This window comes from Enterococcus sp. LJL120, assembly GCF_054871765.1.
The window spans coordinates 1-57,671 of the sequence record NZ_JBTXLV010000011.1; the positions used below are offsets into that span (position 1 = coordinate 1).

Genomic DNA, 57,671 nt, shown 5'->3' on the forward strand with positions numbered 1-57,671 from the left:
TGATTGCGACCGTTGGCATCATGTTTGGACATCATAGGCTTTCTCTCCTTAAATTCGTTTTCATAATTCTATTATAAAAGAAAAGACTGTAGACTTCATCCAGAAGTTGGACTTTGTCTACAGTCTGCGGCAGCTTTAATTAAGCTGCCGTTTTTGCACTAGTCGGTTGGCTTTTTCTTTTCCAGCAATTGCTGCATCTGATTCAGCTGCTCCTGCAAGGCTGCCAAGCCCTCCATCAGAGCTAGCAATTTTTGATGAAGCACATCGAATTGTTTGCTTTGGGAATAGAGACTGCCCCAATTCGAAGCTTCGTATAAGCTGACCAGCTCTGGAACTTTTTCAGCAGCAATTTTGACATGGGTCACTTCGACGGTGCCGCCGTTTCGATAGACAGTCGAGGTTAAGGTCTCCATCTCCGGCCAAGCAGCGGGCCCAGCAACATAGCCGCCTTCAGTTTTTTCAATTAATTTCGCTTCCTTCAGCCAGCCGTAAAAGCTTGTTTGATTGAAACTGTATTTTGCTTTAATTTCCTGTAATTTCATCTGCTCCTCCTTTGTTTGGTCAACTAGAAATACGCAGGCGGGCAAATCGTCCATGAAAAAAAGCGCCTGTGATATTAGTCTTTTTAACAGATGAAATCCCGAACTATATTTTATTTGCTCCTACGGTCCAATAGGTCCGAATCGCAAATTAACAATATCTAGTGGTTTTCACTAGATACCCTTCGTGAAGTTCGGCTCTGTTCTAACTAATGTCACAGCCTCTTAAATTTATTTTATCTTCTATAGTAATTATACTGCAAAAAATCCTGAATTTGTAGACTAGTATTTCCACCGGATACTTGTATAATGAAGCTCACGTTAAAAAGGAGGCGGATTGAGTGAACAAACAGGCTAGTCAAAGAGCTGAGCAAGAACACTTGACCCAAGTTTATCAAGAGTTAATGGAGAAATTATCGCGTCTAGAAAATTTTCTAACGGCCGGCTATCGGTCGGGCCGAGAAGAGTTGCAGAAGATACAAGGGGAAGTCGCTTTAAATTTCGAGACTATTTCCGATAATCTCGATACCTTTGCGGCGTTAGAAGCGCAAAATCGTGAAATTGATCAGCTGAATATTTCACTGCAATCAGCAGAAAAGGAAGTCGCCAAAATCAAACGGCTACTGCCGACTCCCTACTTTGGCAAATTGTCTTTGCGTTTTGCCGACGATGGAGAGGACATTTACATCGGCATCAATGGTTTTACCAATCAGCAGCAGGAAAATCTAATCTATGATTGGCGCTCGCCAATTGCCGAATTATTTTATACGAATGCTCTTGGTCCAACCGCCTATAAAGTCAACGACTTAACCATAGACGTCATAATTGAGTTACGGCGGCAATTAATCATTCAGAAAAATCAGCTGCTGCAATTTTTTGATACCACCATTGCCATTCAAGATGATGTCCTTTTATCCAGTTTAGCCAATGATTCCAGCGAAAAAATGCAGGATATTACGGCCTCGATTCAACAGGAGCAAAATCAGATTATCCGTGACCTTAGCCACCCGACAATTTTAGTTCAAGGGGTAGCCGGCAGTGGCAAAACTTCCGTGGTGATGCAGCGGATTGCTTATCTGCTCTATCGAAAACGGGAGAGTATTACTGCTGATGATTTGCTGATTCTTTCACCAAATCGCCAGTTTATCGACTACATCGCTGAAGTGCTGCCGGCTTTAGGGGAGAGAAATCCCCGCAATTTAACACTGCTGCAGTTTGTCGATGATTTGCTGCCGCAAAATCAATCTTTAGAAACTGAAACGGATTACTTTCACCGGATTGCTAAGTCCCATGTCGCAAATGAAACGCAAAATTTGCGGAGTGCGGCCTTTGCTGCTTTTTTAATAAAGCAAGCAGCCGACAACCAGTCCATCATTCCCACCTTCACCGACTTACATGTTCGCCATAAAGTCATTATCAGCCGTGCAGAAATCACGGCGGCCTTTAATCAGACACCAGCTGGTCCTTTACAAAAGAAACTTCAGGGAACTAAAAAAATCCTGCTGGAAAACTGGCAGCGACGGCTTTTGAAAAACGCCCGCAGCCCCCTTCTACAAGCGCAGCTCAGCAGCTTATCAGAAGAACAACAGCTACACTATTTTGGAGAATTAATTGAAGATGAAACGCCGCAGAGCTTACAGAGATATGCTTTACGACTACTGCAGAAAAAATACCGACGGATTGAAGACCAATTGCAAAAGCTGGTTTGGGTAAATATAGAAGCGTTGTTGGCAGATTTATACCAAACTTTTTTTGACATCCCGCTACAAGCGGATTTTACTAATCCGCTGACCCTCGATACCGCCGTTAGCTATTTATTCGTACGACAGCTTTTTGCTGAGAAGCTGCCGCTACCTTCGATAAGCTATTTGCTGATTGATGAAGTGCAGGATTATACCTTTTTGCAGTTGGCCTTTTTGTTAGAACTATTTGAACAGACGGAAATTACAATGGTTGGCGATGACAATCAGGCCATTTTTAATTCCCAGATTAGCTTTTCAGAAATTACCGCCTTATTAACTAAAAAAAGAAGTTCACTGCAGCCATATCAACTGCTGAATAGTTACCGTTCCAGTGGTGAAATTACTAAAATCTTCAGCCGCCTAACCTTAACTGCGACACCTTTACAAATTGTCGCAGTGCGGCCTGCCGGTGAGGTGCCAACGTTTATCAAGTTTAGCAACTTGACTGAATTTCAAGAACTGATCGCAAAACAAGTAAGCTCAGCTTCTGAAAAACTGACAATTTTAACAAAAACTCAAAAAGAAGCCCAGCTGTTAACAGAACTGTTAAAGGAAACCCCACAGATAACTGTGCTGCCCATCAGTTATGCCAAAGGCTTGGAATTTAACCGTGTGCTACTCTATGATGTTTCCAACACTAATTTTCAATCCAACCAGGATAAAAAAATTCTCTACACCGCTGTTTCCCGGGCCACTCAACAGCTGATTGTCACCTATCAAGGCCAATTAACCAACTTTTTAGCATAAATACAAACAAGCAGCTCTAGCGGTTAGCTTTGGAAAAAACTATTTCCAAAAAGCGACCTACCAGAGCTGCTTATTAAAATTACTTGTTATTCACTCACAAATTTGTGCTACGCGCGGCTGCGGCCAAAGAAAAATGACACAACAGCGACCAAGATAACAGCCCCTAAGATAGAAGGGAACACTGCCATCCCTGCAACCGTCCAGCCCCAAGTGCCGAATAGCGCTTGGCCGATAACCGAACCTAGTAAACCGGCAACTACGTTTGCGATGATGCCCATCGAGCCGCCTTTATTTGTGATTGCTCCTGCGATGAGACCGATAATCCCACCGACAATTAATGACCAGATTAAACCCATGATAATCACTCCAATTTATTTTTTATTGAACACGCGGTTCTGAATTGTCTTCAATTTTGTCGCGGCCTTTTGCGAAGGCCGATTTTGCTTTATCTGCTTGTTTTGAAGTAAAATCGCCGGTTGCTTCAGCAGCGTTACCTAATTTGTCTTGATAGGTTTCACTGTCTTCTTCAAATTGTTGACGAGTCTTAATATCGACTACGTTCACATTGACTTCAATCACTTCTAAATGAGTCATCGCTTTAACTTCACGGGCAATGACTTTTTTTATATTTTCAAAAATTTCTTCAATGTCTTTCCCATATTCAGCGACAATGTCCATGTCAACAGCGACTTGTTTTTTGCCGACTTCTGTTTCAATCCCGGTAGTCACATCGTCTGAATTAACAATTTTTTCTTTGATATTGGAGAAAAAGCCACCATCAACTGTCAACAAGCCATCCACTTCAGCAATTGCAATACCAATGATTTTTTGAATGACTTTGTCTTCATAAGTCAACTCGCCACGAACGTGTTCGCCATTGTCCATTTGGGAATCTTTTTTCAACTTCGGATCCATGTTTTCTTTATTCATTGTGTTCATTGTATCCATTTTTTCCATCATAAATTCCTCCTAGATTGTCTAATTCCTTTTGAAATAGTTTTGAATGATCTGATTTCTATCGAGATACAGCGCGAGATAAGCGCCAATCACCGTTAGAAGCAAAATTAAGATTGTCTTGAAAAAACCTAAAGTCACCAGCAATATCGCAAATACTAACCCGATGAGAGCTCCGACTAAAGGCACTTTGTAAATACGTAGCCACGTTTCCATAAATTAGCCTCCTTATCCTCACTCAACTCTTGCCGTTGCATAGGGCTTGCTGTCTTTTTCCAAATTCTTGTAAGCGACCTCCACTTGAATGTCGTAATCCGTTCCAATTATTTGGCGAATCTGCTGACGAATTTCTTCAGTCCACTCCGCTGTTCTCCCTACAAGACCGGATGTGCGCTTCAAATCGCCTTTAATCAAGACTTTGATTTTCCGCTTAGTCGCCGCCACCGAAATCGTCGGCTGACTCACAAAATCTTTTTCGGAAACAGTTGCGGCAACCAGTCCTTTGATTGCTCGATCCTTAACAGCTAAACGACCATTTTGTTCTTTAATCACAAAATCTCGTTTGGCTTTCGGATAGAAAATTACCCAGAGTACAGCCAACAATAAAATAACCGTCAATACTGCGGTAATCCAAAAGATAGTCAGTAAAAAAATTTCATGGCTGACTAATGAAAACTGCAGCCGATTCAAAAATGAATACTGTTGCGAGGCCGGCCTCGTTACTAATAATAGGAAAAGCAGCGGAATAAGAGTAACCACAATTAACAGGACCAAACATAATTTTTGAAACCTATTCACATATACCTCCTTCTTTCCTTGAAAATAAAGCTTTTTTATTTCCTTTGACAAAATTAATGCTAGTCTTATTCCCTTTTTTTCACAATCAATTGAATTTTTTGAAACGCTTTTCCCGTTATTTTTGATATTTTTTTGTTATGCAAAAAATTATGAAGGCCACTTTATTTTAGTTCTGTTTTTCCTTTCTTTGGTTGCCAAAACCACTTTTCGCTTAAAAATCCTTAGCTAACCACAATAGAATAAATAACGATTTTTTATGAAATATAAAGCCTTCTAAAAGAGCTTACAAAAAGTTAGCAAAAAACTGCATTTCCTTCCTCTTTTTCTCAAATCCTTCGTTATTAAATAAAAGACTGATATTTTTGAAGTCTCCCTTGCAAAGCAAAAAAGCAGCAATCAAAAAATCTGATTGCTGTAAAACAATTTATTCATTTTTGCTACATTCAGCGTGAAATCGGATAGCTGGTTAAAAATGATAGATATTTCACTTTACCAAGCCATATTTCTATCATTGGCAAAAGATTTATGAAAGTTCTTCCAATTCTGCTGGGCTGTCGGCAACTGCCTGCAGTGACTTGATTCCTGGAATCGTCAATAACACCAACAAACTGATTACGTAAATCCCGCTTAAAAATAAAATCACCGCTGTTAGATTGTAACGGTCCATCAAAAAGCCAATGATAATAGCGGAGAAACCACCGACGGCCCGCCCTAAGTTCATAATAAAATTATTGGCAGTCGCACGGATCTCTGTCGGATACAGACTGCTAATCACCGCCCCATAACCACCATACATGCCATTGATAAAATAGCCGACAATCACAGCCGCCGCCACAAGCGTCAGCTGACTGTGGGCCATGACCAACAGATACACCGAAAGCGCGGAGCAGATAAGAAAAATGGCAAAAGCTTTTCTAGGCCCGATTTTATCCATCACAGTGCCGAAGGTAAACATTCCCAATGACATACCTAAAATAGTGCAGACCATCCAAAGTGAAGAGCCAGACACCGACAAGCCTAATTGATTTTGCATAATGGAGGGCAACCAATTCATCAAACCAAAATAACCGGCAATCTGGACTGTTACCATTAAACTTAGACCAATCGTCTGCCAAGCAAAGCTTTTTGTTGCAAATAAATCTCGAAGCTTTGCGCTGCGACCTTGTTCTTGGGCTTTAGCAAAGGCGGCGGGTTCCTGCAAGCCGCGGCGAATAAATAAAACCATTAGAACTGGCAACACACCAACCACATAGAGCATCCGCCAGCCGAATAGCGGAATAATAATTGAAGCCAAAATTGCAGCCAGTGCTGCCCCAACTTGAGCACCAATGCCGGCAGTGGAGGCGGCCCGTCCTAATTGTTTTTTCGAAAAAGTTTCAGAGATGAGGGACATACAAGCACCATATTCCCCACCAGCCCCAATCCCTGCGATAAAACGAAACAGGTAGACGAGATAAATATTTGAAGCGAAGAACATCAGCAAAGAAGCAAGCGAAAATAAAATTACCGTATAAGAAAAGACTTTGACGCGGCCATATTTATCCGCCATCAGGCCAAAAAAAATACCTCCAACGAGCATTCCCAAATTGGTAATTGTAGCAATCCAGCCAGCTGCTGTGCTAGAAATCCCAAAGGTTGCAATCATTGAAGATAGTGAAAAAGAAAGAAACATAATGTCCATATTCTCTAGGGCAATGCCCGCTGAAGTAGATAGCAAAACTTTACTCTGATACTTATTCATTTCAATTCTCCTTTTTTAAGATTCTCAAATTGATATGAGTTTACAGAAACTTCCACTAAAATGCAAGCGGAATTTTCGGAAAAATTTTCATTAATATCATTTGAACCCGCTAATGCAACGCGGATAGTTAGTTTAATCAATCTTAAATTTCCCCACTTTAATTCGCCCCGTCCATGTTAAAATAAAAGATAACCAGCAGACCTACATCACTAAAATTAAAAAAGGAGTTCCTATGACCAATCAAATTAATTTTCGCCATACGCAAAATGACGATTATCCAGCTATTATCCAAGCCTATATTGACGTTTTTTCAGACGAGCCTTGGAATGACGTGCTAACCGAGGCACAAATTACACAATATGTGACGGATATGACGGAGCTCAACACCTTTATCGGTTATTTGCTTGAGGATGCTGACACTCATGAACTAATTGGCTGTGCTTTAGGTTTTATCAAACCTTGGTACCAAGGTCGTGAATATATGTTGGATACTTTATTTATTCGCCAAAAGTATCAAGGTCAAAAGCTAGGGCAAACCTTTATTTCAAAGATAAAAACGGCCCTTAAGCAGCAGGAAATTTATACGATTTTGCTAGATACTGACCAAGGCACTCCGGCTGAAAAATTTTATTTGGCCACTGGCTTTAAACCGATGGAGGAGGCGCTTATGCTTTATCTTTCATTTCCACCAGAAAACTAGTGCATGAAATCTCTGAAATTTTTTTCAGCATTAACTGAGTCAAAATTACTCAATTAAAATAAAGGAGGATTCCTGATGAATCGAATTAATTTAATCTGTTTAGGGGTTAAGGATATGACCAAGTCACTAGCTTTTTACAAGGAGATTGGCTTTCAAACCTTGGAACAGGAGAAAAATCCCCCGATTGTCTTCTTTGACAACGAGGGCACGAAGTTGGAGCTATTTCCTTTAGCTGAATTAGCTAAAGACATTAATGAAGTCTCACCACCTGAACTACAAACTTCTGGTTTTTCAGGCATCACGCTGGCGATTAACACGCGTTCTAAAAATGAAGTTGATGAACTCTTCAGCAAAATCGAGCCGGCCGGAGGGACAATTGCCAAAGCCCCTGAACAAAACCGCTTATGGGATGGCTACTCGGGCTATTTTACCGACCCAAATGGTTATTATTGGGAAGTCGCCTATGGTAAAAATTGGCAATTTGATGACAATAATATGTTGATTATTGATTGATAGGAATGTTCTGTTGTAGTTTTAATCACCATTAAAATTTTCGATTATGACCCGCAGCAGAATCTTTTACAGAATTTTTACATGGAATTAATACTCCTTCGTTATGCTATTAGTAGAGAGGAGGTTAACCTATGAACACTGTAGAAATTCCCCGTCAAGTGCGGGTCACCTATGATGTTAAGCTGAATATCTTTTTAGTCTATGCCAAAAATGATCCACAAAAATTTGCTACTGGCATCACGATTGAAAAGGCCATTCAAAACTTATATCAAGCCGCTTAAAAACCACTACCGGAGTTTGGTAGTGGCTTTTTTTATTACCTATTTTAGCCAAGAGACTAGCTTGTTTTTTGAGCAGTCTGGACTGATTTTACGCTTTTACTATCACAAAGTCTTCCCCTGAAAAATTTTCGTCGGCAGCTGGTAATGCTTTTCCAGTTGCTTTTCAGGATTTTCAATTCGCTGAATCAACAGGTCCACCAGCAGTTCAGCAAAATCCGTTAATGGCTGCACGATTGTCGAAAGCTGAGGAAAATACGTTTGAACAAATTTGGTGCCATCATAACCCATGATTTTCATTTGTGATGGAACTTGAATATGTAATTCTTGGCAGAGATTGTAGACTAAGATGGCGGTCAAATCATCGGTGCAAAAAATACTGTCAAACTCCTCTGTTTCTAAAAGCCGTTTGATTTCAACGCTTTTCAAAGTAGCGGAACGGGTCTGCATTTGCAGCTGGAAAATTTGTGGCTCTATTTGCTTTTCCGCTAGGAAGCTGAGATAACCGTTTAAGCGTTCATTCGTAGGGGAATCGGATTTTTGACTGCCAGTCAGAATAGCAATTTTTTTAGCCCCATGAAGATACAAATTTTCGGCTGCCAAATAGCCGCCCCGAAAATTATCACTACCGACAATGGGGATGCCTTCTGCTAAATAGCGGTCAAAGGAGACAATCGGCAATTCGATATTTTCATATTCTTGAATTCCTAGATTATGGGCGCCGGCGATAATCCCGTCAACTTTATTAGCTGCAAGCATATTAATATAATTACGTTCTTTTTCCTTATTGTCGGCACTGTCGCAAAGAATTGTTTTATAGCCAAGCTCAAATAACTTAGTCTCGATTTTTTCAACCAATTCCCCGTAAAAAGGATTGGCGACAGTTGGAAAAATGACGCCAATGAGCTGGGTATTTTTCCCTTGTAGCGAGCGGGCCAGCGAATTCGGTTGATAATTTAATTCCTTCATCGCCTGTTGTACCTTATCAATTGTTTTTTGGCTTAAAGAACCGTAATTGTTAATCACCCTAGAAACTGTCGTTGCTGAGACGCCGGCTCTTTTGGCGACATCTGTTAATTTAACTACCATACAGGCACCTCTTATTTCATTTTGCGCAAGGACCAAAGCTGACCGCTGTAGCTGATTGTTTCGCCGGAAAGATAGATGCTACTTTGGCTGCTGGTTGGAAACACCCGTGCCGTTGCAACCTGCTGTCCGTCATTGATAAAAATTTCCACTACCGAAGCATCGACAAATATTTGCAGCGTTAATTCGCCGGTGGCAATCGCAAAATGACGAGTTACGCCAAATTCTTCGCCAAATATCAATCCGCTTTGTCCACGATTTATGGTCATTGTACCACGGACGGTATCAAAATGAATGCTAAATTTGTGGCCTACTTCATCTACGAATAAATCTAGTTGACCGACAGCGCCAGCCGCTAAGTTAAGCTTCAATTCATATTGATGAGGCACTGGTCCGCCGATTTTTTTAGGAGTCTTTGAAATGACTCCGGAAAAGTCTGTCTGTGTTTCCCGCAATTCTTTCATTTCTGCTACGGGTTGTTGCAATAGTTCCTCGTTGACGATTTTAAATTCCTTGACAATGCTTAGGCAATGAGCCCAACCATCTTGGTCGCTGGGATAATCAATTTCCGGCAGGCCAATCCAACTGACTCCTAAAGCACGGCCATCTGGTGCATTAAAAGCTTGGGTCGCATAGACTTCAAAGCCTTCATCTAGATTTTTTAGCGGCGTCGCATCGAGAATTTTATTTTCTGTCAGCTTAAATTCACTCCCCATCACATAAGTATTGGGATAAATATTTTGATAAGCAAATGTTTCTTGAGCTAATCCTTGCGGACAAAACAGCAGGACCGGTCGCCCCTCTATAAAAATTAAATTCGGACATTCCACCATAAAGCCCATTTCTTCTTTTGTATAATCCAGCTCACCTAATAATTGCCAGTCTTTTAAATTTTCAGATTGATAGGTTAAAACTTTCCCCTTCAGCTCTTGATCTTGCGCTCCTAACAGCATCAAGTAGGAACCTTCGTAAGCAAACACCTGCGGGTCACGAAAATGATCGGTGTAGTTGGGGTCTGAACTGATTAAGGGCTCTACGATTTTTTCAATCTGATTGTCTTGATTCAGCCAAGCCCCCATCTGATAAGATTGGCGCTGCCAGTTCTCATCACGAACATTGCCGGTATATGCTAAAAATAATTGATCGCCGACTGGTAGAGCTGAACCGGAATACACGCCGTGGCTATCAAAATCACTGTCCGGCAATAAGGCGATGCCCTCCGGCTGCCAGTCCACCAAATTTTCTGATGTTAAATGAAACCAAGATTTTAATCCGTGGATTGGTCCCAACGGAAAAGCTTGGTAAAATAATTGCCATTTGCCATTGTAAAAGGAAAAACCATTAGGATCATTCAGCAACCCCGTCTCCGGTTGAATGTGATAGCCCAAACGCCATGGTGATTGAGTCACCTTTTCTTTTAATTCAGCTAAATAAGCAGAGCTCCACTGGTCATATTTTTGATAACGCAGCGCCTGTGTCCAATCTGTAATCAATGTCATTTTTATATTCCCCTTTTTGCTATAAAGCTTTCCTCGTAAGCGTCTTCTTTTTTGTATCATAGCTTGCTTAATAAAAAATGTCAAACGTATAACAAAATATTTTCCAGGGCAATTTCCTTTTAAAACCGATTAATAAAAAGAATTTTAGAAAACCAAAAAATATTTTTGATAAACGTTTGACAATTTTAAAAAGCCATGGCATACTGTTGTCAAATAAAAGCGATTACAGTTTAAGGGGGAAATAAAATGAATTATAAAAAAGTCGCTGAGGAGATTGTTGAAGCTCTCGGAGAAGATAATGTACAGGCAGCCGCCCACTGCGCCACACGGTTGCGCCTAGTCTTAAAAGATACGGATAAAATTGACCAGCAGGCCTTAGACAATAACGATGACGTTAAGGGTACCTTTTTAGCCAATGGCCAGTATCAAATTATCATCGGTCCTGGTGATGTCAACCATGTTTATAAAGAATTTATTCAATTAACCGGCGTTGGCGAAGCTTCTACCGATGATTTGAAAGCGGTGGCAGCCAATCAGAAAAAATTAAATCCAGCGATGGCTTTGATTAAAGTCTTATCGGATATTTTTGTACCAATCGTGCCGGCCTTAGTTGCAGGCGGTTTATTGATGGCAATCAATAATGTGCTAACCGCTCAACATTTATTCGGCCCACAATCTGTCGTTGAAATGTTTCCGGCTCTGGCTGATATTGCCGGCATTATTAATTTGATGGCCTCTGCCCCCTTTGCCTTTCTGCCGATTTTAGTCGGCTTCTCGGCAACACGCCGTTTTGGTGGTAACCCTTATCTCGGTGCAGCCATGGGTATGGTGATGGTCATGCCGGATTTAGTTAACGGTTATGGCGTCGCCAATGCAATTGTCGATGGCAGCATGCCTTATTGGGATATTTTTGGTTTAAACGTGGCCCAAGCTGGCTATCAAGGTTCCGTTTTACCGGTCTTAGCAGTGGCGTGGATTTTGGCAACATTAGAGAAATTCTTCCATAAAAAAATTCCAGCTGCTTTTGATTTTACCTTTACGCCAATGTTGGCTTTAATCATCACCGGCTTTTTAACTTTTATCGTTGTGGGACCAGTTATGCGAACGGTCTCAGACGGTTTAACCGACGCTTTAGTTTGGTTATATGAAACAACTGGCGCTCTTGGTCTCGGTGTGTTCGGCCTCTTCTATTCACCGATTGTCATTACCGGTCTGCACCAAAGCTTCCCAGCAATTGAAACAACTTTACTGGCAGACGTAGCTCGTACCGGCGGCTCCTTTATTTTCCCGGTCGCTTCGATGGCCAACGTGGCCCAAGGTGGCGCAGCTTTAGCTGTCTTCCTCTTAACTAAAAATGAAAAGCAAAAAAGTTTGGCCTCTTCAGCAAGTATTTCCGCCCTTTTAGGGATTACCGAACCGGCCATTTTCGGAGTCAATTTAAAATTAAAATTCCCGTTTATCTGCGGGATGATTGCTGCTGGAATTTCCAGCGCCTTTATCGGCTTCTTCCACGTACTTTCAGTAGCGATGGGGCCTGCTAGTGTCATTGGTTTCATTTCAATTTCTACTTCCTCCATTTCCTTCTTTATGATTGGAATTGCGATTAGTTTAGTCTTAGGCTTTGGCTTCACCTTTATCTATGGCCGCAATAGGATGAACGAACCGGTTGCAGTGGACGTTGAAAATCCAACGGCTGTGGCGGTCAATGAAACTCCACAAAATAAAGAAATTTTGCCGCAGGATGAAACGATTGCTGCAGCAGTCAGCGGTAGTGTTGTTTTATTAAAAGATGTCAATGATCCGGTTTTCTCAACTGAGATGATGGGCAAAGGTGTGGCCATCAAACCAACTGACAACACCATCTACGCACCAGCCGATGGACAGTTGACCGTGGCTTATGATTCTAAACACGCTTATGGCATCAAAACGGATACCGGCGCCGAAATTTTAATTCATGTCGGCATCGACACCGTTAATTTAAACGGGGCACAATTTACTAGTGCTAAAAAACAAGGGGACCTAGTGAAAAAAGGTGATGTCTTGGGTACCTTTAATTCAAAAGAAATTCGAGCGGCGGGCTATGATGACACCGTGATGATGATTATTACAAATTCGATGGCCTATGGCGACGTTGAGGTCTTGGATAAAACCTCAGTAGCCGCCGGTGAAAATATTTTAGCAGTGAGTGCAGCCTATGAAGAATACTAATTGGTGGAAAAATGCCGTCTTTTATCAAATTTACCCCCGCAGTTTCCAAGATACGAATAACGACGGCATCGGCGACTTGCCAGGCATTACCCAAAGGCTAGATTATCTAGCCTTTTTGGGAGTCGAAGCATTGTGGCTGAGCCCTGTTTATGCCTCGCCAAATGATGATAACGGCTATGATATCAGCGACTACCAAAAAATCGGCCCAGAATACGGCAGCATGCAGGACATGGATGAGCTGATAGCAAAAGCCCAGGAAAAAAATATCAAAATTATTATGGATTTAGTTGTGAATCACACTTCTGATGAACATCCTTGGTTTCAAGCCGCGCTAGCTGGACCAGAAAATCCTTATCATGATTTTTATGTCTGGCGCAAAGGTATTGACGGTCAAGCGCCAAATGAATTGCTGTCAAATTTCGGCGGCTCAGCTTGGACTTATGTGCCAGCTCTGGATGAATATTATTTGCATTTGCATTCAAAAAAACAACCGGATTTAAATTGGGAAAATCCCAAAATGCGTCAGGCGATTTATCAGATGATGAATTTTTGGCTGGCAAAAGGCATTGGCGGCTTCCGTCTCGATGTGATTGATTTAATTGGCAAAGAACCAGATCAATTAATTACTAAAAATGGGCCAAAACTACACGGGCTATTGCAGGAAATGAATCAAGCAACCTTTGGGAACTACGATGTGGTCACGGTTGGTGAAACTTGGGGGGCGACTCCCGAAATCGCCCAATTGTATTCTGATGAGCAGCGGGAAGAGCTGTCGATGGTTTTCCAATTTGAACACATTAACTTAGATAAACAGGCCGGCCAAAGAAAATGGGACTTAAAAAATTTAGAGCCTCAAGAATTGCACGCAGTCTTTTCAAAATGGCAGACTGAATTAGCCGGTAAAGGTTGGAATTCTTTGTTTTGGAATAATCACGACCTGCCCCGAATTATTTCCCGCTGGGGCAACGATCAAGAATATCGCGAGCTCAGCGGCAAAATGCTGGCAACCTATTTACATTTTATGCAGGGCACGCCTTACATTTATCAAGGGGAAGAAATCGGCATGGTCAATTATCCGGTTGCCGATATTGCGGAAGTCGATGATATTGAAAGTCGACGGATGTACGCAGAACGTTCTGCCGCCGGCTACTCAAAAGAAGAAATGCTCACTTCGATTAACGCTAAGGGCCGGGACAACGCCCGTCATCCGATGCAATGGAATGACGGGCCCAATGCTGGCTTTAGCCAAGGGACACCGTGGCTGCCGGTAGGAAATGCCAGTGAAATTAATGTTGACGCTGCTTTAGCAGATAAAAATTCATTGTTCTATACCTACAAGCGCCTGATTGAACTAAGAAAAAAAGAAGCAACGATAATTGACGGTGACTATCAAGTTATTGAAACCAATAATCCGCTAGTCTTAGCTTATCAGCGACAATTGGGTAGTGATAAAATTTTAGTGGTGGTGAATTTTTCAAAAGAGATTCAATCTTATCAACTCGTTGAAAATCCGCAAATAAAAACTTGGCTGATTACAAATTATCAAGAGCAGCTGACAAATCAGCTGCAACCTTATGAAGCATTTGCCCTTAAAATTTTATAAAAATAAATGGCTGTGACCTTAGTTAAAACAGAACTGATTTCCCGAAGAACATCTGGTACACACTACCAAATGCAATCTCATTCGGGAATCTTTCTGTCCACAAGACTAAAGTCACAGCCATTTTTTCTATTCCTTAGTAAAATGCACGGCCATCACGGCAAAATCTTCTTTTAAGCGGGGAATTAAAATCCCCGCCTGATTGAATTCTGCGCCGCTAGCCACTTCGCCAGTTGCATCATTGCGGTACATCGCTTCAGCATCTAAATAATGCAATTTCAAATAATTTGCAGGAACTGCCGGCTGCGCTAAGCCGTTGGAATAAATCAACAAAGCTTCTTTTTCATTTTTAAAGAGCCAAGCTGTCGCAAATTGTTGAGCTGTTGGTGCCAACAGACGATAGAACTCGCCAAATTGCAATAGCTGACGATGCTTTTTATAAAAGGCAATTTGCTCTTGAATTTTTTCTAAATCAGCGGGCGTTTGTTTGCTGATATCCAGCTCATAACCAAAATTTCCACTCATGGCAATCCAGCCTCGTGTTTCCAGCGGCGTTATCCGTCCAACCTGATGATTCGGCACATCAGAGACGTGGGCCCCCATCATAATCGGTGGGTATAAATAGCTGTATCCATATTGAATGCTCGTACGACAGAGAGCATCAGAATTATCACTGGTCCAAGTCTGCGGCATGTAAGCCATCATGCCGGGATCAAAACGACCGCCACCACTGGAACAATTTTCAAACAAAACTTGTGGAAACTGCTGAATTAAGCTAGCTAAAATCCGATACAAACCTAACACATAACGATGATTGATTTCTTTTTGCTGCTGCGGAGGTAAAACGAAATTGCCGACCTCAGTTAAATGGCGGTTCATATCCCATTTAACATAGTCGATGGCTCCAGTGGCTAAATGCTGACTTAAAGCCGCAATAACAAATTCTTGAACTTCAGCTCGACTTAAATCTAAGACTAGCTGCTGACGCCCTTCTGTTAAAGGATAGTCAGGCACCTGTAATGCCCAATCAGGATGGGCGGCAAATAAATCACTATTTTTTGAAATCATTTCCGGTTCAAACCAGAGACCAAATTTCAAGCCTAATTTGTGGACCTCATCAGCTAAGCCCGTGATGCCATGGGGCAGTTTATCTTCATTGACCTGCCAATCACCTAATGAAGTGGTGTCATCGTCGCGCTGACCAAACCAGCCGTCATCTAAGACAAATAATTCTACACCCAGTTGACTGGCAATTTTTGCCTGCTGAATTAATTCTTCCTCCGCTAAGTCAAAATAATTGGCCTCCCACGTATTTAATAGAATCGGTCGCTCCGCTTTGGCGAAAGTTTGCGGCACTAAATACTCTTGATAAACTTGGTGGAAGGTTTGCGACATTCCGTTAAAGCCCTTTTGACTGTAATTTATAACGACTTCAGGTGTTTGAAAACTAGTCTGAGGATTTAATTGCCATTCAAAGGTCTCCGGCTGAATCCCCATTTGCAGCCGGCTTGAACCATACTGCTCCACTTCGACCTGCGCTGCAAAATTACCACTGTAAACTAAATGAAAGCCAAAGACTTCCCCAGCAAATTCTGTTGTGCTGGCATCCGCCAAAGCGATAAAGGGCTGATGCTGCGGGCTGCTGGTGCCGCGACTGCTTTCGATTTTTTGAATTCCGGGATGGAGCGCCTGCCGATGCAGATTGGCTTCATTTGTGTGGGAGCCGTTCAGGGTAATCAGCTCAAAATCATTTCTAGGAAAATCCAGCTGCAACGAGCCGGCATTCTCTAGAAAAACGGCTTGGCTGCCGTTATTTTCAAATAAAACATTGCGGGTAATGACTGGAAATTTTTCATATAAATTATAGACCAAGGTCATTTGCAGCTGGCTGATGTCATCCACGAGCTGAATTTCTAATGTCGTCACCTCAGTCTCACCACCTTTTAAAGCCGGCAGACCAGCTAAAGGTTGTTTACCTTGATAAATTTTATGACTGGCATAGCTGAAGTCGGTCACATTGCTGCCGTTTGCTAAACGAATTTGATAATTAGCGATTCGGTGGTCGCCATTTCCCTGCGTGCTAGTTTCTAATGGTAGCGCATTGAGGGATAGGCCCCGCTCTTCAGGAAAAGGATTGGTCGCAAACCCTCGGTCAATGAATTGTAAATGATTGCTGCCATGATAGCTAGGCAGCCTAGAACCGAAATAGCGGTGGGTCAGATATTTTTCTCTTTCTACCCCAATTACGTAGCTCAGCTGCTGATTTTGCAGATGGAAAAAATTTCCTGTCTCTTGATAGAAAATTGGCATTTTCTTTACCTCCAAGTTTGTATATACTGTTTATATAATGAGGATAAGCAAGATACTGATTGGCCGCAAGAAGAAATAATTGTGGAGGTGGGTAAAAAATTGCAGCAGTTCGTCAAACGATTTCATTATTTATCGCCCCAAAATTTACCTTACATCCAAGGTGCAGGCCGCAGTCAAGGCCACGCTAATTATTTTTGGGACGGTGCCGCCCGCAAAGACCAACTGGTGGTGTTGCAACTGACCCTCGCCGGTGAAGGGCAACTAAATAGCGGCGGCAAAGATATTCCCCAACGGCCCGGCGATTTTTTTGTCGCCGCTATCCCGGGAAAATTCAGTTACTCTGGTACGGATTGGCAGTTTGCCTATCTGGAATTTGCGCCAATTTTTCGTCAATGGCTGCCAGCTCCCACGCAAATTGGTCAAGGGGCCAGCCCCGCCTTTCAAAAAAGGCTGCTCAACTTGGTGAACAGCTTAGCTACAGCAGACTTGAGCTTACATGAGAATGCCAAACTGGCGTTTGATTTCTTTTTAGATTTACTGGCGGAATTGGAACGGCTGCAACAAGCCCGCTCTCCAGAAGCTGAGCAGATAAAAAAATACTTAGAGGAACACTTTCAAGAAGATTTTGGCTTGGATGACTTGGCGGAGCTTTTTGCTAAGTCTAAATACCAAATTATCCATCTTTTTGAGGCCGCCTACACCATCACGCCGATGGCTTATCTGCGGAAGTTTCGCATTTTAAAAGCCTTGGAGCTATTAGGTGAAAAGAAAAATTTACAGGAACTCGCCGAAGCGGTCGGTTTTTCCGACGGCAATTACTTCGGTAAATTATTTAAAGCCGAATTGGGGCTAACCCCCACGGAATATAAATTGAACAAAGGCTATCACTAATTTTTTATAAACTGGAGGAAATGTACATGTACGGTTCAATCGAAGCCGGCGGGACTAAATTTGTCTGCGCTGTCGCCAATGAAGAATTAGAAATTTTAGAAAGAGTGAGTTTTCCCACAACCATCCCAGAAGAAACAATGGGCTTGGTGATTGAATTTTTCCAAAAATATGCCGCTGAATTAAAAGGCATCGGCATTGGCTCATTTGGTCCGATTGATATTCATCGGGACTCACCGACTTATGGTTTTATTACATCCACACCAAAAATTCCCTGGCAAAATTTTGATTTTGTCGGCGGCATGAAAAAAGCTTTTTCATTGCCAATTGCTTGGACCACCGATGTGAATGCCGCAGCCTATGGCGAATATGTTTTTGGCAAAGGCCAAGGCTTATCCAGCGTAGTTTATTATACAATCGGGACTGGTGTTGGCGGCGGTGCATTGCAAAACGGCCAATTTGTCGAAGGCTTCAGCCATCCAGAAATGGGCCACATGATGGTCGTGCCCCATCCAGATGATAGCTTCAAAGGCAGCTGTCCTTTCCATGGCAACTGTTTAGAGGGAATGGCAGCTGGACCGGCCGTTGAAAAACGCAATGGTAAAAAAGGCCAAGACATTCCGGAGACCGATCCTTTTTGGGATATGGAGGCCTACTATATTGCCCAATGTGCCTACAATACAACCTTGATGCTTTCGCCAGATGTAATTATTTTCGGTGGTGGCGTGATGAAGCAGCGCCATATGGTTGAAAAAGTACATCAAGCCTTCACTAAATTAATTAACGGCTATGTCAAAACTCCGCCGTTAGCAGAATACATTGTTACACCGGAGTTAGAGGACAATGCCGGCACTTTAGGCTGTTTAGCACTAGCCAAAGAAGCCAAGTTACATTCTTAAACAAAAAAGGCAGTAAGTTGCTATTTTTGAATTTCCAGCAAGGGCTAACCCTTTGCTAAGAGATTCAAAAGAAACTTACTGTCTTTTTTATTTTTAAGTTAGTCGTGGAAAGATTTATCAAACTCTTCTTAACCTATTTTTCTAAACGAAATTCCTGCGGTGATTTCCCCGCCAGCCGCTTAAAGGCTTTTGAAAATGTAAACTGGTCTTTATAGCCCACCAGACTGGCGACATTTTGCAGAGAATAATTGGTGTCCTTCAAAAATTCTTTGGCCGTTTCCATCCGCAGATTTAATAAATACTGCTGTGGACTGCTTTCCGCAAATTTTTTAAAAATCGTATGGAGATAGCTGCGGGATAAATGGAGTGCCGCGCCGACATCGGTAACATTGTAGCCATCTGCCAAATTATCCTTCATCAACTGCACCGCTTGACTGAAATGCTCATAGGAACTAGTTTTTGACTGGCCTTTTTGCGAAGGGTATTCCTGAATCAGCTGATGAAAGGTCTGAAAAATTCCGCTTTGCACTAAGAGGCGATGACTTAAATTCAAAGGCTGATGCAGGCTCTGATATAAAGTTTGATATTCTTTGGCAAACTGACTGCTGGCAACACCCTTTAAATAATGCCGCTCCATTAATTGACTCTGGAGCAAAATATCCCGAACGCTGCTGCCGGAAAAACCAATCCAGCTATACTCCCACGGATCTTGATGGTCCGCTTGATAAAAACACGGTACCCCCCGCGGCAAAATAAAAACATCCCCTGCCGTTAAATGCGTCATGCGATTGCCGGCACTGGCAAAGCTACCCTTCCCCGATAAAATAAAATGCAATACATAGTAATCCCGCGCATTATTGCCGGAATAGGCATAATCCGCCGGCGTTAATTCCCGCCCAAAGAAGAGGACATTACAGTCAAAATGTTCAATACTAACTTTCTTGTATTCGTATAACATCGCTTTCCCTCCAGAAAATATGTCAAAATGTCTTAATTACATTATGACATATTTTACCCACACCTAACCATGTTTTTATAAAAAAATTCTTGTTATGATTAGTTCATAAACAGTAAACGTTTTCAAATTCACTGAATCACTACATAATTTTTTTAAAGGAGTACAGAACTATGACAAACTTAATTTCTTACGACGGCGAGCAGCAGGTCTTTCATTTAAAAAATCAACAGATCAGCTACCTGTTAGCAGTTGAGGATTTTGATTTAATCAGCCATTTATATTTTGGCAAGGCCGTTGAGAATTATCACGGTCAAAGAAAATATCCCCGAGTTGACCGCGGCTTCTCCGGCAATCTGGCTGGTGTTGAGGACCGCCGCTACTCTCAAGACACATTACTAAGGGAATACAGCATGGCCGGCGAAGGGGATTATCGAACCCCCGCTGCTAAAATTGTTCAAGCCGATGGCAGTTATGCTTTGAATTTTAAATTCACCGGCTTTGAAATGTTTCCCGGAAAGCCCAATTTGACTGGCTTACCGCAAGCCTATGTCGAAACTGACAACGAAGCCGAAACCTTGGTCATCACCTCATTTGATGAAGTCAGCCAATTGGAACTGGCTAACTATTACACAATTTATCAAGATCGCCCCGTGATTGCCCGTTCAACTCAGCTAAGAAATCTAAGCAATCATTCAGCTGTGATTAATAAATTGGCTTCTCTGCAACTCGACTTTGCCGCCGAAGAATTTTCGGTAATTTCGCTACCGGGAGCCCACAATAAAGAACGCCAAGTCCAAAAAGAAGCGATTGGCTACGGCATTAAGAAATTCGGTAGCCGCCGCGGCTCAACAAGTCATCACATGAATAATTTCATCGCCTTAGAAAAAGGCGCCGCCGATGAATTTCAAGGAGAGGTTTTTGGCTTTAATCTAGTTTATTCTGGCAACCACAGCTTTGAAATAGAGCGGGACCAGATTGATCAGCTGCGTTTAGTAGCTGGTATTAATGAGGAAGATTTTGCTTGGGAGTTAAATGCCGGTGAAACATTCCAAACGCCGGAAGTTTTAATGGTTTACTCAGATCAAGGCTTAAATAAAATGAGCCAAGCCTATCATGATTTATTGACCAATCGGGTAGCTCGAGGCAAGTACCGCACCGCTGAACGCTCGATTTTAGTGAATAACTGGGAAGCTACTTATTTTGATTTCACCGAAGAAAAATTATTACCAATTGTCGATGCTGCCGCTGAGGTTGGCATTGAAATGTTTGTCCTAGATGATGGTTGGTACGGCCAGCGGAATGCCGACAACAGTTCCTTAGGGGATTGGGTTGTAGACAAACGCAAATTTCCTAAAGGCTTAAATCATTTTGCTGATTATGTTCATAAAAAAGGCTTGCAATTCGGCCTGTGGATGGAGCCGGAAATGATTTCCATTGATTCCGATTTATATCGTGAGCATCCAGATTATCTGATGGCTTATCCTGGTCGCACGCCGGCACCGAGTCGCAGCCAGCATTTGTTAGACTTGGGTCGCAAAGAAGTGCGGGACAATGTCTTTCATCAGCTATCAGCCATTTTTGATGAAGGCTATGTTGATTATGTTAAATGGGATATGAACCGCAGCCTGTCAGAAGTCTTTTCTCAACAATTGGCGCCAAGCAATCAAGGAGAAGCCTTCCACCGTTATATTTTAGGACTCTATGAGCTTTTAGAAAACTTAGTTACAAAGTATCCTGATATTCTTTGGGAGGGCTGTTCCGGTGGTGGTGGTCGTTTCGACAGCGGCATCTTACACTATATGCCGCAATCATGGACAAGTGACAATACAGACGCTGTTGAGCGTTTGAAAATTCAATACGGCACTTCTTTAGTTTATCCGCCGTCTGCCTTCACCTCTCATGTTTCTGATATTCCCAATCATCAAACCGGTCGCAAGGTTTCCTTAGAGACTCGGGGGAATGCCGCCATGAGTTCGACTTTTGGTTATGAATTGGACTTAACAAAACTAACAAAGGCCGAAAAACAAGCTGTTGCTGAACAAGTTTCCTTGTATAAAGACATTCGGCAAACGGTCCAATTTGGTCAATTTGCCCGTTTAAAAAATCCTTTTACCAGCAATGAATGTGCGTGGCAGTTTATTGCTCAAGATAAAAAAGAAGTGCTGGTGATGGCCTTTAAAATTCTTAATCAAGGGCAAGAACCTTTTAGCCTGTTGAAACTAACAGGCTTAGAACCGACTAAAACCTACCAAGCTGAAAATGGTGAGCTCTTTGGTGGCGACGAATTGATGAATCTCGGCTTTTATTTACCGCAGCAGACAGAGGATTTTTCTTCTTGGCTGTATCGCTTTAAACTTGTTGACTGATAGGAGTGGAAAAAATGCAGTTATCTAAAAATAAATGGCTTCTGACCACTGGTTTAGCTTTAACAGTGGTCGGCCTTAGCGCCTGCGGCAGTTCGGAAACGAGCAGCGACGGCCGAGTGACGATTGAATATTTTAACCAGAAAAAAGAAATGTCGCAAACTATCCAAGAAATCGCTAAAGATTTTGAAGCCGAAAATCCTGACATTCACGTTGAGGTGATTGATGTTCCCAATGCCGGCGAAGTAATTAAAACCCGCATGTTGGCCGGTGACGTGCCGGATGTCATCAATCTCTACCCGCAAAGTATTGAATTGCAGGAATGGGCAAAGGCCGGCTATCTCGAAGATTTAACGGATGAGCCATACTTGGAAAATATTAAAAATGAATATGCCCAACGTTTCGCTGTAGATGATAAAGTCTATAATGTACCTTTATCTGCTAATGTTTATGGCTTTTACTACAATAAAACCGCCTTTGATGAAATGGGCTTAGAAGCTCCTGAAACTTGGGCGGAATTCCAAGACTTAGTGGCTGACATTGAGGCTCAAGGCCAAGTTCCCTTTGCAATAGCTGGGTCTGAAGGTTGGACCTTAAATGGTTATCATCAGCTGGCCTTAGCGACAGTGGCCGGCGGCGAAGAAGAAGCCAATGATGTTTGGCGTTTTTCTGAAGTCAACGGCATCAGTGTCGATGAGCCAGATATGCAGGGAGATTTCAATCGTCTAGATTTATTAAGAGAACCCGGTGCTCTGCAAAATAACTGGCAGGGAGCCGGCTACAATGACACCGTTGTGACCTTCACAAAGGGCGATACTTTGATTATGCCGAATGGTTCTTGGGCGATGCCGATGATTAATTCGCAAGATCCTGATTTTGAAGTGGCTACCTTCCCGTTTCCGGCTGATGAAGCTGGCGAAAGTTTGACGATTGGCGCCGGTGATTTGGCGATGTCGATTTCTGCAACTTCTGAACATAAAGAAGAAGCTCAGCGTTTTGTTGAATATATGACCACTCCTGAAGCGATGCAAAAATACTATGATGTCGATGGTTCACCTGTCGCCGTTGAGGGCGTGGTGGAAAATGACGAAGACTCGCCATTAAGCGGCCTGACTGAGTTAGCCTTTACTGACCGCCACTTGGTTTGGTTAGCCAAAGACTGGAACAGCGAAAATGATTTTTACACCTTGACGACAAATTATTTACACAACGGCAACCAGCAGATGATGGTGGATGCACTGAACGCTTTCTTTAATCCGATGAAAGCAGATGGAAGGTAGGGAGTTTCATGAAAATAAAAGAGTTTTTAAACCGTTATTGGGCCGTCATCTTTGTTGCAATTCCAATTATTCTGCAAATCGTCTTCTTCTACTTTCCAATGGTTCAAGGAGCCTTTTACAGTCTTACCAACTGGACCGGCTTAACCTATAATTTTGATTTTGTTGGGTTGAATAATTACAAAATCCTCTTCTCAGATCCAAAGTTCATTAAATCAATTGGCTTCACTTTAATTGTCACCGTTTGCATGATTGCCGGCCAAATCGGCTTTGGGATTTTAATCGCCCGGGCCTTGAACTCCAACATCCGCGAAAAAACCTTCTTTCGAGCTTGGTTCTTCTTCCCCGCTGTTCTGTCCGGCGTAGTCGTTTCCTTAGTCTTTAAACAAATTTTCAACTACGGCTTGCCGACAATCGGTAATGCACTTGGCATTGAATTTCTGCAAACTGGCCTCTTAGGAACCACTTGGGGCGCTATCTTCGCTGTGATTTTCGTCCTGCTATGGCAGGGAATTGCCATGCCAGTCATCATCTTTCTTGCTGGTTTTCAAAGTATTCCCCAAGAAATCATTGAAGCAGGCCGAATTGACGGAGCCAATGATAAACAAATTTTTTGGAATATTGAACTGACCTACTTATTACCAAGTATTTCGATGGTCTTCATTATGGCTTTAAAGGGCGGACTGACTGCCTTTGATCAAATCTTTGCCTTAACCGGCGGCGGACCAAACGACGCCACTACCTCTTTAGGTCTTTTAGTCTACAACTACGCCTTTAAAAATAACCAATTTGGCTATGCCAATGCCATCGCCCTGGTCCTATTTATCCTCATCGGGCTCGTTTCAATGGTGCAATTAAAAATGTCGAAGAAATTTGAAATCGAGTAAGAGCTTATCCGTTACAAACAAACGGATGAATGAGAATCAAACTAATTTTCTGCAAGAAAATTATTCCCTTAATACGAAGTAGGATTTCAGTTCCGCTTTTCGCAGTCACTCTCGGCTAATAAAACATTCTTTTAGCTAAAAGCTATAGTCAGCCAAACCTGTTTAGCGGAATGATATACGGATGAAAATCAAACTAATTTTCTGGAAGAAAATTATTCCCTTATTACGAAGTAGGATTTCAGTTCCGCTTTTCACAGTCACTCTCGGCTAATAAAACAAACTTTTAGCTAAAAGAAGACTTGAAAAAGCCTGTTTAGCGGAATGATATACGGATGAGAATCAAACTAATTTTCTGGAAGAAAATTATTCCCTTATTACGAAGTAGGATTTCAGTTCCGCTTTTCTCCAATTCAGTTCAATACAATAGGAGGTTCCTAATGAAAACATCGAAAGAAAAAAATATTCCAAAATACTTGCTCTTGCTGTTAGGCGGCTTTATGATTTTAGTGCCGCTGCTAGCAACCTTGTTCAGCTCCTTTAAAACGACCCCAGATATTATGAATAATTTCTTCAGCCTGCCTAATCCCGGCACGTTGGATAACTTTAAGCGACTATTAGAAGATGGCATCGGCCATTACTTCTGGAACTCTGCGGTAATCACGGTTATTGCCGTCCTCTTAGTAACGGCAATTATTCCGATGGCTGCCTATTCGCTGGCCCGCAAAATGTCCAGCGGCAAAGCTTATGGATTAATGTATCTCTTTTTAATTCTAGGAATTTTCGTGCCCTTTCAGGTCATTATGATTCCAATTACCGTTATGATGAGTCGGATTGGCTTAGCAAATATGTGGGGCCTAATCTTGCTTTACATCACATATGCTGTCCCACAAACGCTGTTCCTATACGTTGGCTTTATCAAATTAAACGTGCCAGTCAGCTTGGATGAAGCTGCTGAAATTGACGGTGCTAGCCATTTTACCACCTATTTCAAAATCGTTTTTCCAATGTTAAAACCTATGCACGCAACCACCGTCATCATCAACGCCCTGTGGTTCTGGAATGATTTCATGTTGCCGTTGTTGATTTTAAATCGGGATTCCAATATGTGGACCTTGCCTTTGTTCCAATACAACTACACGGGACAATATTTCAACGACTACGGCCCAAGCTTTGCTTCTTACACGGTGGGGATCATCACCATCACTTTAGTCTATCTAGTCTTCCAAAGAAATATCATTGCCGGTATGAGCAATGGTGCTGTGAAATAAAAGAAACCTGAAGAGTCCTCGCTCAAGTGATTGCAGCGGGGATTTTTTGTTTTGAGAATTATTCAAAATATTGATATAGACAGGACTAAATTTTTAATTAGTCCTAGTGGTATCTGAATTGTGGCAAGATAATTTTCAGATTGACTTCTATTGTGTTCAAAATAGTTTTCTATATATCAAAAAAACTAGCTCAACTTACTCATGATTCGCTTAAAAATATTAGTCCAACTCCCACGCTCTTAACTTTCATCAGCAACTTCAAACCACAAAAAGTCCCTACAACGTTTTAATTTCCGTTGTAGGGCCAAATTTTATTTACTGTTCAAAAACCAACTTGCCATTTTCATGAATACTGAAGCTTTTTGTTTGGCAATCAGCCGTCAGTATTGCCATTACCTCACCCGTTTGATTTTTACGGGTAATGACAATTTCCGTTGCACTTGGTGTCTCCACGGTGATGCTGCCAGCTAAATCAAAGGCAACACTGTGATTGCGGAATTTCAATAATTCAAAGAGTTGTTGAACAACCGGCCGCTGAACTTCCTCCGCAATTTCAGCTAAGTCATAGTAATGGCGGTTGATGTTGCGGCCTTCTTTGGTGGCCTCTAAAAGCTCAATATCATTTTTTCCGGCCAGTAATCCGACATAATAAACCTGGGGAATACCTGGAGCAAAGCATTGCAGCGCCCGTGCCAACAGATAACTACGGTCATCGTCGCCTAATGCACTGTAGTAGCTGCTGTTGATTTGATAAATATCTAAGTTATTGTAGCTCTCAGAGGAATAAATTTTTTTAACATTGGCGCCAACTTTATACAATTCCTCAGAAGTATAGCTCAGCTCCTCCGGGGATAATAAATCCCGGGCGTCCACAACGCCGATGCCATCATGGGTATCTAATGTCGTAAATTGTTTCATCGGGCTCATCTTCAACCAATTTGCCAAAGGCGCTGTCTGACCGCTATATAGGCTATATAAAGTCAGCATCGGCAAAGCAAAATCATAGATAAAATAGTCGTGATCGGCAATTTTCATTTGGATTGAATAGTGCTCGTGAATTTCCGGCAATAACGCCACTTGATGTGTGGTCGCCACCGCCCTAACCTCGTCCAATAATTCCCAAATTTCCGGTTCAACAAAAAAGTCATTGGTGTCCAATTTTTTGATGGCATAGGCAAAGGCATCAAGGCGAATTAGCGAACAACCATGAGCCGCCATATCGGCAATCGTTTCTTGAATAAATTGTTTAGTAACGGCCTTCGTGACATCCAAATCAATCTGCTCTTCCCCAAAGGTATTCCAGACTAATTCCTGCTGACCATCAGCAAAGGTCACCTCTTGAAAAGGCGCCTTGTCTTTGCGTTTATAAATTAAGTCGATGTCAGCTTGTGTCGGTCGATTTTCAGGAAAGAACTCGTCAATTCGGATGAACATTTCTTTATAAGCGGAGTCTTCGTGCTTTTCTTTAAAGTCTTTAAAATAAGTTGATTGGCGGGAAATATGATTGATCATAAAATCAAACATCAGATAATATTTTTCTCCCAGCGCTTCAATTTCTGGCCAGTCGCCAAAAGCACTGTCCACCTCCCGATAATCAATCGGGGCAAAACCGCGGTCGCCCGTCGATGGAAAAAAGGGCAGCAGATGAACCCCGCCAATCACATCCGTTAAATAATTATCCAGCACTTGATTTAATTCTTTCAGATTTTTGCCTAAGCTGTCAGCATAGGTGATTAGCATGACTTGATTGGTTAGTTTCATTTTTTTATCCTTTCACAGAACCACCAGTGATTCCTTCGACATAATATTTTTGTAGATAGATAAATAAGATGGTAATCGGAATAGCAACAATTAAACAGCCAGCGGCAAAGGTCGTATACATGTGCTGCGCTGTTTCCTTATTAATCATGGAATATAAACCAATTGCAACGGTATATTTTTCAATGTTATCCCCCATGATGACCCGAGCAAAGATGAAATCCATCCAAGGATTCATAAAAGCCATCAAGGATGTATAGACAATAATTGGTTTTGACATCGGCAGGGTAATTTTGGTAAAGATTTGAAATTTGGTGGCTCCGTCAATCATCGCCGATTCATCCAATGAATGGGGAATCGTATCAAAGAAGCCCTTTGCAATATAAAAGGTTAGAGCAGCCGTTGAGGAATAGACAAAGACCAATCCGGTTAACGTTTGCGTCATTCCCACCGCCTTCAAGATAAAGTAGACGGCAATCATACTCATAAAAGCGGGAAACATATTCAAGACTAACGCCGCTTTTAAATAGGTGTTTTTAAATCGAAAACGTAAACGGCTCATGACATACGCCATTGAAATCGTAATAAACGTGTTTAATAAACAAGAAGCAATGGAGACGATAAAGGTGTTTTGCAACCATTTTAGAAAAGGAAAATCGGGATTCTCGGTAAATAAATATTTAAAATTATCCCAAGTGTATTCTTTCGGAAAAATATAAGAGACGAACTGCCCCGGTTCTTCCCTAAACGCTGTTAGTATCAGCCAAAAAATCGGGAAAATCCAGACCAATGCCAAGAGCCACAAAATGAGATTCAACGGGAGATTAAATTTTTTTGTCATTATGCACGACCGCCTTCCTTGTATGAGCTGGTACGAGTGTAAACGAGTAGAGAGACTACCGCACTTAAAATAAATGTAACAATCCCGATAACCGAGGCCAAATTGTAATCTGCATTATCCACAGTCAATTTATATAGCCAAGTTACTAACAGATCAGTTTCCCCTGCGCCATAGTAATTACTATTGGAGGGCAAGCCGCCAGTTAAGAGATAAATGACATTAAAGTTATTGATATTCCCCACAAATTGCTGAATCAAACTAGGTGCCATCACCATCAAAATTTGCGGAAAAGTAATACTTTTGAAAATTTGAAACGGATTGGCACCATCAATACGGGCGGCCTCCAGCTGCTCCTCCGGTAAATTAATGATGACCCCGGTTGTAATCAGCATCGAAGCGGGAATTCCAATCCACATATTGACAAAGATAATCGATATTTTGGCCCATAAGCCATTTGTCAGAAATGGCAACGGCGTATCAATTAAATTGGCATTCAGCAGCATCGTATTAATTGGCCCTGACGCATGCAGCAAGTTTTTCATTACCAATAAAGAAACAAACGGCGGAACCGCCATTGTAATGACAAATAAAGTCCGCAGAATTTTTTTGCCGACTACCCCTTTGGCATTCAGCATGATAGCTAAGATAACACCAAAAAAGAAACAGGTGAAGGTGGCAAAAGTCGCCCAGACCAAGGTCCAGCTTAACAGCGGGAAAAAGGTACCGGCAATGTCACCGGTTAAGACATTACTAAAGTTTGATAGCCCCACCCAATCAAATAAATTTTTCGGAGGCAGGTGATTGTGGTCATAGCTGGTAAAAGCGATAGAAATCATATAAACCAGCGGCAGGATAGTAAAGAATAAAATACTTAGACTAGGAATTGTTAATAGTGTCAGATAAAATTTGCCATCCATCAACTCCCGCACCTGTTCAACAAAAGTGGGGATGTGGCTATTTTCCTGTTGTAGCATATCTAAGTTTGCGGCACTTTTAATATTCATTCTCCACAAGTAGATAAAGCCCACTATGGCGAAAATTGTACAAATCCCAAAGATTAATAACAGCATGGAATTATCGCCGGCAATCCGCACCTTGAATCCTAAATTTTCATTATACAGCCAACTCTGATTGTTCACTCCCAATGTAACTAAATTGACCAAGGCTTGGATGCCGCTAGTTGCCATATAAAAAACAAAAATTAATTCTGTCGCTAAAAAGAACAGACCTTTAATAATTTGGCGGTGGGCTAAATTCCCCATTCCCATGATGAGAAAGGATAATCTAGTGGCGTTACTGCCATTTTTAAACACACTAAGCAAGTTTTCCTTCGTTTTTCCATTTTTCATTCTGCTTCCTCCATTTTAGTTTAGCTGGAAACAAACCCATTTTTTCTGGTGATTGCTTATTCTGATTCTGCTGGTTGAGACACATCTGCTACTAATTTATCTAGCTTCGCTTGCATCTCAGCGTTGCTTACTTTGCCTTCGTATGTGTCCACCAATAAAGCATTCATATTCGGCCAAAAATTTTTCATCTCCGGCAGTTTTGGCATTAAAACGGAATGTTCCTCCGTTGTGGCCTCTGCGACAGTGCTAGCTAATTGATCATTTTGGATCAGCTCGTTTTCCCGAGCGGCAATATTACTTGGCACTTGGTTCAGTTCTTCAAAAATAAATAATTGCGATTCTTCATTGCTGAGAAAGGCCGCGAAATCCATCGCTCTTGAAGGATTTTTCGAAGCCGCATTGACAACAAAAATCGGCACCCCGCTAAAAGCTTTTAAATTAATTTCACCATCGCCAAAATCCGCTTTAGGGTACACGACAGTTCCCATGTTTTCACCTAGAATTTCCTCAACATTCTGGGCATTCCAGACACCACTAAACAATGCCGAAATTCTTCCTTGTTGCAGGGCACTAATCTCGTCAGCATTCAAAGCAACAATATTTGGATTACTCTTGGCCGTGGCCACCCACTCTAAAACGTGGAGCCCTTGTTCATCGTTCAAAGTCGTTCCATTAACATCTTCACCATCTTCGCCGTATAATAAAGCGCCATTTGCAATAAACCACGGGGTTAAACGGTAATCGGCACCGGCTTCCGCAATATTTATCCCCACCTTACCTTTACTAGTTAAGGCATCCAAGGTAGTTAAATCCTCTTCGTCATAGACCCGTTTGTCATAATATAAAAACATGGCTTCGGCACTTGCTGGATAACCATAAAGAACATCTTGATAACTGGCAGCTTGATAAGCCAGCGGAATATTTTCCTCCCGTACAACCTCATCATATTTTTCATTTTCATAGACAGAGCCTGATTCCACCAGTTGTCCCAGCTGGTCGTGGGCTATCCGGATAACGTCGGCCGCTGCGTCGGCATCTTTTAACAGGGCATCGTCGGCTTCTTCGACTTCCACGACTTTGACCTCAACGCCCGTTTCATCTTCAAATTTTTCAGCCAACTCGCGATAAGCTGCTGCTTGATTGACACTAACCCACAATTTGATGGGTGTGGTATTTTCTGGTCCTGCCTCAATAATGTCATTGGCTGGATTTTCACAGCCCCCCAGTATTCCCAAAAGGGACAAAGAAGCTAACGCTAAAACTAGTTTCTTTTTCATGTCGGACCTCCTTTGATATATGCTAGTTTTCAGTTTGATAAATGATGACGGCTTGATAAGGTTGAATAACGACTTTTCCTCCATCGTTTTCGATGTCTGGATAATTATTACTCAAGACCTCTCCCGCTAATTCCGCTGGCTCAAAAGTAATAGCTGCGTCTTGAAAATTGACTACGACTACTAATTTTTGCTTATCTAAAATTCGTTCATAAGCAATCACATTATCCCGTTCAAGATACTTCGGAACCGTTCTCCCGTAGACAAATAAATCCTTGTATTTGGGATTTTTCCGGAGTTGAATTAAATTTCGATAATGGTGATAGACGGAATCAGGATTTTTCATGGCCGTTTCAACATTAATTGTCGAATAATTTTTATTGACCGGAAACCACGGTATCCCTTGGGTGAAACCAGCATTAGGGCTGGCATCCCACTGCATCGGCGTCCGCGAATTATCACGGCTGCGATAGGCCACTAAATCAAAAACTTTTTCGGCGTCGACGCCAGCCTGCAAGCCGGCTTTATAGTGATGGTGAGTAGCGACATCTTCATAGTCATCAATGGTGTCCAACTTAATGTTCTCCATCCCAATCTCTTCCCCCTGATAAATCACCGGAGTTCCTCTAAAGCCGAGGAACAAGGTGCCTAACATTTTTTTCGTCACATCAGAAATTTTATCCTGATTGCTAGCAAAATATTTATTGATAGAACGATTTTGATCATGATTTTCTAAATAGGTAGGTCCCCAGCCATATTTTTGCACCTCAGTCTGAACTGCAAAAAAGTAATCCCGCAGTTCGTTGACTGTCCAATCCGTTGGAAAATACCAAGCCCCTGTGTCGGGTACATCTAAATCTGCTGCTCGAAAATCAAAACACATATCAAAATAACCATCCGGTCCAATAAAAGCTGCCAATTCTTCATCGGGGACGCCAGCTTCAGCGATTGTCGTCACATCATAATTAGCAAAAGTTTTTTCCTTAAGCTCGGTTAATAACTCACCGACGCCCGGTTGATTAATAATATATTTATCAATGGAGACAAGTCCGTCTGCCCCATCCGCAGCAACGTTTCCTTCAACCATCTGCTTTTTGATATTGAGAATCGCATCAATTCGAAAGCCGGCAATTCCTTTTTCCAGCCACCAGTTAATCATGGTGTACAATTCTTGTTTCATCTCAGAATTTTCCCAATTTAAATCGGGCATTTCTTTGGTGAAGGCATGTAAATAAAACATATTGGGTTCATTTTGAACTGGCTCCCAGGCAGAACCGCCAAAATAAGAACGCCAATTGTTTGGCGGCTGACCATCAATGCCCTCTTTAAAGTAATAATAATCCCGATATTTACTCTCAGGATTTTTTAAGGCCTCTTGAAACCAGTGATGCTCATTAGAAGTATGATTAATCACCAAGTCTAGTAAAATCCCAATTCCTTTTTCCCGGGCTTTTTCGATGAGTTCATATAAATCAGCGTTACTGCCAAAAATATCCGCCACCGAATAATAATCGGCAATGTCGTAGCCATAATCGGCCCAAGGTGATTTATAGACCGGACACACCCAAATTGTGTCGATGCCTAAGTCTTTAAGATAGTCTAACTTTTGAATAATACCTTGAATATCGCCAGTCCCATCATTATTGGAATCCATAAAGCTTCTTGGATACACTTGATAAACGGTCGCTTCTTTCCACCATTTTTTTGTTTCCAAATTCTCAACTCCCCAATGTTTAACACAAATTTTCTAAAAAATCATTTATGTCAATCGTTTTCATAAATTGAGAATAACAGCCGCAAATGAAATTGTCAACCGTTTTCATATGATAATCGTTACCATATGATTTATTCCTTGCTATATCAAGTTTTTAAGCTATAATTAAATTAAGATTTTTCCTAAGGAGTTGAGCACATGGCCAGTATTGAAGACGTTGCAAAAAAAGCCCGGGTTTCAGTGACAACCGTTTCCCGTGCCTTAAATAATCATCCTTATGTCTCAGAAAAAACCAAAAAGAAAATTGAAAAAGCGATGGCAGAGTTAAATTATTTCCCCAATAATGTCGCCCAGCAGCTGCGGGGCAAAAAATCGAAAATGATTGGCGTGATTATTTCTTATATCACCAATCCATTTTTCGCTTATCTAGTCAATGAAATCGAAAAAACCGCCTTAGCAAAAGGCTATAACCTTGTTGTTTTACAAACTCAGGGCAATCTTGAGCTGGAGGATTTTTTCATTCAGCTGATTCCCAAAAAACAGCTGGACGGAATTATTGTCACCAATTTAGAACATGCCACGGACAATATTGTCCAGCTGATTGACGAAGGCAAAATAATTCTCTGCAATCGTTACATCGGCTCAAAGGATTTGCCGGTGATTCAAATTGATGAAGAGGCCGCCAGCTATCAAGGAACCAAGTTTTTAATTGAAAAAGGCCATCGTAAAATTGCCTTTTGTACCGGCAATATTCGCAATGCCCACGACCATCGCTTTAAAGGCTTTTTGAAAGCCTTAAAGGAAGCTGGCATCGAATTTTCTGACACAGATTATTACGAAAATATTTTAGGGGCTGCAGGCGGCCGCCAATTTTTACAAAAAATGATGGCTGCTGATACTTTGCGACCAACCGCCGTTTTTTCCAACGGCGATGAAGTGGCAGCCGGCATTATCAGCGAAGCCCGCAAATTTCAGTTAACTATCCCGACTGATTTAGCGGTCTTAGGCTTTGATGACCAACCGATGGCCGCCTTAACCAATCCGGAAATCACTACGATACATCAGCCGATTGAGGAAATGGGTCGGCTGGCAGCAGAAGCGTTGATTGCCAAAATTGAAGAACAACCAGTTCCCGAAGCAGCACCGTTAGAAACCCGCTTAATCATTCGGGAGTCAGTTTAAGCCCTGAAGGAAAATAACAATCACTCAATACACACAAAAACACCTCTTAAGTAATAGATTCTTGAAGTGCCCGCCGAGTTAGCATTTTAGGCTAACTTTTGCGGTGCTTCCTGCAAATCTATTCTAAAAGAGGTGGTTTTTTTGCTGTTAAACTTCTCCCAGATAAATTTTCCGATTAAAAATTGCCGTTAACACTGCGATGACAATAAAAATTATTCCGACAACTTGTAAAAGCAAACTTGGCTGATTAACGCCTAAAAAATTAAAACCTTGAATAAAGTAAGGCGAAAAGGTCGAGCCTAAATTATAGGCAATTAAAATTGCCGTTGTCCCAAACTTAGCGGAATCACCGCCAGCCGAGGTAAATAGATGATTGAAAAAAGGCATGATATTGCGAAAGGCAAAGCCCAAGCCGCCGGAAAGGAGAATTGTCAGAGGAATTGATGTTGAAATCGTCGTCAAAATGATAAACGTCCCCGCTAAAAAAGCTGCTGTCGGCAGGACATAATTTTTCAAAATGGTGTAGGTTTTGCCGAATAAATTTCCCGCGATAAAGGCGCCAATCGAAATGCCCGCAATCATATTACTCCCCTGTGTGGCATCGCCAATCCCCTTTTCTAAAAGCAGCGGAGTGATTTGCAGATTAAAAATAATAAACAAACCGACAATCACAAATAACAAACAAGCCAGCTGAATCATCTTTGCCTTGACTGCCGGAGCAGCTTTTGCCGTTATTGTTAAATCTGCGGTAGGCGCTTGTGCAGAGTTTTTTTGTTCTGGTAAAAAGAACAATACCAATACAAAGCCAATCAACGAAATGCCATAGACCAAAAAAGACAGCTGCCAAGAAATTTTAACCAGCTGGCCGACGCTGATTGTCATTACGATGCCCCCCAGCCCTTCAAAGGCACTTTCCAAACCTAGTGCCCGCGCCCGTTTCGTCAGAGAATCTTGATACAAAGCACTGACCATTTGGATAATCAGTCGATTGAATAACCCAATGCCTAACCCTAAAATACAGCGGGATAAAAATAATAGCGCAAAGGATTGACTAAACCAAGCCGGTAGCGTGCCAAAAATTGCCACAATCAATAAGCCTGCCAAAATTGTTTTCTTTTGCCCCAGCTGCTTTTCAACTATGCTAGTCAGAAAAACTCCGGCAATAATAAATAGCGCTGGAATTGTCGTAAACAAACTGATAAAAGTTTGGCTGACTGTGGGAAAGCTAGCCGCTATCGCCGGAATATTAGCAGAGATTGCCGGCGCCGAAGCAATCACCAAAGCCGCCGACAAGAGTGCGAGCAATTGTTTTTTTCGTTGATCCATCTTTTTTACTCCTCTAAACTCATTCTGTCTTTACTTTAGAGGAAAGCTGAGTAGACCACCAATACTTATAATATTTTTTTGTATGCCTTTAAAGCATGGAAGTTTATTTTTTAACTAAATAACGCAGCCACAAGCTGCCGTCTGTTTGCTTTTCCACTTGTTCTAAGGAAAAGGCAACGGCTTGATTGTCACTCAAATTGCCGCTTTCAAAAACCGAGGGACTATCAGAGGCGCCATCGGCCACTGGCGCCACCACCAGGCTGACTTCATCACAGACCCCCGCTTCAATAAATGACCAATTCAATAGTCCGCCGCCACCTAGCATCACTGAATCCAAAGCAAAATATTGTTGCAATTTATCCAGTGTCAGCTGTGGATCAATCTGCTTTTGACCAGCAATCAGATAGGGAATGTTTCGTTCCCGCAGGAAAGCTTTGTATTGGTCGCTGACTTTTTCCGTCAGCACTTCAATCACTGTTGCCGTCGTGTCTCTATAGGTAATCGTATTTTTTTGCCAGCCGAGTTTCCCCGAGGGATCAATCGAAATATAATAAATCTTTCGACCGGTCTCGGTGATAAAATCCCCATCAGGAACTTCTGGAAATTTTTCCGGCAGCTCTGGCTCCTGATAAAAAGTAAAATTATCATCCGTCGTTTTCCGGCCAGACAGCCAGCCTTGATTTTTGTAAAAAGGTGCTTGACCAAAAGCCAGTTGATAGAAAAAGTCGCCGGCCCGCTCTCCTTCCGGTGTCTCCATATACTTGCCGGTAATTTTTCCATCCAATGAAATCAGCATGTGACAAAAAACAAAAGGTTTCGTCATTATTCTTCCTCCTCTAAAATATTTTCTAATTTCACTTTAGAGGAAACTAGCTGAGTTGACCAATGCTTAGTTGGGTTTGGAGTATGCTTTGGGGGCATGGAAAAAGGTGGCGATTTTAAATTTCTAATCTCCACCTTTAACTTTTCTTTTCTATATCGCCCGCAACAAATCATACTGGGATTGATACAAATAATAATACAAGCCTCTAGCCACCATCAATTCATCGTGACTTCCAGCTTCAGCAATTTCACCTTTGTTGATGTAAAAAATCTTATCGGAATGTTTGATTGTCGATAGCCGGTGGGCGATGATAAAGGAGGTCCGCCCTTTTAGCAACTGGACCAAACCTTTTTGCAACAGCTCCTCGGTTTTCGTATCAATACTAGAGGTGGCTTCATCCAAAATTAAAATTTTTGAATCGGCTAGTAATGCTCGAGCAAAGGAAATCAATTGGCACTGACCAGCAGATAAGGTATTGCCCCGTTCTTCCACTACAGTTTGATAGCCATCCTTTAAATCCTTAATAAAATCGTGTGCCCGCACGACTTTCGCCGCCTCAATTACTTCTGCTTCTGTCGCATCCAATTTGCCGTAACGAATATTATCCATAATCGTGCCGGAAAAAATAAAGGTATCCTGTAGCATCACCCCCATTTGCCGCCGCAATGAATGTAGCGTGACATCCCGCACATCGTAGCCATCGATTTTGACACTGCCTGAAGATACATCATAAAACCGACTTAAAAGGTTAATAATCGTTGTCTTCCCAGAACCAGTTGGCCCAACTAAAGCAATACTTTGACCGGCTTCAACATGAAAGCTGACTTGATTCAAAATATTTTTACCCGCTTCATAGGAAAAGCTGACATCTTGAAAGTCAATGTCGCCGGTGATAGCAGGCAATTCAATCGCCGTCGGTGCATCTTGAATCACCGGTTTTTCGTCCAGCGTTTCAAAAATTCGTTCTAGATAAGCGGTGGCAGTAATTAGCGAATTATAAAAATTCGCAATATTGATAACAGGGTTCCAGAAATTATTAATATAAGAAATAAAAGCAATTAGCGTTCCCACGGAAACATCGACACCCATTTGCCTGACGCCAACAAAATAAATCAAGCTAGTGGTGATAACCGAAATATTTTCTACCCCCGGCCACATCAGAAATTGAATTTTAACCGCCTTCATAAAAGATTGGCGGCAATCATCGCTAACCGTTTGAAACTCCTGATAATTTTGCGCTTCCCGGGCAAAGGATTGGGTAATCTTGATGCCAGCAATGCTTTCGTGAATATAGGCGTTCATGTTTGATTGCTTGTTCGACAAGGTTTGGTAAGCCGCCCGCTGACGATTTTTAATAAACAGCACCATAATAATCAGCACCGGCAGCAATGCCAAGCTATACAATGTCAGTCTGAAATCAATCGCAAACATAAAGACGAGGGTAATCAAGATATTAAAGACATCCGATACGAGATTAATCAGGCCATTGCTCAGCAAATCGCTCAGCGTATTAATATAATTAACCACGCGTATCAAAATTTTGCCGTGGGGCCGATTATCAAAATAAGAAAAAGGCAGCTTTTGCAAATGTTGAAAAATATCAAAGCGCATATCCTTCAAAACATCTTGACCGATTTTCGTAATTTGGAAAATACGGTAGCGTAAGCAGAGACCGACAATGATTAATATTGCGAGAAAGCCAGCGCCAATCAACAGCAGTTCATTTGTGTTTCTTTGGGGAATCGATGTGTCAATTGCAATTTTGGTGAACAGCGGCAAGAGCATGCTTCCGCTATTTGCCAGAATAATTGTTGCTAAGACCAGCGCAATCGGCTTGCGGTAAGGCGTTACATATTGCCCTAAGCGTTTAAAATCTTGCCAGTTAAAACTTTTTTCTAATTCTTCATCGACATCGTATTTATTGCGAGCCATTTTCCTCAGCTCCTCCCAGTTGTCTTTGGTAGACTTCAAAATATTTGCCCCGTTTTGCAATTAATTCTTCATGGGTGCCCTGTTCAATAATTTTGCCTTTTTCCATCATCAAAATAACATCGGCTTTTCGCACAGAAGAAATCCGGTGGGCAATGATAAAAGTCGTCTTCTGCTGAGTCAGATTCGTCAATTTTTCTTGGATTTTAATTTCCGTCTCCATATCGACAGCAGACGTCGTATCATCCAAAATCAGGACAGCCGGGTCTTTGGTCAAAGCCCGGGCCAAGGAAATCCGCTGCTTCTGACCGCCGGAAAGACCAACGCCTCGCTCACCCACCAGCGTTTCATAGCCCTCTGGCATTCGATGAATAAACGCATCCGCATCGGCAATTGCCGCCATCTGCTGAATCATCTCTGGGTCGGCATAAGGATTTCCAAAAGAAATATTTTCGGCAATCGTATTGGAAAATAAAAAGACATCCTGCATCACCATCGAAATTTTTTCCCGTAATTGCCGCACTGGATAGGTCTTGATATCCTTGCCGTCAATCAAAACTGCGCCCGCCGTCGGGTCGTAAAAACGCCCGACTAAATTGACCAGTGTGGATTTACCAGAACCTGTCTCTCCTAAAATGCCAATCGTCTGCCCTTGTTTAATCGTAAAAGAGACATCAGCCAGAATTTCCTTTTCCGGATCATCAGGAAAAGCAAAAGACACATGGCGAAACTCCACATCTCCTTTAATTTGCTGAATATCCGCCGCCGCTCCAATAGGAATTTCTGATTTGCGATTTAACATTTCTCGAATCTTAATACAAGAAGCCGAAAAACGCTGAACATCATTAATCAGCCAGCCGCTCATCCGCAAGGGATTGTTCAGCATCCATAAATAGCCATTGAAAGCCACCAATTCCCCTAACGACATTTGACTGTTGATTACTAAAAAGCCACCCAACACCAAAACTGTCATGCCTAAACTACCCGCCAGTCCATCTAGCAATGGCAAATATTTTCTAGAAACTCCAGCCAGATCTAAATTCCGCTGTTTAAAATCAGCGTTAAAGTGATTGAACTTTTCAATCTCAAAAGCCTCTTGGGCGAAGGCTTTGACCACGCGATTGCCGCCGATATTCTCCTCGACCATCGAATTTAAACGGGAAAAGCTTTCGCGAATTTCAATAAATAATGGATGGGCATCCCGAGCCATGCGATTTGTCAAAATAAAAATAAACGGCGTAATCGCCACCAACGCCAGCGTCAGCCGCAAATTAATCGTACTCATCACAATAATTGCTGAAACAAACCAAATCACGCACTCCAACACGTTATAGCTGACCCACGAAACAAAATGGCGAATCGCATCCGTATCTCCCGTCATCCGGGCCATAATATCGCCGACCCGTGTGTGATTGAAAAAGCCAAAGTCCAGCTCCTGCAATTTTTGATAAAGGTCGCCCCGCAGCGCATAAATCGTGTCCTGACCCACCTGCTCCCAAATAATTTGATAACTATAACGAACAATCGTCCGCAGCAGTGTCGTGCCAATCATCACCGCCAACAGTGGCAGTAACAGCCCCGCATCCCCTTGATAAATCACCCGGTCCACAATAACTCCCGCAACATATGGATTGACAATCACCAATCCCGCATTCAATAAAATGAATAATAACCCCAGAAAAACTTTCCGTCTGTCCCTTTTGGCATAACGCCAAATCCACTGCAAATCTCCCATTTTCTTTTCACCTTCCTTTTAGGAATTTCCCTTTAGATTTTTTAAGAAAAATCCCACCTTGTTTGCATGTAAAAGTTTAATGAAAATAGTTGCCAATGAGAATGGATTTTCTTTGTCTAGATAATGTAAAATATTATTTATATGAGTGAGGAAATGAGGGGCCTTCGATGAATTTTATTTCGCCAAAAACTTTTAGTCCTGAGGTCATTTACCTATTTGACCCGTGGAATAATGACCGCAATTTTTCCAATATGCACAGCCATGATTTTTTAGAAATCAGCATTATTTTAGAAGGGGAAGCCATCTATCAATTTGAAGGAGAGGAGCCAATCTCTTTAGCCGCCGGAAACGTGATGATTTTCAATCCCGGCATGCGCCATCGGGAATGGCAGCAGCCAGATACTTTTTCCCATCAACTTCATATCGGCATTCGCAATATTTCCTTAGATGGTTTCAAGCGCAATTTTCTGCCCCACGACCATCCACGGCCAAACCTGGGCAAGTACCAGCACTTTGTTTTGCAAAAAGCCTGGCAGGCCATCAATGAAGTCGAACAGCAACAATCAGAAAGCGCCATGATGCAAAAAATTATCATCATCGAAATGCTGATTTATATTTTGCGGGCGCTCAATACTGAAAACGATATCAAAATGTCCAACCTGCTCTCCGACAATGAAAATCGCCAGCAAAAAATCGTCAACCAGGTGCTCTACTACATTGAAAACCATTATGACCAAGAAATTACCTTAGAATTGCTGGCCCAAGACCATTTTGTCAGCGCCACCTATCTCTCACGCATTTTCAAAGAGCTGATTGGCGTCAGCCCCATCAGCTACCTAATTGATATTCGCCTCAATCACGCCAAATATCTGCTAGAAAAAAAACAGCACACCGTTGGCGATGTCGCCAAGCTAGTGGGCTATCAGGATACGTTTCATTTTAGTAAGTCTTTTAAGAAGAAATTTGGGAAGGCGCCATCGTTGATGTTGGGGGATGAGGGGGAGTAGTGAAAAGGCACTTTCCAAGAAAAATGGAAAGTGCCTTTTATCTTCATATATCCAAAGAAATCGATTAACGTTTTGAGAACTGTGAAGCTTTACGAGCTTTTTTAAGACCTGGTTTGGTAAACATGTTATTTAATAGGTTTCAAAAGGCTTTAAATAAGCGAAAATTTTATATCTCAATTTCATTCAACTTTATTTATTTTCAATAAATTTTAATTCAATGGTGGGGATTTATACTAAAAAGGCGAGTCATTGGTGTATATTTTATTCGAGCCATTCTACATATATATTCAAGTCATTTAATCTATCCAAAAAATCTATGTTATGATTTCTACCTTTTCATACAACAATACAAGCCGACTCATCATGAGCCAGCTTATTTTTTTCTATAAAAACTCTATATAATAGTTCCCTACAAATTCTCCAGCCATAGTCATACGATAATCTCGCCCAATTGCTTCATAATCAAGATAATTTCCTAAATGAACTAGAACACAAGTATCAATGCTTCATCTACTATATATCCAAGTTTTTCATCATTTGATATCATACTATTTGTTCAACTTGGATATAGGAACTAAATGACATTTTTTTCTAGCCATTTCGCCCAATAATCATATTATAATTTTTTTATTATTTGATTTGTCAATTTAAGCTAGACAAATGTGATTCATCGATATAACTCAAAAACACTTCCAAAGGCGTTCGATAATTTAGTGATTTTCTAGGGATTTTATTTCTCTTGTCAGCTACTGCGGACACAAAGTTCTGATCGACTTCGTTGAAGTCCATTTCTTTTGGCAAACCATCTTTTCGAAGTAAGCCATTTGATTGTTCATTTAAGCCACGTTGTGAAGGTGTTCCTGGGTCTGCAAAGTAGATTGAGACATCATGTTGGTTGGACAACGATTTCCAATTACTAAATTCTTTCCCATTATCAAATGTGAAAGAATTAAACAGATTTCTTGGAATAGATTGAAACCACTGTGTTAGCGTTGTTTCAATGTCACTTGCTTTTCTACCTTCTGGCTTTAAAGTGATGATAGCTTTAGATAGACGTTCCACCAATGTGATAACTGCGCTTTTATGATGAGCACCAACGATTGTGTCACCTTCAATGTGACCAAATTCATCTTTAAATAGAGGATAGTCTTTATCTCTTTCAGAGATATGTCGTTTGAAAGCTTGCTTTCCACGTCGTTCGTTGTGTCCATTTGGTTTTCTTTTGCCCTTCATAGGGAACGTTGTTCTATCAAAGTAACCGTCCTCAAAGCGACGATATAACGTTCTCATTGAACAACTGATGGGCTGTTCAGCACGCCCAATAATAACGTCCGACGTCCATCCAAGGGAAACCTTTTCCTTGACGTATTCCTGCTCTTTTTTAGGCAAGGAGATCTTACGTCTACCGCATCGCCTTTTGTTTTCCTTGTAGCGTTTGTAGTAATCGATCGCTGAGTGACCCTGCTTCAAAAAGTTAATGACGTTATAAATAGGTTGACGCGAACGTTTTAAGCGTTCAGCGATAATCGTAACTGAAATATTTTGATGATAATAAGCTTCTATCATAACTAATTCATCCGTGGTAAGATGGGTGTAGGTCATTTATGATCACTCCTATTCTTCGTGGTGGAAGTATAGTAAGAGTGTATCATAAATGACTTTTTTAGTTGTCTAGCTTAATTTTACAATCTACGATAATATTTTTATATCAAAATAAAAGATTACATATTATCCTTTACAGCAACTGCAACCATTTTTGATCTTGCTCTAACTTCCCCTTCAACTTCCATTTCCATATTAAGAATAACTTTTCTTTCGCCAATTTCTTCAGCTCTTGCTGTTACAGTTACTTCTTTGTCCATAGGAACTGGTTTTCTAAAATCAACTTCAAGTCTTGCTGTAACAAAACGAAGAATTACAGTATCTTCAGTAAGCTCTAAACCCTTATCTCTGTGTTTAAACCAAGCTGCTGAAGCAGTTCCGTGGCAGTCAAAAATCATCGCTATCATTCCACCAAAAAGATTTTTAGGAACTCCCCCTGTATATTTGCTTTCTGGTGTGAATTTACAGATAGATTCTTCTCCACTTTCTGATGGATAAGATTTTAAATGTAAGCCTTCTTCATTTTTAGGTCCACATCCCCAACAATATTGAAACCTTTCTCCATAAGTATCTTGAATTGCAATTCTTTGTTTTTCCATTTAATAACATCCTTTCTTATTAGATCAATATATTTTACTTTTATTTTAAATTTATTTTCATACACTGCTGTAACATTTTTTGATACACAAATTAAAAAAATGTAAGCAACGAAAATCATTAATTTACTCATTTTGCTTATTTGATATCCACCGCTGAATTGTCCTCAAACTAACTCCGTATTTATTTGCGACTTCTTGCCTATCCATACCACTCATTAGGTCTTCAAATACCATATCGAGTTGTTCCTCAGATAAGCGTGGTCTTGTGCCTTGCGTAAAATGATAATTGCATGATATGCATTGATACCTCTGTATCCCCTGTTTGCTACCATATTTTATTGCTTCACTATTACATTTTGGGCAATTCATATAATCATTCTCCTTTCCACTTCTTATTTATTATACCAAATCTTCAACAGAAAACCAACCTTTTGTCACAAGGGGGTGTTTATTTGAAATAATGCATACTACAATAGGATTATCAAGAAAGGCAAGAAATCTTGATAAGTCGCTGATCAAATAATTCACGTGGATTATTGACTCCCTGTTAGTCCAATTTGTCTCTGAACAGCTTTCTAAAATAGAAAGTAGAATTAAGTTATCAAAAAAACAAAAAATACAATAATGAGATTTACATTGAAAATACAACAAATATTCAAGAAGAACTAGCATTTGAACATGTTGGACAGATAAGAAGATTTTTAGGCTATGATACGGTGGTTGTTTTTTATCGATTCTATTTTGATAGTTCGAGACATGCTAGAGAAGAATACTGTATCAGTTTTTATAAAAATGGTTCAAAAGAAGATATTGATAATCGATTAAAAAAATTGAACAAATACAAAAAAATAAGATTTTGGGAAGTATCTGAACTCGTAAAATTAGACAAAAATGGTTTCAACAAAATAATTAATGAAGCAACTTCTCGTGAGCTCAAATTAATGAAACAACATCTTATTTCTCAACTTGGTAATGACAATTATATGAAAGTCGTATCTCATATTAATCGCAATTTTAATTGTCCTGCAGTTAGTAAAGATCATTAATTCTCTCTTCGCTAGTACATACTGGCGAAGAACCAACCTTTTGTCACAACCATCTATCGATTTCATTTTTCATCGCTTACAATATGTATTATTTTGGACTACCTACTTTCTATCTGACCGTAAATCCGAAACCTATGCTTTGCAATGGAAACATATAGATTTTTTGAACAATCAAATCTATCTTGTACAAGCATTAGATAAATTTGGAAACGTCAAAAGTACCAAAGGAAACAAATCAACTGATTTAAACCTACCAGCCGTATTGAAACAATTATTGCTGGAATGGAAAAACGTTCAAAAGAAAGAATTATCTCAATTAAAAATCAAGCAGACACGTGACCAATTTCTATTTACGTATTATGACCGTAAAGGAAACATAAATAAATGCGTGCATACAGATTTTTTGAACTATCGTATGAAATCAATTAAAAGACGTCACCCAAACCTTGAGCCTTGTTCTCCACATAAGCTACGACACACAACAGCTACACTTGCTAAATTAAATGGCATGTCTTTAGAAAGCATTTCTGAAGCACTAACACATTCAGAAGTAGCAACAACAAAAACGTATATTAATGTAAATAATGTAATTAAACTTACACCTGCTGACTTTACCTATAACCAGCTTGTAAAATCAAATGGTGGGGAATTGGTGGGGAATTTGGTGGGGATTTCTGAAAAAAAAGACACCCACCAACTGGCAGATGTCCAAAACCGTTGATATAACAACGATTAACGTTTGCTAAATTGTGAAGCTTTACGAGCTTTTTTAAGACCTGGTTTCTTACGTTCAACCATGCGGGCATCACGAGTAAGTAAGCCTGCGCGTTTTAAAGGTGTACGGAAGTCAGGGTCAACTTCTAACAATGCACGAGCGATTCCGTGACGGATAGCTCCTGATTGTCCTGCGTAGCCTCCACCGTTTACGTTTACGAAAACGTCGTATGAACCGACAGTTTCAGTTACACCAAAAGGTTGGTTGATAACTAGACGTAAGTCAGCGTGTGGAATATATTCTTCAACATCTTTTTTGTTTACAGTAATTTGACCAGTTCCTGGTACTAAACGTACGCGGGCAACTGCATTTTTACGACGGCCTGTGCCGATATATTGTACTTGTGCCAATGAAATTCCCTCCTCTTAGATTAAGTTTGTGATGTCTAAAACTTCTGGTTGTTGTGCAGTATGTGGATGTTCCGCTCCACCGTACACGTTTAACTTAGTAAATTGTTTGCGGCCCAAAGTGTTTTTAGGAAGCATGCCTTTTACAGAAGTTTCAATCAAACGACGAGAATTTTTAGCACGTAATTCACCAGCAGTTACAGATTTCAACCCACCTGGGTAGTTACTGTGACGGTAGTAAATTTTATCACTTGCTTTTTTACCTGTTAATTTAATTTTGTCAGCGTTGATGACGATTACGAAATCGCCTGTATCCACGTTAGGTGTGAATGTTGGTTTATTTTTACCGCGTAGCACTGAAGCAACAACAGTTGAAAGACGTCCCAAAGGAACATCAGTTGCGTCTACTACGTACCATTTACGTTCTACTTCGCCTGGCTTAGCCATATATGTTGTACGCACGATTTTCTTCCTCCAATTTAAGTTCTGATGTTTACATACACGTGAGTTTCCGGGGCTCTTGTGGGGTAAACAATACCGTTTAACATCATAACCTGAAACACTAGCAAAGTCAATGAAATCCACCAGTTTTTATTAGAAAATATTTAAAATAAATCAAGATTCTACCAAACTAAAGACAAAAGCAAATACAGCAGACCCTTTTGGAAAATAAAAAAACGACAAGCAGCCACCATTATTGAAAAATTTCAGGGGAAATTGGAATCCTGATTCCAGATAATTCCTGCTGAAAAACCAGCTAATGTCTTTCAAAACAAAAAAGAATGGATTTCTCCATTCTAATTCGCAGCCCACATCACAATTTCTTCAGCAGCTCAGGGTGATGAGTAGAAACCTTGCCAACCGGCTCAGCTTCATCATTCAAATAAACGGCAATTTGATTGGCAGTCTGTAATCCTTCATAAATGGCACCAGCAATCATATTCATTTTACCTTCATACTGACTAGCGTCACCAACAGCAAACAGGCCGGCCAGTTCCGTCTTGCCCTGCCCCATGGTTGTCACTTGCCCAAACTCGCTAATGTCAAATCGCTTACTCAGTTCTGATTTAAGCGGATGAGCATGGTTGACCTGCTGAAAGGCAACCAAGGAATCAACTAACAAAGGCTGAAAGTTTTCTCCGGGAAATGCTAAGGTCACGGCCAATTGATTTTCCTCTTCCTTCACCGTCACTCGCAATGGCTCAGGAATAACTTGCAGATTGGTAAATTCAGCGGGAAATTTTTCTTCTGCGCCAAAGACAATGACTTTTTTGGCTACAGTTAATTTCTTTAGTGCTCGTTTGACTTTCGCAAAGCTTCCATATAAAAGAACCGTCTGATCTTGATACCTTTCGCCAGCCGCTAATTTGTAATCAATTTGTAGCGCTTGAGCATCACCCCAAACCACCGGTTGTTTTGCGACCATGCCTGTACCAGTCGCCACGATCACAGCGTTGGCCTCGTGCACTTGTCCTTCTTTGGTAATCACCTGCCAGTGTTCGGCCTGCTGTTTTAGTGCCACAACTGCTTGATTCAATAAAACTTTTGTCGGAAACGTGGCGGCCTGCTCTCGTAAAGCCGCCACAACTTCTTTGGCCGGCCTTGGCTCAACACCGCCAAGGTCCCAAATAATCCGTTCATGATAAAAATTCAATTTGCCCCCAAGCTGCGAGCTGCCTTCAATTAATTTCACCGATAAGCCTCGCATCCCACAATAAAAAGCACTATATAAACCAGCGGGGCCACCGCCGATAATAATTACATCCTCCATCTGAACCCTCCATTTAATTGAAAATGATTCTCAATAAAATATACCATAATTCAGATAAATTTAAAAAAGCAAAGTTCTCAAAGAAAATCACTGGCTATGGTCTAAGAAACCATCTGCTTAAGCAATTTCTTTAAAAACTTTGCTGTCTATTTTCGTTTTATTCTTTAATCCAGTTCTGCTCCGTTTGAAGCAATAACTTTTTTATACCAATGGAAGGAATCTTTACGATAGCGTTTCATCGGCGCAGTTTTAGCCTTTTCATCGTCTTCATCCCGGTCAACATAAATGAAGCCGTAGCGTTTGGTAATTCCCTCTCGTGTAGAAACCAAATCGATAGCACTCCATGGACAATAGCCAATGATGTTGGCTCCTTCTTCAATACCAATCTGCATTTGTCTGATTGTTTCCCGCAAATGCTCTATTCGGTAATCATCGTGAATTTTTCCGTCGGCTTCTAAAGTATCTGGACGACCGTAACCATTCTCGGTAATAATCACTGGCAAATGGTAGCGGTCAGTTAGTCTTCTTGCGGTTACCCGAATGCAATAAGGATCAAATTGGTGTCCATCCAAACCTTTAGGAAAGTAGTCATTTTCAGCGGCTCGGCCAACTCCTGGTTTATCCATTAGGGCTCGCAAATAACTAATGTCCCGATTGTCGGCGTTTGCGAGAGCATTTAAGTCCTGTTTATAAAAATCTAAATGTTCTATCGTATCATTGCCGTAACAATTGAAGCCGATGATATCTGGATGGCAGCTGGCCATGATTTCGAAATCGCCTTCCTGCACTTCAATTTCAATCTCATTTTCGGCAAAGTAATTCCAAACACTTTGCGGATATTTGCCAAACACTAGCGCATCCAAATAAAAATCGTTCCGTAAATTATCCATGTTCATTGAAGCGATAAAATCTATTGGATTACTTGTTTTAGGATAAGCAGTCGTAATATTGGGTGCTGGCCCAATTAATGCCTCGGGACACATCTCGTGACATAAATGGATTGCTTTGGCCTGCGCTATTAATTGAATATGCGCTTCATTATATAAATCGCTACCTTTTTTTGCTTTATTTGTGCCTCCAATCATATCAAGAGCCCCAAAAAAGATCAGCATATTTTGCTCATTATAGGTCAGCCAATAGCGCACATCCTCTTTAAAATTTTCAAAGAGGATGTGACAATAGTTTACATACACATCGATCATCCGTCGGTCTTGCCAGCCACCATATTTTTCTGATAGTGCTAGTGGCAAATCAAAATGAAAAATTGTCACGATTGGCTCAATATTATGTTTACGACATTCCCTAAAGACATTTTTATAAAACTCAAGACCCTTTGGATTAATTTCGCCTTCGCCAGATGGTAGAATTCGGCTCCAAGAAATACTCATCCGATACGCTTTGAAACCCATTTCCGCCATCAGCGCAATGTCTTCTTTATAATGATGGTAAAAATCACTCGCATAATGAAACGAGCAAGTCCCCGGGTTTAATTTCTTAACATCCCAAACCGAAAGACCGCGACCGTCCTCATCAAAGGCGCCTTCCACTTGGGCGCTCGAAGTGCTACCACCCCACAAGAAATCTTTTGGAAAACCTTTAATTAGATAATCTGTCATAGCCGCCTCCTAAGTTAAATCTGCACCATCAGATGCAACCATTTTTTTGTACCAATAAAAACTATCTTTCTTGCTTCTAGCAAGACTGCCATTTCCAACGTCGTCACGGTCAACGTAGACAAAACCATATCTTTTCTTCATTTCGCCGGTGCCGGCACTAACTAAATCGATACAACCCCACATCGTATACCCCATCAAGTCAACACCATCGATGTTGATTGCATCATCCATGGACTGGATATTTTGCCGCAAATAATCGATTCGGTAGCTGTCATGAATGCTACCGTCGGCTTCAACTTGATCATCCCAACCAATTCCATTTTCAACAATCCATAATGGTTTGTGGTAACGATCATATAATGTATTTAAGGCGATTCTTAAACAAGCAGGATCAGTTGCCCAGCCCCATGCATTGGTTTCCAGATAAGGATTTTTAATTCCCATCATTAAATTTCCACCGCTGCCCGCAACGTCTTCGTGAGTTGACACAGTGCTAGAACCATAACAAGAAAAGCTTAGGAAGTCAGCCGTGTATTGTTTAATTAAATCGTAGTCCTCTGGTGTATCCTCCAAAACAATACCTTCTCTTTGATATTTTTTTAAGCGATAGTTTGGATAAGCACCACCAGTTTGCACGTCAGAGTAAAATAATCCAGATTGAGCTGCCTCCATTGTAAATAATTGATCAGCAGGATCACAGGTATAGGCATAAATTGGCTGGTAAGCCAACATTTGTCCCACTTGAATTTCAGGACCGATTTCATGAGCCGCCCGTACCGCCTTGGCACTAGCAACAAATTGATTATGTGCAGCCTGGGCACGATTTTGCGGCGTGTTCTCCATCACGCCTCCTGCCATAAATGGTGCAAATTCCATACAATTGATTTCATTAAAGGTTAGCCAATAGTTAACCTTACCTTGGTATCTAGCAAAAACTGTTTTGGCGTAGGTTTCAAAGAAATCAATCAAGCCGCGATTCACCCAGCCGCCATATTTGATAACTAAATTTAAAGGTGTTTCATAGTGAGATAAGGTGACAAGTGGCTCAATCTGATATTTTTGACATTCATCAAAGACAGCATCATAAAATTTCAACCCTTCTTCATTGGGTGTTTGATCATCACCATTCGGAAAAATTCTGCCCCAGTTCATACTCAAACGGAATGTTCGAAAACCCATTTCAGCCATTAAAGCAATATCTTCTTTATAATGATGGTAAAAGTCGGTTGCTTGATGACTGGGATAGTATTCTCCATCTATTACTGCTGGAATTGCACCTTCAGGGAAATCCATTTCGGTGCCAAAACCCATTCCTGTTTTACCGGTTTCTCCAGTTTGAGGGTTGAGCCAAGTAATTTGTCTAGGAACTGTGTGGGAACCGGCAATGATGACATCAGCGGTACTTAAGCCTTTGCCGCCATCCAAATAGCCCCCTTCATATTGATTGGCGGCTGTTGCGCCACCCCATAAAAATTTTTCACTAAAAACCATTTTATCCGCTCCATTCAATAAAACTGAGACAAAAAACTTTTGCCTCAGTTTGTTTTATTTTATGCCATTTGACCTTCACTATTTTTTTGAATACTTGCTTCTTGAGCTTCAGCTTCTGCGACTGCTGCTTCTTTGGCTACTAATTGTTTTTCATAAGCTTTGAAGAATGGGTAATAAACAATTGTTGCTGGAATTAGCATTAAGTAATCCCAAATAGCATTTTGCCATCTTAATGTAGAAAGATAAGCTGCAAAGCCCATTGGTAATAAGGCCGAAATTGAAATCCAAGCTGGTTGTAAGAAGCCAAATTGATAGGCTAAGTAAGTGCATAGCATTACAATCGGAATATTTAAAACGTAAGGGATACAAAGAATTGGGTTGTACATGATTGGCATACCAAAGGTCAACGGTTCATTAATATTGAACCACCCAGGAATTAGAGAAATTTTAGCAACTGCACTAATTTGTTTAGATTTTGATTTAAATCCAAGAATTGCTAAAGGTAAGGTATTTCCTGTTCCACCAGCAATTGCCATCGAGCCAAAGAGTGCCACTGGATAGAAGACTAATGGTTCGCCTGCTGCAGCTGCAGCACCATTGGCAACCGCCGCTTGAATCCCTAAAGGCATAATAATTGGCACTAAAATCATCGTGCCGTGAATCCCGAAACACCATAATAGGGCACCGAAAATACATAGAATAAACATACCAGGCACAGAAGTTAAGGCGTTCAATGGTACACCGAGAATTGCCATAAATCCTGAACAGATTGTAAAAGCGCCACCTGTTCCAACTGCTACTGCAGCGGATGCCCCCACAAAAACAATTAAGGTGAACAATAGTGGAATAATTGAAGCAAACCCATCTTGTAGGAATGGTGGTACAACATCTGGCATTTTGATTCTGATATTTTTATCAATACAGAATTTTTCAATATGAACGGATAGGAAAACGACCACGAAGCCGATAAACATCCCTTGAGCTCCAAGATATGTCATATCAATTGTTGTCAGACCTGCTTCAGTAACAACCAATGCACCGGCAACTACGATAAACCCAACTAAAGCATCGACCGCATTCATAATCGGCGCTTTCATTTTTAGATTTTTTGCATAATGATAAGCAAATAGTGCAACCACCCAAAGAGAAAGGCTATTCATAGTAAATTGATAAGGCAGATATAGATAATAATAGGTGGCACTGTCTGCTGAGAATAAGTTAAACATCGAAGGACCAAGAACAGAGACTAGAATTTGTGAGATTGCCCCGACCATAATAATTCCCATCAGTGACATCATTGCTGCCTGCAAAGCTATCAAAAACTTGTTTCGGCCAAGTGCCTGCCCAAAATCCTGCAGCTTAATCATTGCTTTACTTTGAAATAGTTTTTCCATCTGTCTTTTCCTCCTTCAGCTATTTTTGTTCATACAATGAGTCAGCAAGCTTCATGATATTGGGACTGTTGGCAATCGCATAATCAAAGGATTCAATCGCAGCCGTTGGCATATTCGTATCGGCTTTAATATCATCGATTCGATAAGAGACTTGTGGGCCGACAAGGATGATATCGAAATCTTGGTAAACATCTTGATACTCAGACAAACCAACTGCTTTTATGTTTAAGTCTTTTCCTTGCTCTTCCCAGTATTTTTCCATTTTTTTCATTAAAATACTTGTTGACATGCCTCCAGCACAAACTAATAAGATGTTCATAAATCATTTCTCCTTCCAATATTTAAATTCATTTTTGGTTTTAATTTTCATATTTATCTTTGTATAATAGAATAATTTCTTTGATTAACTCCTCGGCTAACATACTGGTCATCAAGTGATCTTGAGCATGAATCATCAAAATATTAATATCATTCTCATCGCCATTTGCTTCTGACACCAACAATTCTGTTTGGCCTTTATGCGCTAAGCGTATGGATTCCTCAGCCTTCTTGATTAACTCGTCACTCTGTTCAAAATCTCCTTTCTTTGCCGCTTCCAAAGCTCTAAAAGCATAGGAACGACCATCCCCAGAGTTGGCAATAATCGTCATTGATGAAACCTCCGATAGTGTATTATCCATAAGAAATACTCCTTTCTGTTTTTTGGTTTTCCTTTAATACAGTCATGATAAATCACAAATAAAGACTCGTCAAAACGCTTACATTTTATTAGTGTATACTTCTATTAGCTGAAATTACATCCGATTTTTACTCATATTCCTCAAAACGAAGGTGTACAAATCAAAAAAAAGCTGAAAATCTTTTTAGTGTATTAAAAAAAACATTTCAAAACAGCTTTGTGTATAACTCAGCATCCTATTGTATAAAATAACTCACTTCAAAAAAGATACAGAAAATCCGTCATCGGTAAAAAAAATCCATTATAATAAGATTATGAAAATTACAAGAGTTTTGAAAGTGGCAAACGATGAGTTTTATGACTACCTTGAAGACGAACTCTTGGCTGATCTCAACGTCTCACACAACTCTCTAACAGGTGTGAAAAAAATCAGGAAAGGGCTGAGATATCAAAAGCAAGACGAGCAGCAAACACCCGTTGATATCACCATCGAAGAGTACATTAGAGGGGAAGTTTATCAAGCAACGATTAGTACCCAATACGATACAATCACTATTTCCTATGAAACAGAAAAAGATCCTAAAGGCTTGAAAGTTGACTTTACTCAATCGATTGAAAGCTTTCAATCGAAGAAACACAATAAAATAATGAAAGCTTTCAGTGAAGGAGTTTATTTGGGGCGCATGACCGACACTTTATACAAAATTCAAGACAGCATTGAAAAAAGACGGTAATAGTTTCCTTTTTAGCTAGTTGGCCTTAATAAACAAAAAAGGAGAGACTACGACATTAGTCAAAACAGAATCAAAATTCCCAAACAATATCTGGCAATTGCCACTAACTATTGTAAGTTTGCGCCGAGGACCTACTGGACTGCAGCAGCAAATTTAATATAGTATGGAATTTTATCTGTCAAAAAACTAATGGTACAGTCTCTCCTTAAAATTTATACCTTCCGCAAAATCATAATAATAGTGGCAAGTTCATCATCATCAATCATAATCTTAAAATTCCGCTCAACTTTTTTTAAGACTTTGCCGACTGTCCGATAATCTTCTAAATAGGCATTAATGATTTTATCTTTTTCCCGATTTTTGATTGAACCTCCGCCTGATAATAAGCGATCAATTAAACTGGCCAGATGCATAAACAAGCCCACCAACTGATTTTCTTCTAAATCATAAATGATGTTGAAATCAGTAATTACCTGGGGCAGAATCGTTTTTAGTCGTTCAATCGGAACAAACCGCAGGCTCTCCTCAAGATTATGATAAACCGCCTCAAAATCTCCGTATCTCCCCACCATCGGATCAAACATCAAAACACGATCCAAATCTTCTTTCTTATTTTGAAAAACGGTGTGGATTGGTATAAAGGGAATCCCTAGCAACTTAGGATCGTATGTTCCAACAAAAGCATGAATATGGAAAGTCTTTCTAAGGGAAATTATTTCCTCTAAAAGTTTGTCCTTTTCAGAAATAGCAAAGGGTACCGTCTGTAGCCCTAGCTTCGAGTAATTATCAATGTAGCGCTTCAATTGTAGTGCTCCGCCTTCACCCGTTTCACACAAGGTAACGATAATAGTATTGCTTCTTTCATTTCTTTTATTAAATAGACTCTTCGTTTCCATATTTACGGTATGATATACATATTCGATATCTGACTCCATCGAACATTTTCTAGCTATGTCAATACCGATTAAGGTGATTGGCATGTGAATAGGTCGGATTTTAATATTTGTCTCTTCTGCTATGGTCTCCAACATCGCTTTAATCGAGCCCATATCATAAACAACAATCACACCTTGATTTTGATCAATTTGCATAATCAGCTCTTTAATTTCCTTTAAGGCTACAAGAATTTCCTTCGTCAGTGCCATATCATAACTATAGACATTATCCGTTTGAGTAAAATTTTGAGTAGTTTCCATCAATGATTTGGCGGTTCCATTGCCATGCATAATATAAAGTAGTACAGGGTGACCCGTTTTTTCCTCCTCAGTGTGAACTAAAAACATAGTAATGATAATAATCTCTTCAATCGGTAAATCTAAAGCATATTGATCCTTGAGCTTCATAGCTAACTGGACACTTAGCGCATATTCATCTGGATATAATTGAATCAAATCTTGGATGCGTGTTTCACTCATTTGACTGCGAAACTGCTTTAAAGCTAATAAAGAATTGATATGTAGACAGAGTCCATAAAAGATATTGGCTTTGAAAGAGCGGTTGAGTGTATAGCTACAATATTCCAACCATTTTTTTACGATTTCGATGATTTTAGGTTCAACAATCTTGGCTAATCTTTCCTCATCATCTGACGTATCGAAGCGTCCCCGATAGCTGTAGTTCTTGTAGAGTTTTTGGGTCAACCCATTGATTATTTTTTGAATATTAAGCTCACTGACTTTTTTATTCAAAAGGTCTTCGTAGTAATGATTGATTTCCAAGTACATATTCTCTCGAATTTGTCCCCTTTGATCCAGTGAATTACTCGCTTTTTCATAAACTATTACTTGCTCGTCCCCCAACAATTCTTCAATAGCGAAATCATTTTTGTCTCGCTTTAAAAGGGCCTTTGCCAATTCCAGCTTAAAGTCCGCCATCACAATCTCCACGTCTTGATTTGGCGAATGAACCACTCTCACATAGGCATTGGCGCAAGCCGCCACAATCGCCATCTTCATCTCCTTCACATTAAAAGCAAACTCTGTTAGCAATAATGTACGAATAATATCTGTGGAAACCACGATAGTTCTTTCGGCATTCGAACTTTCCTTACTAAAGAAATGGTGGATTAGGGCTAATTTCTCCTTTAATGGTCGCTGATTTAAATCAGGTAATTCAATAATTACTGGGATTTTCCGATTTACTGGTAGCTTCACAGCACTAGACAGAATAATAAAAATATCCGACAAATCAAGAGTCTCCCCACTCTCTAGCGTAATTACAGCCTCTTGTTCTAAAAATTCCAAAATTTTAGATTGCTGATAAGCATCTAAAAAATCGTAATGATCAATAAATAAAATGCCCCCCTGTGCCTTTTCAAACCAACTCCCTTGAAAATCCTCCTGCTGACCAAAAAGCAGCGAGTTCAAACTAGTAATGTCCTTCACGTAATTGCGACAATTGACATGAATCAACGGCGAATCCTTGGTCATTACTCGGTTTTGCAAAGCAATTTTATGCATGTAATTAACAAAATACGTCGTGCCATTACCTAAATTCCCTGTTAATAAAGTATTTAGTCGTTTGCTGGGATATAAAATGGCCGCCTGTGCTAATTGAACAGCATTTTTTAAACTGCCCTCCTCCCCAATCAAAACCTGTGGTGATTTTTCAGATTTACCATTCACTCTTTCTGATTCTAAAAAATATAAAACCGGCCGCGAATCCGTTTTAAGTAATCTGCCTTCTTTGACTAACGCGTTCAGTAAGGCGCTTACATTTGTCCGTTGCATATTTAATTGTTGAGCAACTTGACTTGTGGTCAGGCCATTTGCAAATTCTTCATTTCCATAAATTGTCCGCTGAACGAAATCAAAGACATCTTCTTTTGCTTTGCTCATAAGTTCTCCTCCAGTTCTCTATAAAAATTATTATACACTATTATCAGTGTATAATAATTTCCCAAAAAAACTTTTCACAGCTCTGTCCTAACAAATTATGTGCAAAAAAAGAGACTGCATAATGCAGTCCCTTAGATGTTACTAATTATTTCCCAACACGAGTGTCAGCGTCAACGCCTGGTGCTTTGCCAAGTTTAGCTTGGACCATCCAGATTTTCTTTTCGATGTCAGTTTTGTTAGCAATGAAAATATCTTGTGTGGAGTCGTCGCCTTCTTCGCCAGACACGTCAATACCTTTTTGGTAAAGGTCAGCTAAGTAGCGGTAGCCTTCAACTAATTTTTCCATACGTTCTGGAATTGTGCGATCCCAGTTGCCAACTTCATCTTCGATACCAGTATTGTCAGCGAATTCTCTTAAAGTGGAGTAAGGTGAACCATCTAAAGTAATCAATCTTTCAGAAATTACATCCAATTGATCATTGATTTCATCCATGTAGTCATCCATCAATGGGTGTAAAGTTAAGAATTCAGGTCCTCTCATATACCAGTGAGTTTGGTGAATCACAACAGAGAACTGGCTCAAATCAGCGACCAATTGATTTAATACTTCTTTTGTTTGTTCATATTTCATGTTAAGTTCCTCCTTAAAATAATTCTAATTTTTCCTACTCTTAAATGATAGTAGAAAGCGCAGAAAAAGTAAACCATAAGAAGCTAATTGAGAAAAATTTTCAGTTAAAGCGGTTTGCTCTTTAGAAAATTTTGGCAAAATGCAATCATTTTAAGCCTGCGTATTTCTTTATAGAAAATCTAAATTAGTAGAAAATCTTTTTTTGAAATGAGGTGCTGTTCATGCTATTGGCTTTTTTATTGGGTGCTTGTTTAGCTTCATTTTGCTGCGTCGTTATCGAACGCAGCTATCAGGGAATTTCAATTGTCAAACCGGCCTCCCACTGCACCCGCTGTCAACATAAATTACGCAGTTATGAACTGATTCCCATCTTTTCCATCCTCCTACAAAAATTTCGTTGCACCGCTTGCCAGCAGTCAATTCCAAAAATTTATTTGCTTGCTGAGGTGAGCGGAGCGTTATTGTTTGTCGGACTTTCGCAACTGCCACTGACCTTTTACAGTTTATTTTGCAGTCTTTGGCTATTGAGTGGCTGGCTGTTGAGTTTGACAGACTTATTTTACTATCATGTCGAACCAAAAATTCTTTATCCTACAAGTGTAGTGATGCTGTTATTGGCAATTATTGGGTCGCTGCCATTATATTGGCAGCAGACTGCTCTGCTTTTTTTAATTTTTTTGTGTATCCGGTTATTCTTCCCTCATAAAATCGGTGGTGGTGATTTGCAACTACTTCTGTGCTGGTCATTATTTCTTCCTTATCAAGAGCTGGCTTTATTAATTTGTTTGGCAAGCTTGCTGGGTGTCTTAGTGATTTTACTTAGCAATTTATTGGGACAGCCCATAAAAAAGCTGCCCTTTGTTCCATTTCTGTGGGCAGCTTTGGCGTTCTTATTGTGGCATTCTTGATAAATTTTAGTCTTCCTTCACGGAAACGAGAACAGGGCCGGTCAATTGCTCCCGTAAATTTTCAATGGCTAACTCTGATAGGCCGAATGTTTTCAAATAATTTTCGGCTGAATCATAATTTTGATACAGATAGCTCAACAGCTCCTCCATGTAGCTCGGCAGTGAATAAAACATTTCTTGAGGGTAGCCGCTGGCCGACTTTGTAAAAGTCGGATTGGTTTTTAAATAGGTATGGGTCAATTGATAATTGGCGATAATGTCGGCTTCTGAAACCCCAGCTAAATCTAAAAGAAAAGCCGCAATGATTCCAGTGCGGTCTTTGCCTGCACTGCAATGAAAGAGGACAGCACCTTGACTATCGGCCATCGCTTCAAAAACCTTCACCAGATTCTGCGGATAATCCTTTAAGACATTGATGTAAAAACTTCCCATCGTCAGTTTCATAGAGCGGCTTAAATCCTTTGTTGCATCAGCAATGTCGCCGGTGATTAAAGGAATGTGCAGATTTTCAACGCCTTCCATTTGCGGATTTGGCGCCTGCGCAACTTCGGCATCACTGCGCAAATCGACAATCGTCTGCAGTCCGTATTCCTTCAAAAAATCCAAATCCTGATTAGTTAAAGCTGTGATGCTGTCGCTGCGAATAAATTTGTGGAAATTAATCGCTCCATTTCCCGTCGGATAACCGCCTAATTCACGGGTATTGTAGCTGCCTTTTAACGGCAGGCGGGTAAAATATGTCATGGGTTTGCTCCTATCTAATTGCTCGTTTTATTTGGCCGATAATTAATTCAAAGGTAATCATCGTGATAAAAATGACTAAAATAATTGTGGAAATTTTAGCGTAGTCATACTGACCAATCGCCCGGGTCATCACCATGCCGATGCCACCGGCGCCGACCATCCCTAAAGAAATTGATTCTGCGATATTGGACTCCAGACGAATCGAGGTCCAAGACAAAAGCGGATTGACTAAGCCTGGCAATAAGCCTTCAACAATTAATTGCAGCCAGCCGGCGCCAGTTGCCTTCATCGTTTCGATGATGGC

Annotated in this window: 50 protein-coding genes and 1 pseudogene (1 of these 51 running past the window's edge); 17 read left to right on the top strand and 34 right to left on the bottom strand. The window is 40.7% G+C overall.

Annotated features, from left to right (window positions below):
• Positions 1–158 precede the first annotated feature (158 nt).
• A complete protein-coding gene (locus tag ACYSNU_RS16090; protein WP_461738190.1) occupies positions 159–542 on the bottom strand; it encodes a hypothetical protein in 384 nt (127 codons plus the stop codon).
• Between the two features lie 338 nt (positions 543–880).
• Between ACYSNU_RS16090 and ACYSNU_RS16095 the strand changes: the two genes are divergently transcribed.
• The gene (locus tag ACYSNU_RS16095) at positions 881–3,028 is read left to right on the top strand and encodes a HelD family protein (protein WP_461738191.1); all 2,148 of its coding nucleotides are present in this window, start codon (positions 881–883) and stop codon (positions 3,026–3,028) included.
• Between the two features lie 107 nt (positions 3,029–3,135).
• Here the strand turns inward: ACYSNU_RS16095 and ACYSNU_RS16100 are convergent, their stop codons facing one another.
• The 5 genes from ACYSNU_RS16100 to ACYSNU_RS16120 all read right to left on the bottom strand — a co-directional run bounded on the left by ACYSNU_RS16100 (position 3,136) and on the right by ACYSNU_RS16120 (position 6,521).
• Positions 3,136–3,384: a GlsB/YeaQ/YmgE family stress response membrane protein gene (locus ACYSNU_RS16100; RefSeq protein WP_461738192.1), complete on the bottom strand. Its 249-nt coding sequence runs from the start codon at positions 3,382–3,384 to the stop codon at positions 3,136–3,138.
• 22 nt (positions 3,385–3,406) lie between these two features.
• Positions 3,407–3,943, bottom strand: a complete 537-nt coding sequence (locus tag ACYSNU_RS16105; protein ID WP_461738267.1) for an Asp23/Gls24 family envelope stress response protein — start codon at positions 3,941–3,943, stop codon at positions 3,407–3,409.
• Between the two features lie 63 nt (positions 3,944–4,006).
• Positions 4,007–4,198, bottom strand: a complete 192-nt coding sequence (locus ACYSNU_RS16110; RefSeq protein ID WP_461738193.1) for a DUF2273 domain-containing protein — start codon at positions 4,196–4,198, stop codon at positions 4,007–4,009.
• 18 nt (positions 4,199–4,216) lie between these two features.
• A complete protein-coding gene (amaP, locus tag ACYSNU_RS16115) occupies positions 4,217–4,780 on the bottom strand; it encodes an alkaline shock response membrane anchor protein AmaP (RefSeq protein ID WP_461738194.1) in 564 nt (187 codons plus the stop codon).
• Between the two features lie 523 nt (positions 4,781–5,303).
• A complete protein-coding gene (locus tag ACYSNU_RS16120; protein ID WP_461738195.1) occupies positions 5,304–6,521 on the bottom strand; it encodes an MFS transporter in 1,218 nt (405 codons plus the stop codon).
• Positions 6,522–6,753: 232 nt separating this feature from the next.
• Here ACYSNU_RS16120 and ACYSNU_RS16125 point away from each other — a divergent pair, with 232 nt between their 5' ends.
• The 3 genes from ACYSNU_RS16125 (at position 6,754) to ACYSNU_RS16135 (ending at position 8,015) form a co-directional block, all read left to right on the top strand.
• Positions 6,754–7,221, top strand: coding sequence for a GNAT family N-acetyltransferase (locus ACYSNU_RS16125; RefSeq protein WP_461738196.1), 468 nt, complete (start codon positions 6,754–6,756; stop codon positions 7,219–7,221).
• Between the two features lie 75 nt (positions 7,222–7,296).
• On the top strand, positions 7,297–7,734 hold the full coding sequence (locus ACYSNU_RS16130) for a VOC family protein (RefSeq protein ID WP_461738197.1): 438 nt from the start codon (positions 7,297–7,299) through the stop codon (positions 7,732–7,734).
• Positions 7,735–7,865: 131 nt separating this feature from the next.
• Entirely contained in the window at positions 7,866–8,015 is a 150-nt protein-coding gene (locus ACYSNU_RS16135) for a hypothetical protein (protein WP_265457996.1), read from the top strand.
• A 102-nt stretch (positions 8,016–8,117) separates the two neighbouring features.
• On the opposite strand, the gene ACYSNU_RS16140 is transcribed toward ACYSNU_RS16135, so the two are convergent.
• Positions 8,118–9,101: a LacI family DNA-binding transcriptional regulator gene (locus tag ACYSNU_RS16140; RefSeq protein ID WP_461738198.1), complete on the bottom strand. Its 984-nt coding sequence runs from the start codon at positions 9,099–9,101 to the stop codon at positions 8,118–8,120.
• An 11-nt stretch (positions 9,102–9,112) separates the two neighbouring features.
• The gene (locus ACYSNU_RS16145; RefSeq protein ID WP_461738199.1) at positions 9,113–10,597 is read right to left on the bottom strand and encodes a sucrose-6-phosphate hydrolase; all 1,485 of its coding nucleotides are present in this window, start codon (positions 10,595–10,597) and stop codon (positions 9,113–9,115) included.
• A gap of 246 nt (positions 10,598–10,843) precedes the next feature.
• On the opposite strand from ACYSNU_RS16145, the gene ACYSNU_RS16150 reads away from it, so the two are divergent.
• Together ACYSNU_RS16150 and ACYSNU_RS16155 are read left to right on the top strand one after the other, a co-directional pair.
• Entirely contained in the window at positions 10,844–12,805 is a 1,962-nt protein-coding gene (locus ACYSNU_RS16150; RefSeq protein WP_461738200.1) for a sucrose-specific PTS transporter subunit IIBC, read from the top strand.
• Entirely contained in the window at positions 12,792–14,408 is a 1,617-nt protein-coding gene (locus tag ACYSNU_RS16155) for a glycoside hydrolase family 13 protein (RefSeq protein WP_461738201.1), read from the top strand. The genes ACYSNU_RS16150 and ACYSNU_RS16155 overlap by 14 nt, the downstream gene beginning before the upstream one ends.
• 126 nt (positions 14,409–14,534) lie before the next feature.
• On the opposite strand, the gene ACYSNU_RS16160 is transcribed toward ACYSNU_RS16155, so the two are convergent.
• A complete protein-coding gene (locus ACYSNU_RS16160) occupies positions 14,535–16,715 on the bottom strand; it encodes an alpha-galactosidase (protein ID WP_461738202.1) in 2,181 nt (726 codons plus the stop codon).
• Between the two features lie 81 nt (positions 16,716–16,796).
• Between ACYSNU_RS16160 and ACYSNU_RS16165 the strand changes: the two genes are divergently transcribed.
• Together ACYSNU_RS16165 and scrK are read left to right on the top strand one after the other, a co-directional pair.
• Positions 16,797–17,606 (top strand): helix-turn-helix domain-containing protein, encoded by an 810-nt coding sequence (locus ACYSNU_RS16165; protein ID WP_461738203.1) that lies wholly within the window; start codon positions 16,797–16,799, stop codon positions 17,604–17,606.
• Between the two features lie 26 nt (positions 17,607–17,632).
• Positions 17,633–18,502: a fructokinase ScrK gene (gene scrK, locus ACYSNU_RS16170; protein ID WP_461738204.1), complete on the top strand. Its 870-nt coding sequence runs from the start codon at positions 17,633–17,635 to the stop codon at positions 18,500–18,502.
• A gap of 133 nt (positions 18,503–18,635) precedes the next feature.
• Here the strand turns inward: scrK and ACYSNU_RS16175 are convergent, their stop codons facing one another.
• Complete coding sequence (locus ACYSNU_RS16175) at positions 18,636–19,460, bottom strand: AraC family transcriptional regulator (RefSeq protein ID WP_461738205.1); 825 nt, start codon at positions 19,458–19,460, stop codon at positions 18,636–18,638.
• Positions 19,461–19,630: 170 nt separating this feature from the next.
• Between ACYSNU_RS16175 and ACYSNU_RS16180 the strand changes: the two genes are divergently transcribed.
• The 4 genes from ACYSNU_RS16180 (at position 19,631) to ACYSNU_RS16195 (ending at position 25,255) form a co-directional block, all read left to right on the top strand.
• On the top strand, positions 19,631–21,826 hold the full coding sequence (locus tag ACYSNU_RS16180; RefSeq protein ID WP_461738206.1) for an alpha-galactosidase: 2,196 nt from the start codon (positions 19,631–19,633) through the stop codon (positions 21,824–21,826).
• 14 nt (positions 21,827–21,840) lie between these two features.
• The gene (locus ACYSNU_RS16185; protein WP_461738207.1) at positions 21,841–23,103 is read left to right on the top strand and encodes an extracellular solute-binding protein; all 1,263 of its coding nucleotides are present in this window, start codon (positions 21,841–21,843) and stop codon (positions 23,101–23,103) included.
• An 8-nt stretch (positions 23,104–23,111) separates the two neighbouring features.
• Positions 23,112–23,987: a carbohydrate ABC transporter permease gene (locus ACYSNU_RS16190; RefSeq protein ID WP_461738208.1), complete on the top strand. Its 876-nt coding sequence runs from the start codon at positions 23,112–23,114 to the stop codon at positions 23,985–23,987.
• A gap of 437 nt (positions 23,988–24,424) precedes the next feature.
• The gene (locus tag ACYSNU_RS16195; RefSeq protein ID WP_265457975.1) at positions 24,425–25,255 is read left to right on the top strand and encodes a carbohydrate ABC transporter permease; all 831 of its coding nucleotides are present in this window, start codon (positions 24,425–24,427) and stop codon (positions 25,253–25,255) included.
• Between the two features lie 315 nt (positions 25,256–25,570).
• Here ACYSNU_RS16195 and gtfA read toward each other — a convergent pair whose 3' ends face one another.
• Genes gtfA through ACYSNU_RS16220 form a run of 5 tightly spaced genes read right to left on the bottom strand, consistent with a single transcriptional unit; the run spans position 25,571 to position 32,191 of the window.
• Positions 25,571–27,016: a sucrose phosphorylase gene (gene gtfA / locus ACYSNU_RS16200; protein WP_461738209.1), complete on the bottom strand. Its 1,446-nt coding sequence runs from the start codon at positions 27,014–27,016 to the stop codon at positions 25,571–25,573.
• A 4-nt stretch (positions 27,017–27,020) separates the two neighbouring features.
• On the bottom strand, positions 27,021–27,854 hold the full coding sequence (locus tag ACYSNU_RS16205; RefSeq protein ID WP_461738210.1) for a sugar ABC transporter permease: 834 nt from the start codon (positions 27,852–27,854) through the stop codon (positions 27,021–27,023).
• Positions 27,854–29,203: a carbohydrate ABC transporter permease gene (locus ACYSNU_RS16210; protein WP_461738211.1), complete on the bottom strand. Its 1,350-nt coding sequence runs from the start codon at positions 29,201–29,203 to the stop codon at positions 27,854–27,856. Before ACYSNU_RS16210 ends, ACYSNU_RS16205 begins: the two co-directional genes overlap by 1 nt.
• A gap of 56 nt (positions 29,204–29,259) precedes the next feature.
• On the bottom strand, positions 29,260–30,480 hold the full coding sequence (locus ACYSNU_RS16215; RefSeq protein ID WP_461738212.1) for an extracellular solute-binding protein: 1,221 nt from the start codon (positions 30,478–30,480) through the stop codon (positions 29,260–29,262).
• A 22-nt stretch (positions 30,481–30,502) separates the two neighbouring features.
• The gene (locus tag ACYSNU_RS16220) at positions 30,503–32,191 is read right to left on the bottom strand and encodes an alpha-glucosidase (RefSeq protein WP_461738213.1); all 1,689 of its coding nucleotides are present in this window, start codon (positions 32,189–32,191) and stop codon (positions 30,503–30,505) included.
• A 198-nt stretch (positions 32,192–32,389) separates the two neighbouring features.
• On the opposite strand from ACYSNU_RS16220, the gene ACYSNU_RS16225 reads away from it, so the two are divergent.
• Positions 32,390–33,373, top strand: a complete 984-nt coding sequence (locus ACYSNU_RS16225; RefSeq protein WP_461738214.1) for a LacI family DNA-binding transcriptional regulator — start codon at positions 32,390–32,392, stop codon at positions 33,371–33,373.
• A gap of 147 nt (positions 33,374–33,520) precedes the next feature.
• On the opposite strand, the gene ACYSNU_RS16230 is transcribed toward ACYSNU_RS16225, so the two are convergent.
• From ACYSNU_RS16230 to ACYSNU_RS16245, 4 genes are all read right to left on the bottom strand, one after another.
• Positions 33,521–34,699, bottom strand: a complete 1,179-nt coding sequence (locus ACYSNU_RS16230) for an MFS transporter (protein WP_461738215.1) — start codon at positions 34,697–34,699, stop codon at positions 33,521–33,523.
• A gap of 103 nt (positions 34,700–34,802) precedes the next feature.
• Entirely contained in the window at positions 34,803–35,522 is a 720-nt protein-coding gene (locus ACYSNU_RS16235) for a dihydrofolate reductase family protein (protein ID WP_461738216.1), read from the bottom strand.
• 150 nt (positions 35,523–35,672) lie between these two features.
• A complete protein-coding gene (locus ACYSNU_RS16240) occupies positions 35,673–37,454 on the bottom strand; it encodes an ABC transporter ATP-binding protein (protein ID WP_461738217.1) in 1,782 nt (593 codons plus the stop codon).
• Complete coding sequence (locus ACYSNU_RS16245; RefSeq protein ID WP_461738218.1) at positions 37,441–39,186, bottom strand: ABC transporter ATP-binding protein; 1,746 nt, start codon at positions 39,184–39,186, stop codon at positions 37,441–37,443. Before ACYSNU_RS16245 ends, ACYSNU_RS16240 begins: the two co-directional genes overlap by 14 nt.
• Positions 39,187–39,353: 167 nt before the next feature.
• Between ACYSNU_RS16245 and ACYSNU_RS16250 the strand changes: the two genes are divergently transcribed.
• Positions 39,354–40,193, top strand: coding sequence for a helix-turn-helix transcriptional regulator (locus tag ACYSNU_RS16250; protein ID WP_461738219.1), 840 nt, complete (start codon positions 39,354–39,356; stop codon positions 40,191–40,193).
• Positions 40,194–40,835: 642 nt separating this feature from the next.
• Here ACYSNU_RS16250 and ACYSNU_RS16255 read toward each other — a convergent pair.
• The 3 genes from ACYSNU_RS16255 to ACYSNU_RS16265 form a co-directional block, all read right to left on the bottom strand.
• The gene (locus ACYSNU_RS16255) at positions 40,836–41,795 is read right to left on the bottom strand and encodes an IS30 family transposase (protein ID WP_461738220.1); all 960 of its coding nucleotides are present in this window, start codon (positions 41,793–41,795) and stop codon (positions 40,836–40,838) included.
• A 119-nt stretch (positions 41,796–41,914) separates the two neighbouring features.
• Positions 41,915–42,394 (bottom strand): acyl-CoA thioesterase, encoded by a 480-nt coding sequence (locus tag ACYSNU_RS16260; protein ID WP_019131942.1) that lies wholly within the window; start codon positions 42,392–42,394, stop codon positions 41,915–41,917.
• 123 nt (positions 42,395–42,517) lie between these two features.
• Positions 42,518–42,763, bottom strand: coding sequence for a transposase (locus tag ACYSNU_RS16265; RefSeq protein ID WP_461738221.1), 246 nt, complete (start codon positions 42,761–42,763; stop codon positions 42,518–42,520).
• Between the two features lie 759 nt (positions 42,764–43,522).
• Here ACYSNU_RS16265 and ACYSNU_RS16270 point away from each other — a divergent pair.
• Positions 43,523–44,161: pseudogene (locus ACYSNU_RS16270) on the top strand (tyrosine-type recombinase/integrase); the annotation flags it as partial.
• 11 nt (positions 44,162–44,172) lie between these two features.
• On the opposite strand, the gene rpsI reads toward ACYSNU_RS16270, so the two are convergent.
• The 8 genes from rpsI to ACYSNU_RS16310 all read right to left on the bottom strand — a co-directional run bounded on the left by rpsI (position 44,173) and on the right by ACYSNU_RS16310 (position 51,514).
• Complete coding sequence (rpsI, locus tag ACYSNU_RS16275; protein ID WP_265457927.1) at positions 44,173–44,565, bottom strand: 30S ribosomal protein S9; 393 nt, start codon at positions 44,563–44,565, stop codon at positions 44,173–44,175.
• 15 nt (positions 44,566–44,580) lie between these two features.
• Positions 44,581–45,024 carry a 50S ribosomal protein L13 gene (gene rplM / locus ACYSNU_RS16280; RefSeq protein ID WP_265457925.1) on the bottom strand — a complete coding sequence of 148 codons (444 nt, stop codon included), beginning with the start codon at positions 45,022–45,024 and terminating at the stop codon, positions 44,581–44,583.
• A gap of 352 nt (positions 45,025–45,376) precedes the next feature.
• Entirely contained in the window at positions 45,377–46,333 is a 957-nt protein-coding gene (locus ACYSNU_RS16285; protein WP_461738222.1) for an NAD(P)/FAD-dependent oxidoreductase, read from the bottom strand.
• Positions 46,334–46,497: 164 nt separating this feature from the next.
• Positions 46,498–47,949: a glycoside hydrolase family 1 protein gene (locus ACYSNU_RS16290; RefSeq protein ID WP_461738223.1), complete on the bottom strand. Its 1,452-nt coding sequence runs from the start codon at positions 47,947–47,949 to the stop codon at positions 46,498–46,500.
• A 9-nt stretch (positions 47,950–47,958) separates the two neighbouring features.
• Positions 47,959–49,440: a family 1 glycosylhydrolase gene (locus tag ACYSNU_RS16295; protein ID WP_461738224.1), complete on the bottom strand. Its 1,482-nt coding sequence runs from the start codon at positions 49,438–49,440 to the stop codon at positions 47,959–47,961.
• A 59-nt stretch (positions 49,441–49,499) separates the two neighbouring features.
• On the bottom strand, positions 49,500–50,834 hold the full coding sequence (locus ACYSNU_RS16300) for a PTS sugar transporter subunit IIC (protein WP_461738225.1): 1,335 nt from the start codon (positions 50,832–50,834) through the stop codon (positions 49,500–49,502).
• A gap of 19 nt (positions 50,835–50,853) precedes the next feature.
• Positions 50,854–51,153, bottom strand: a complete 300-nt coding sequence (locus tag ACYSNU_RS16305) for a PTS sugar transporter subunit IIB (protein WP_461738226.1) — start codon at positions 51,151–51,153, stop codon at positions 50,854–50,856.
• Positions 51,154–51,193: 40 nt separating this feature from the next.
• On the bottom strand, positions 51,194–51,514 hold the full coding sequence (locus tag ACYSNU_RS16310; RefSeq protein ID WP_461738227.1) for a PTS lactose/cellobiose transporter subunit IIA: 321 nt from the start codon (positions 51,512–51,514) through the stop codon (positions 51,194–51,196).
• A 313-nt stretch (positions 51,515–51,827) separates the two neighbouring features.
• Between ACYSNU_RS16310 and ACYSNU_RS16315 the strand changes: the two genes are divergently transcribed.
• Positions 51,828–52,247, top strand: a complete 420-nt coding sequence (locus ACYSNU_RS16315; protein ID WP_461738228.1) for a DUF3284 domain-containing protein — start codon at positions 51,828–51,830, stop codon at positions 52,245–52,247.
• 212 nt (positions 52,248–52,459) lie between these two features.
• On the opposite strand, the gene ACYSNU_RS16320 is transcribed toward ACYSNU_RS16315, so the two are convergent.
• Together ACYSNU_RS16320 and ACYSNU_RS16325 are read right to left on the bottom strand one after the other, a co-directional pair.
• A complete protein-coding gene (locus ACYSNU_RS16320; RefSeq protein ID WP_461738229.1) occupies positions 52,460–55,084 on the bottom strand; it encodes a PRD domain-containing protein in 2,625 nt (874 codons plus the stop codon).
• A gap of 145 nt (positions 55,085–55,229) precedes the next feature.
• Positions 55,230–55,715: a Dps family protein gene (locus tag ACYSNU_RS16325; RefSeq protein WP_461738230.1), complete on the bottom strand. Its 486-nt coding sequence runs from the start codon at positions 55,713–55,715 to the stop codon at positions 55,230–55,232.
• 221 nt (positions 55,716–55,936) lie between these two features.
• On the opposite strand from ACYSNU_RS16325, the gene ACYSNU_RS16330 reads away from it, so the two are divergent.
• Positions 55,937–56,623, top strand: a complete 687-nt coding sequence (locus ACYSNU_RS16330; protein WP_461738231.1) for a prepilin peptidase — start codon at positions 55,937–55,939, stop codon at positions 56,621–56,623.
• Between the two features lie 6 nt (positions 56,624–56,629).
• On the opposite strand, the gene ACYSNU_RS16335 is transcribed toward ACYSNU_RS16330, so the two are convergent.
• Both ACYSNU_RS16335 and ACYSNU_RS16340 read right to left on the bottom strand, forming a co-directional pair.
• Positions 56,630–57,367: a tyrosine-protein phosphatase gene (locus ACYSNU_RS16335; RefSeq protein WP_461738232.1), complete on the bottom strand. Its 738-nt coding sequence runs from the start codon at positions 57,365–57,367 to the stop codon at positions 56,630–56,632.
• 10 nt (positions 57,368–57,377) lie between these two features.
• Positions 57,378–57,671 carry the final stretch of a PhnE/PtxC family ABC transporter permease gene (locus ACYSNU_RS16340; RefSeq protein ID WP_461738233.1) on the bottom strand. Its footprint extends 492 nt past the window's final position, so the window shows 294 of its 786 coding nt (coding positions 493–786); its start codon lies beyond the right edge, outside the window; the stop codon is at positions 57,378–57,380.

Coding starts and splice junctions, on each gene's coding strand:
- ACYSNU_RS16195 (WP_265457975.1), top strand. CDS start 24,425: ATGAAAACATCGAAAGAAAAAAATATTCCAAAATACTTGCTCTTGCTG.
- ACYSNU_RS16140 (WP_461738198.1), bottom strand. CDS start 9,101: ATGGTAGTTAAATTAACAGATGTCGCCAAAAGAGCCGGCGTCTCAGCA.
- ACYSNU_RS16110 (WP_461738193.1), bottom strand. CDS start 4,198: ATGGAAACGTGGCTACGTATTTACAAAGTGCCTTTAGTCGGAGCTCTC.
- ACYSNU_RS16190 (WP_461738208.1), top strand. CDS start 23,112: ATGAAAATAAAAGAGTTTTTAAACCGTTATTGGGCCGTCATCTTTGTT.
- ACYSNU_RS16290 (WP_461738223.1), bottom strand. CDS start 47,949: ATGACAGATTATCTAATTAAAGGTTTTCCAAAAGATTTCTTGTGGGGT.
- ACYSNU_RS16100 (WP_461738192.1), bottom strand. CDS start 3,384: ATGGGTTTAATCTGGTCATTAATTGTCGGTGGGATTATCGGTCTCATC.
- ACYSNU_RS16225 (WP_461738214.1), top strand. CDS start 32,390: ATGGCCAGTATTGAAGACGTTGCAAAAAAAGCCCGGGTTTCAGTGACA.
- gtfA (WP_461738209.1), bottom strand. CDS start 27,016: ATGAAACTAACCAATCAAGTCATGCTAATCACCTATGCTGACAGCTTA.
- ACYSNU_RS16255 (WP_461738220.1), bottom strand. CDS start 41,795: ATGACCTACACCCATCTTACCACGGATGAATTAGTTATGATAGAAGCT.
- ACYSNU_RS16305 (WP_461738226.1), bottom strand. CDS start 51,153: ATGAACATCTTATTAGTTTGTGCTGGAGGCATGTCAACAAGTATTTTA.
- ACYSNU_RS16175 (WP_461738205.1), bottom strand. CDS start 19,460: ATGTTATACGAATACAAGAAAGTTAGTATTGAACATTTTGACTGTAAT.
- ACYSNU_RS16090 (WP_461738190.1), bottom strand. CDS start 542: ATGAAATTACAGGAAATTAAAGCAAAATACAGTTTCAATCAAACAAGC.
- ACYSNU_RS16145 (WP_461738199.1), bottom strand. CDS start 10,597: ATGACATTGATTACAGATTGGACACAGGCGCTGCGTTATCAAAAATAT.
- ACYSNU_RS16335 (WP_461738232.1), bottom strand. CDS start 57,367: ATGACATATTTTACCCGCCTGCCGTTAAAAGGCAGCTACAATACCCGT.
- ACYSNU_RS16210 (WP_461738211.1), bottom strand. CDS start 29,203: ATGAAAAATGGAAAAACGAAGGAAAACTTGCTTAGTGTGTTTAAAAAT.
- ACYSNU_RS16125 (WP_461738196.1), top strand. CDS start 6,754: ATGACCAATCAAATTAATTTTCGCCATACGCAAAATGACGATTATCCA.
- ACYSNU_RS16160 (WP_461738202.1), bottom strand. CDS start 16,715: ATGCCAATTTTCTATCAAGAGACAGGAAATTTTTTCCATCTGCAAAAT.
- ACYSNU_RS16310 (WP_461738227.1), bottom strand. CDS start 51,514: ATGGATAATACACTATCGGAGGTTTCATCAATGACGATTATTGCCAAC.
- ACYSNU_RS16330 (WP_461738231.1), top strand. CDS start 55,937: ATGCTATTGGCTTTTTTATTGGGTGCTTGTTTAGCTTCATTTTGCTGC.
- ACYSNU_RS16155 (WP_461738201.1), top strand. CDS start 12,792: ATGAAGAATACTAATTGGTGGAAAAATGCCGTCTTTTATCAAATTTAC.
- ACYSNU_RS16230 (WP_461738215.1), bottom strand. CDS start 34,699: ATGGATCAACGAAAAAAACAATTGCTCGCACTCTTGTCGGCGGCTTTG.
- ACYSNU_RS16130 (WP_461738197.1), top strand. CDS start 7,297: ATGAATCGAATTAATTTAATCTGTTTAGGGGTTAAGGATATGACCAAG.
- ACYSNU_RS16105 (WP_461738267.1), bottom strand. CDS start 3,943: ATGGATCCGAAGTTGAAAAAAGATTCCCAAATGGACAATGGCGAACAC.
- ACYSNU_RS16315 (WP_461738228.1), top strand. CDS start 51,828: ATGAAAATTACAAGAGTTTTGAAAGTGGCAAACGATGAGTTTTATGAC.
- ACYSNU_RS16250 (WP_461738219.1), top strand. CDS start 39,354: ATGAATTTTATTTCGCCAAAAACTTTTAGTCCTGAGGTCATTTACCTA.
- ACYSNU_RS16260 (WP_019131942.1), bottom strand. CDS start 42,394: ATGGAAAAACAAAGAATTGCAATTCAAGATACTTATGGAGAAAGGTTT.
- ACYSNU_RS16205 (WP_461738210.1), bottom strand. CDS start 27,854: ATGACAAAAAAATTTAATCTCCCGTTGAATCTCATTTTGTGGCTCTTG.
- ACYSNU_RS16295 (WP_461738224.1), bottom strand. CDS start 49,440: ATGGTTTTTAGTGAAAAATTTTTATGGGGTGGCGCAACAGCCGCCAAT.
- ACYSNU_RS16135 (WP_265457996.1), top strand. CDS start 7,866: ATGAACACTGTAGAAATTCCCCGTCAAGTGCGGGTCACCTATGATGTT.
- ACYSNU_RS16265 (WP_461738221.1), bottom strand. CDS start 42,763: ATGAATTGCCCAAAATGTAATAGTGAAGCAATAAAATATGGTAGCAAA.
- scrK (WP_461738204.1), top strand. CDS start 17,633: ATGTACGGTTCAATCGAAGCCGGCGGGACTAAATTTGTCTGCGCTGTC.
- ACYSNU_RS16215 (WP_461738212.1), bottom strand. CDS start 30,480: ATGAAAAAGAAACTAGTTTTAGCGTTAGCTTCTTTGTCCCTTTTGGGA.
- ACYSNU_RS16235 (WP_461738216.1), bottom strand. CDS start 35,522: ATGACGAAACCTTTTGTTTTTTGTCACATGCTGATTTCATTGGATGGA.
- ACYSNU_RS16120 (WP_461738195.1), bottom strand. CDS start 6,521: ATGAATAAGTATCAGAGTAAAGTTTTGCTATCTACTTCAGCGGGCATT.
- ACYSNU_RS16180 (WP_461738206.1), top strand. CDS start 19,631: ATGACAAACTTAATTTCTTACGACGGCGAGCAGCAGGTCTTTCATTTA.
- ACYSNU_RS16320 (WP_461738229.1), bottom strand. CDS start 55,084: ATGAGCAAAGCAAAAGAAGATGTCTTTGATTTCGTTCAGCGGACAATT.
- ACYSNU_RS16150 (WP_461738200.1), top strand. CDS start 10,844: ATGAATTATAAAAAAGTCGCTGAGGAGATTGTTGAAGCTCTCGGAGAA.
- ACYSNU_RS16325 (WP_461738230.1), bottom strand. CDS start 55,715: ATGAAATATGAACAAACAAAAGAAGTATTAAATCAATTGGTCGCTGAT.
- ACYSNU_RS16245 (WP_461738218.1), bottom strand. CDS start 39,186: ATGGGAGATTTGCAGTGGATTTGGCGTTATGCCAAAAGGGACAGACGG.
- ACYSNU_RS16240 (WP_461738217.1), bottom strand. CDS start 37,454: ATGGCTCGCAATAAATACGATGTCGATGAAGAATTAGAAAAAAGTTTT.
- ACYSNU_RS16285 (WP_461738222.1), bottom strand. CDS start 46,333: ATGGAGGATGTAATTATTATCGGCGGTGGCCCCGCTGGTTTATATAGT.
- ACYSNU_RS16185 (WP_461738207.1), top strand. CDS start 21,841: ATGCAGTTATCTAAAAATAAATGGCTTCTGACCACTGGTTTAGCTTTA.
- ACYSNU_RS16300 (WP_461738225.1), bottom strand. CDS start 50,834: ATGGAAAAACTATTTCAAAGTAAAGCAATGATTAAGCTGCAGGATTTT.